General features: G+C 62.1%; 49 protein-coding genes and 1 tRNA gene (2 of these 50 only partly in view). 24 read left to right on the top strand and 26 right to left on the bottom strand.

Features of this window, described 5'->3' with window-relative positions:
• Positions 1–182, bottom strand: partial view of a UTP--glucose-1-phosphate uridylyltransferase GalU gene (gene galU / locus NKI52_RS16010; RefSeq protein ID WP_023675387.1) — the start only. 724 nt of this gene lie to the left of the window's left edge; the window shows 182 of its 906 coding nt (coding positions 1–182); the start codon lies at positions 180–182; its stop codon lies beyond the left edge, outside the window.
• Positions 183–389: 207 nt separating this feature from the next.
• On the opposite strand from galU, the gene NKI52_RS16005 reads away from it, so the two are divergent.
• Together NKI52_RS16005 and NKI52_RS16000 are read left to right on the top strand one after the other, a co-directional pair.
• Positions 390–1,616, top strand: coding sequence for a lytic murein transglycosylase (locus tag NKI52_RS16005; protein ID WP_352568143.1), 1,227 nt, complete (start codon positions 390–392; stop codon positions 1,614–1,616).
• A 26-nt stretch (positions 1,617–1,642) separates the two neighbouring features.
• Entirely contained in the window at positions 1,643–2,890 is a 1,248-nt protein-coding gene (locus NKI52_RS16000; protein ID WP_352568145.1) for an SGNH/GDSL hydrolase family protein, read from the top strand.
• A gap of 22 nt (positions 2,891–2,912) precedes the next feature.
• Here NKI52_RS16000 and NKI52_RS15995 read toward each other — a convergent pair whose 3' ends face one another.
• Both NKI52_RS15995 and gltB read right to left on the bottom strand, forming a co-directional pair.
• Complete coding sequence (locus tag NKI52_RS15995; RefSeq protein WP_352448228.1) at positions 2,913–4,367, bottom strand: glutamate synthase subunit beta; 1,455 nt, start codon at positions 4,365–4,367, stop codon at positions 2,913–2,915.
• 143 nt (positions 4,368–4,510) lie between these two features.
• Entirely contained in the window at positions 4,511–9,241 is a 4,731-nt protein-coding gene (gene gltB / locus NKI52_RS15990) for a glutamate synthase large subunit (protein WP_352568147.1), read from the bottom strand.
• Between the two features lie 475 nt (positions 9,242–9,716).
• Between gltB and NKI52_RS15985 the strand changes: the two genes are divergently transcribed.
• On the top strand, positions 9,717–10,769 hold the full coding sequence (locus tag NKI52_RS15985; protein WP_352682485.1) for a threonine aldolase family protein: 1,053 nt from the start codon (positions 9,717–9,719) through the stop codon (positions 10,767–10,769).
• An 89-nt stretch (positions 10,770–10,858) separates the two neighbouring features.
• Here NKI52_RS15985 and NKI52_RS15980 read toward each other — a convergent pair whose 3' ends face one another.
• Entirely contained in the window at positions 10,859–11,323 is a 465-nt protein-coding gene (locus NKI52_RS15980; protein ID WP_023675381.1) for an Hsp20 family protein, read from the bottom strand.
• Between the two features lie 472 nt (positions 11,324–11,795).
• Here NKI52_RS15980 and NKI52_RS15975 point away from each other — a divergent pair, with 472 nt between their 5' ends.
• Entirely contained in the window at positions 11,796–12,767 is a 972-nt protein-coding gene (locus NKI52_RS15975) for an alpha/beta fold hydrolase (protein WP_352698575.1), read from the top strand.
• 20 nt (positions 12,768–12,787) lie between these two features.
• Here the strand turns inward: NKI52_RS15975 and NKI52_RS15970 are convergent, their stop codons facing one another.
• The 3 genes from NKI52_RS15970 to NKI52_RS15960 all read right to left on the bottom strand — a co-directional run bounded on the left by NKI52_RS15970 (position 12,788) and on the right by NKI52_RS15960 (position 15,442).
• Complete coding sequence (locus NKI52_RS15970; protein WP_352698573.1) at positions 12,788–13,297, bottom strand: DUF1579 domain-containing protein; 510 nt, start codon at positions 13,295–13,297, stop codon at positions 12,788–12,790.
• Between the two features lie 101 nt (positions 13,298–13,398).
• On the bottom strand, positions 13,399–14,172 hold the full coding sequence (gene hisN, locus NKI52_RS15965; RefSeq protein ID WP_352576136.1) for a histidinol-phosphatase: 774 nt from the start codon (positions 14,170–14,172) through the stop codon (positions 13,399–13,401).
• Between the two features lie 328 nt (positions 14,173–14,500).
• Positions 14,501–15,442 carry an N-formylglutamate amidohydrolase gene (locus NKI52_RS15960; RefSeq protein WP_352488728.1) on the bottom strand — a complete coding sequence of 314 codons (942 nt, stop codon included), beginning with the start codon at positions 15,440–15,442 and terminating at the stop codon, positions 14,501–14,503.
• A 153-nt stretch (positions 15,443–15,595) separates the two neighbouring features.
• Between NKI52_RS15960 and cpdR the strand changes: the two genes are divergently transcribed.
• The 3 genes from cpdR (at position 15,596) to NKI52_RS15945 (ending at position 20,545) form a co-directional block, all read left to right on the top strand.
• On the top strand, positions 15,596–15,958 hold the full coding sequence (cpdR, locus tag NKI52_RS15955) for a cell cycle two-component system response regulator CpdR (RefSeq protein WP_006199474.1): 363 nt from the start codon (positions 15,596–15,598) through the stop codon (positions 15,956–15,958).
• Positions 15,959–16,062: 104 nt separating this feature from the next.
• Positions 16,063–16,137 (top strand) — tRNA-Val (locus tag NKI52_RS15950).
• Between the two features lie 502 nt (positions 16,138–16,639).
• Positions 16,640–20,545, top strand: a complete 3,906-nt coding sequence (locus tag NKI52_RS15945) for an NACHT domain-containing protein (RefSeq protein WP_352698571.1) — start codon at positions 16,640–16,642, stop codon at positions 20,543–20,545.
• Between the two features lie 424 nt (positions 20,546–20,969).
• On the opposite strand, the gene fcl is transcribed toward NKI52_RS15945, so the two are convergent.
• The gene (gene fcl, locus NKI52_RS15940) at positions 20,970–21,932 is read right to left on the bottom strand and encodes a GDP-L-fucose synthase (RefSeq protein WP_352698569.1); all 963 of its coding nucleotides are present in this window, start codon (positions 21,930–21,932) and stop codon (positions 20,970–20,972) included.
• Positions 21,933–22,087: 155 nt separating this feature from the next.
• Positions 22,088–23,239, bottom strand: a complete 1,152-nt coding sequence (locus tag NKI52_RS15935) for a dihydrodipicolinate synthase family protein (RefSeq protein ID WP_352698567.1) — start codon at positions 23,237–23,239, stop codon at positions 22,088–22,090.
• 242 nt (positions 23,240–23,481) lie between these two features.
• Here NKI52_RS15935 and NKI52_RS15930 point away from each other — a divergent pair, with 242 nt between their 5' ends.
• From NKI52_RS15930 to NKI52_RS15870, 13 genes are all read left to right on the top strand, one after another.
• Positions 23,482–24,537 carry a LacI family DNA-binding transcriptional regulator gene (locus NKI52_RS15930; protein ID WP_023675374.1) on the top strand — a complete coding sequence of 352 codons (1,056 nt, stop codon included), beginning with the start codon at positions 23,482–23,484 and terminating at the stop codon, positions 24,535–24,537.
• Positions 24,534–25,550, top strand: coding sequence for a Gfo/Idh/MocA family protein (locus NKI52_RS15925; protein ID WP_352698565.1), 1,017 nt, complete (start codon positions 24,534–24,536; stop codon positions 25,548–25,550). The genes NKI52_RS15930 and NKI52_RS15925 overlap by 4 nt, the downstream gene beginning before the upstream one ends.
• A complete protein-coding gene (locus tag NKI52_RS15920; RefSeq protein WP_352620360.1) occupies positions 25,547–27,148 on the top strand; it encodes an acyl CoA:acetate/3-ketoacid CoA transferase in 1,602 nt (533 codons plus the stop codon). Before NKI52_RS15925 ends, NKI52_RS15920 begins: the two co-directional genes overlap by 4 nt.
• Positions 27,141–27,917, top strand: coding sequence for an enoyl-CoA hydratase/isomerase family protein (locus NKI52_RS15915; protein WP_352620358.1), 777 nt, complete (start codon positions 27,141–27,143; stop codon positions 27,915–27,917). The genes NKI52_RS15920 and NKI52_RS15915 overlap by 8 nt, the downstream gene beginning before the upstream one ends.
• Positions 27,918–27,932: 15 nt before the next feature.
• Positions 27,933–29,444 carry an aldehyde dehydrogenase family protein gene (locus tag NKI52_RS15910; protein WP_352698563.1) on the top strand — a complete coding sequence of 504 codons (1,512 nt, stop codon included), beginning with the start codon at positions 27,933–27,935 and terminating at the stop codon, positions 29,442–29,444.
• Positions 29,445–29,503: 59 nt separating this feature from the next.
• Complete coding sequence (locus tag NKI52_RS15905; protein ID WP_031194023.1) at positions 29,504–30,757, top strand: ABC transporter substrate-binding protein; 1,254 nt, start codon at positions 29,504–29,506, stop codon at positions 30,755–30,757.
• Between the two features lie 144 nt (positions 30,758–30,901).
• Positions 30,902–31,861, top strand: coding sequence for a carbohydrate ABC transporter permease (locus NKI52_RS15900; RefSeq protein ID WP_023675368.1), 960 nt, complete (start codon positions 30,902–30,904; stop codon positions 31,859–31,861).
• Positions 31,858–32,802, top strand: coding sequence for a carbohydrate ABC transporter permease (locus NKI52_RS15895; RefSeq protein ID WP_023675367.1), 945 nt, complete (start codon positions 31,858–31,860; stop codon positions 32,800–32,802). The genes NKI52_RS15900 and NKI52_RS15895 overlap by 4 nt, the downstream gene beginning before the upstream one ends.
• A gap of 4 nt (positions 32,803–32,806) precedes the next feature.
• Entirely contained in the window at positions 32,807–33,922 is a 1,116-nt protein-coding gene (locus NKI52_RS15890) for an ABC transporter ATP-binding protein (protein WP_023675366.1), read from the top strand.
• A 5-nt stretch (positions 33,923–33,927) separates the two neighbouring features.
• Complete coding sequence (locus tag NKI52_RS15885) at positions 33,928–35,442, top strand: GMC oxidoreductase (protein ID WP_352698561.1); 1,515 nt, start codon at positions 33,928–33,930, stop codon at positions 35,440–35,442.
• Positions 35,439–36,200, top strand: a complete 762-nt coding sequence (locus tag NKI52_RS15880) for a 3-ketoacyl-ACP reductase (RefSeq protein WP_352698559.1) — start codon at positions 35,439–35,441, stop codon at positions 36,198–36,200. The genes NKI52_RS15885 and NKI52_RS15880 overlap by 4 nt, the downstream gene beginning before the upstream one ends.
• Before the next feature lie 13 nt (positions 36,201–36,213).
• Complete coding sequence (locus NKI52_RS15875; protein ID WP_352698557.1) at positions 36,214–37,842, top strand: GMC family oxidoreductase; 1,629 nt, start codon at positions 36,214–36,216, stop codon at positions 37,840–37,842.
• A gap of 10 nt (positions 37,843–37,852) precedes the next feature.
• The gene (locus tag NKI52_RS15870; RefSeq protein WP_023675362.1) at positions 37,853–38,164 is read left to right on the top strand and encodes a Dabb family protein; all 312 of its coding nucleotides are present in this window, start codon (positions 37,853–37,855) and stop codon (positions 38,162–38,164) included.
• Here NKI52_RS15870 and NKI52_RS15865 read toward each other — a convergent pair whose 3' ends face one another.
• The 15 genes from NKI52_RS15865 to NKI52_RS15795 all read right to left on the bottom strand — a co-directional run bounded on the left by NKI52_RS15865 (position 38,165) and on the right by NKI52_RS15795 (position 53,872).
• Positions 38,165–39,010 (bottom strand): EamA family transporter, encoded by an 846-nt coding sequence (locus NKI52_RS15865; RefSeq protein WP_352568163.1) that lies wholly within the window; start codon positions 39,008–39,010, stop codon positions 38,165–38,167. It abuts the gene before it with no gap.
• Between the two features lie 7 nt (positions 39,011–39,017).
• A complete protein-coding gene (locus NKI52_RS15860) occupies positions 39,018–39,932 on the bottom strand; it encodes an endonuclease/exonuclease/phosphatase family protein (RefSeq protein ID WP_352698555.1) in 915 nt (304 codons plus the stop codon).
• 89 nt (positions 39,933–40,021) lie between these two features.
• Complete coding sequence (locus NKI52_RS15855) at positions 40,022–41,572, bottom strand: cation:proton antiporter (protein WP_352620344.1); 1,551 nt, start codon at positions 41,570–41,572, stop codon at positions 40,022–40,024.
• 162 nt (positions 41,573–41,734) lie between these two features.
• Positions 41,735–42,799 (bottom strand): ABC transporter ATP-binding protein, encoded by a 1,065-nt coding sequence (locus tag NKI52_RS15850; protein WP_023675358.1) that lies wholly within the window; start codon positions 42,797–42,799, stop codon positions 41,735–41,737.
• Positions 42,800–42,815: 16 nt separating this feature from the next.
• On the bottom strand, positions 42,816–43,607 hold the full coding sequence (locus NKI52_RS15845) for an ABC transporter permease (protein WP_352588181.1): 792 nt from the start codon (positions 43,605–43,607) through the stop codon (positions 42,816–42,818).
• Positions 43,604–44,518: an ABC transporter permease gene (locus NKI52_RS15840; RefSeq protein WP_023675356.1), complete on the bottom strand. Its 915-nt coding sequence runs from the start codon at positions 44,516–44,518 to the stop codon at positions 43,604–43,606. Before NKI52_RS15840 ends, NKI52_RS15845 begins: the two co-directional genes overlap by 4 nt.
• Positions 44,519–44,582: 64 nt before the next feature.
• Positions 44,583–45,689 (bottom strand): ABC transporter substrate-binding protein, encoded by a 1,107-nt coding sequence (locus NKI52_RS15835; protein WP_352698553.1) that lies wholly within the window; start codon positions 45,687–45,689, stop codon positions 44,583–44,585.
• Positions 45,690–45,931: 242 nt separating this feature from the next.
• A complete protein-coding gene (locus NKI52_RS15830) occupies positions 45,932–47,104 on the bottom strand; it encodes an iron-containing alcohol dehydrogenase (protein WP_352698551.1) in 1,173 nt (390 codons plus the stop codon).
• A 38-nt stretch (positions 47,105–47,142) separates the two neighbouring features.
• Positions 47,143–47,634 carry a DUF2569 domain-containing protein gene (locus NKI52_RS15825; RefSeq protein ID WP_352698549.1) on the bottom strand — a complete coding sequence of 164 codons (492 nt, stop codon included), beginning with the start codon at positions 47,632–47,634 and terminating at the stop codon, positions 47,143–47,145.
• Positions 47,635–47,676: 42 nt separating this feature from the next.
• Entirely contained in the window at positions 47,677–49,113 is a 1,437-nt protein-coding gene (locus NKI52_RS15820) for an aldehyde dehydrogenase family protein (protein WP_352698547.1), read from the bottom strand.
• Positions 49,076–49,501 (bottom strand): type II toxin-antitoxin system VapC family toxin, encoded by a 426-nt coding sequence (locus NKI52_RS15815; protein ID WP_352506370.1) that lies wholly within the window; start codon positions 49,499–49,501, stop codon positions 49,076–49,078. The genes NKI52_RS15820 and NKI52_RS15815 overlap by 38 nt, the downstream gene beginning before the upstream one ends.
• Positions 49,485–49,880: a helix-turn-helix domain-containing protein gene (locus NKI52_RS15810; protein ID WP_352698545.1), complete on the bottom strand. Its 396-nt coding sequence runs from the start codon at positions 49,878–49,880 to the stop codon at positions 49,485–49,487. Before NKI52_RS15810 ends, NKI52_RS15815 begins: the two co-directional genes overlap by 17 nt.
• Before the next feature lie 111 nt (positions 49,881–49,991).
• Positions 49,992–51,362: a glutamine synthetase family protein gene (locus NKI52_RS15805; protein WP_352690447.1), complete on the bottom strand. Its 1,371-nt coding sequence runs from the start codon at positions 51,360–51,362 to the stop codon at positions 49,992–49,994.
• Between the two features lie 100 nt (positions 51,363–51,462).
• Positions 51,463–53,025 (bottom strand): amino acid permease, encoded by a 1,563-nt coding sequence (locus NKI52_RS15800; protein WP_352682536.1) that lies wholly within the window; start codon positions 53,023–53,025, stop codon positions 51,463–51,465.
• Positions 53,026–53,047: 22 nt separating this feature from the next.
• Positions 53,048–53,872: an N-formylglutamate amidohydrolase gene (locus NKI52_RS15795; RefSeq protein WP_352682538.1), complete on the bottom strand. Its 825-nt coding sequence runs from the start codon at positions 53,870–53,872 to the stop codon at positions 53,048–53,050.
• Positions 53,873–54,018: 146 nt separating this feature from the next.
• Here NKI52_RS15795 and NKI52_RS15790 point away from each other — a divergent pair, with 146 nt between their 5' ends.
• The 3 genes from NKI52_RS15790 (at position 54,019) to NKI52_RS15780 (ending at position 56,708) form a co-directional block, all read left to right on the top strand.
• Positions 54,019–54,846, top strand: coding sequence for a MurR/RpiR family transcriptional regulator (locus NKI52_RS15790; RefSeq protein ID WP_352682540.1), 828 nt, complete (start codon positions 54,019–54,021; stop codon positions 54,844–54,846).
• 512 nt (positions 54,847–55,358) lie between these two features.
• Positions 55,359–56,174, top strand: a complete 816-nt coding sequence (locus tag NKI52_RS15785) for an SDR family oxidoreductase (protein WP_352698542.1) — start codon at positions 55,359–55,361, stop codon at positions 56,172–56,174.
• 39 nt (positions 56,175–56,213) lie between these two features.
• Positions 56,214–56,708, top strand: a complete 495-nt coding sequence (locus NKI52_RS15780; RefSeq protein ID WP_031211357.1) for a MaoC family dehydratase — start codon at positions 56,214–56,216, stop codon at positions 56,706–56,708.
• Positions 56,709–56,749: 41 nt separating this feature from the next.
• Here NKI52_RS15780 and NKI52_RS15775 read toward each other — a convergent pair whose 3' ends face one another.
• Entirely contained in the window at positions 56,750–56,917 is a 168-nt protein-coding gene (locus NKI52_RS15775; RefSeq protein WP_352690440.1) for a hypothetical protein, read from the bottom strand.
• Positions 56,918–56,946: 29 nt separating this feature from the next.
• On the bottom strand, positions 56,947–57,228 hold the full coding sequence (locus tag NKI52_RS15770) for a hypothetical protein (protein WP_352690437.1): 282 nt from the start codon (positions 57,226–57,228) through the stop codon (positions 56,947–56,949).
• An 83-nt stretch (positions 57,229–57,311) separates the two neighbouring features.
• Here NKI52_RS15770 and NKI52_RS15765 point away from each other — a divergent pair, with 83 nt between their 5' ends.
• On the top strand, positions 57,312–57,671 hold the 5' portion of the coding sequence (locus NKI52_RS15765; RefSeq protein WP_023675343.1) for a TetR/AcrR family transcriptional regulator. 282 nt of this gene lie beyond the right edge of the window; 360 of the gene's 642 nt are visible here — the first part of the coding sequence; its start codon is at positions 57,312–57,314; the stop codon falls past the right edge of the window.

Below are 57,671 nucleotides of genomic sequence, written 5' to 3'. Positions count from 1 at the left end.
TTGTTGCGGCCGGTCACAAAGATGAAATGCTCGATCCCGGCTTCGCGCGCCTCATCGACCACATACTGGATGACCGGCCTGTCGACGACCGTCAGCATTTCCTTGGGAATGGCCTTGGTGGCGGGGAGAAAGCGCGTGCCGAGACCGGCAACCGGGAACACTGCCTTGCGAACTCTCTTCATGTGCCAATTATCCATTTGCATGACTGTTCGGCAATCCCGATTCGAGACATTTTCATGCCGAAATCGAGGATTACTGAACGGCGGGTCAGAAATCTCAGCTGGTAAAGCATTGACGCATCTTTTCACCCCGGACGACACCTATGGTAAACCAAATGCTAACCGGGTTCGGCGATGAATAGTCTTCCTGAGATGAAGAAGGAGGAAAAGATGTCCGTTCGCAACGCCGCAAGGCGCTTCACCAGCGTCCTGACGGCCGCCAGCCTCTCGCTTGCCTTGCTCATGCCCAGCGGGTCGGCTTTTGCCGATGCCGGCTTCCGCCAATGGGTCGCCAGCTTCCGTGCTACCGCCGTGGCGAGCGGCGTTTCCGGCTCCGTCTACGACCAGGCATTCAAGGGCATCAACGATGCTGACCCGGTGGTGCTGGAAAAGGCCCGTACTCAACCCGAATTCACCGCACCCGCTTGGGATTATTTCGACAACCGCGTCCATGACCAGTCGGTCGCCGTCGGCCAGCAGATGGCAAGGAAATGGAAGCCTTGGCTGGACAGGATCGAGGCAAGATACGGCGTCGACCGCTACATCCTGCTGGCCATCTGGTCTATGGAATCTAACTACGGCGAAACCCTCAAGCGCGATGATATCATGCGCAATGTGGTGCGCTCGCTGGCGACGCTTGGTTATGCCGACCCGAAGCGAGCGAAATTTGCCCGCACCCAACTGATCGCGGCGCTGAAGATCCTGCAGACCGGCGACATCGACGAAAGCCATCTCAGCGGCTCATGGGCCGGCGCGATGGGCCATACCCAGTTCATCCCCACCAGCTACCAGTCCTATGCGGTCGATATGGACGGCAACGGCAAGCGCGACATCTGGAATTCGATTCCCGACGCACTGGCGACAGCCGCCAATTTGCTGAGGAAGAACGGCTGGCAGGCAGGCAAGACCTGGGGTTATGAGGTCAGCCTTCCGGACGGCAAGAAGCTGCCCGGAGGCTCGAAGTCGCTGTCGCAATGGCAGGCGTTGGGGGTCAGCCGTGCCAACGGCAGGCCGTTCAAGAACGGTGCGGACAAGGCGACGTTGAAGCTGCCCGGCGGCCGCGGCGGGCCGGCTTTCCTGATGATCAAGAATTTCTCGGTCATCAAGCGCTACAACAATGCCGACAAATATGCGCTCGCCGTGGGCCTTCTTGCCGACGAAATTGCCGGCTATGGCGGGCTTGTGCAGGACTGGAAACGACCGTTTACCAAGCTCTCCTTCGAGGAAAGGCAGGAGCTTCAGAAGCGACTTTCCGAGCACGGCTATTACGACGGCAAGTTCGACGGCAAGATCGGTGACGGATCGAAAACCGCCATCATGGCCTTCCAGGCAAAGGCTGGCTTGACCCAGGACGGGTATCCGAGCAAGGAAGTGCTCAAATGGCTCAGGCAGAACTAGAGCCGGTTGCGGGATGGAGAGGGTGATTGGTTTCGGCTGCGCGCATCCGGTTAATCGTTCGTCGCGTGCCGATCCTCGTTCTGGCGATCGCCGTTCTGGCAGTCGGCTCCGCCAGTGCCTTTCATACCGCGGCCATGGCGCAGGAGCCGGAAAGTCGTGGCTGGTCGCTGCGCGACCTGTTGTTTCCGCGCAGAAGCGAGCGGTTTGAGCAGCCGCCGCCCGAATTCCAGAGAGAATTCCAGAGAACAAAGCCCAGGCCCAAGCTGAGAAAGCCCCGGTCAGTTCGCCGGCCGCCGCCGGCCGAGCCGACAACCCCGGTGGCCGAGAAGGCGCCGGATGCACGCGTCGTTCTGGTGGTCGGCGATTTCATGGCGTCTGGGCTGGCTGAGGGGCTCGACGCCGCCTTTGCCGAGAACACCGGCGTCAGGATCGTCGTCCGTGCCAACGGATCGTCCGGCTTCGTGCGTGACGATGTCTACAACTGGCCAGACCAGGTCAAGTCGCTGATCGCCGCCGAAAAACCGGCAGCCGTCGTCGTCATGCTCGGATCCAACGACCGGCAGCAGATGCGCGTCGGCGATGTGCGCGAGCAGCCGCGATCCGAAAACTGGACCAAGGAATACGAGCGCCGGACCGAAGCGTTCGGCAAGGCCATCGCAGCAACCAAGGTGCCGTATCTGTGGGTTGGCATGCCGGCCTTCCGGGTCTCGAAAATGACCTCCGACATGCTGGCCTTCAACGACATCTTCCGCTCGTCCGCCGAAAGCCACGGCGGCGAATTCGTCGACGTCTGGGACGGGTTCGTCGACGAGAACGGCGCCTTCATCACCAGCGGACCGGACATCAACGGCCAATCGGTGCGCCTGCGCTCCGACGACGGCATCAACATGTCGAAGGCCGGCAAGCGCAAGCTCGCCTTCTATACCGAAAAGCCGCTGATGAAGATCCTTGGGCTGGCCGCGCCGGGAAGCGTGGTCCCGGCTTCTGCCCCGGCCGGCGCTCCCGTCGAGGCGCCGTCACCTGCTGCCGCACCGATAGCTGTCGATCGCACCGTGCCGATGCTGCTCAGCGATCCGGCGCTGGACGGCGGCTCGGAACTTCTCGGCGCCGCCCCGCCGGCAAAAGCGGACAAGCATTTGCCGGGCGAAAGGCTGGTAATCGAGGGCAAGGCGCCCGACGCCTCACCGGGCCGTGCCGACGATTTCTCGTGGCCACCCAAGACACAGCCTGCGACGGCGGCCGCATCCGATACGACGACGGCGATCCGCCAGTAAACAGAACCTCTTCGGAACGGGCTCAGCGCGGCAGCACGCTCGATCCCATCAGCGCCTCGTCGATGGCGCGCGCCGCCTGGCGGCCCTCGCGGATCGCCCAGACGACCAGCGACTGGCCGCGCCGCACGTCGCCCGCCGCATAGAGCCTTTCGACGCTGGTCCTGTAGTCCCGGTCATTGGCCTCGACATTCTTCGAACGGCGGCTGTCGGTGACGATCTTCATCTGCCCGTCGAGTTCCGAGACCGGCCCGCGAGCGGCTGGCCCGGCAAAGCCGATGGCGATGAACGCGAGATCGGCGCGGATGACGAATTCGGTGCCGGCGATTGGCTTGCGCTTTTCGTCGACCTCGCAGCATTTGACCCCGGTCAGCTGGCCGTCCTCGCCGATGAATTCAAGCGTCGCCACCTGGAATTCGCGCTCGGCGCCTTCGGCCTGCGACGATGACGTGCGCATCTTGGTCGCCCAGTAGGGCCAGACCGACAGCTTGTCTTCCTTTTCCGGCGGCTGCGGCCGGATGTCGAGCTGGGTGACGCGCACCGCGCCCTGGCGGAAGGCGGTGCCGACGCAGTCTGAGGCAGTGTCGCCGCCGCCGACGACGACGACATGCTGGCCGCCGGCGACGATCGGGCGCGACGGCCATGCGACCGACTGGATCGGCTCGCCGCCGATACGCTTGTTCTGCTGCACCAGATAGGGCATGGCGTCGTGCACGCCGTCGAGATCGTCGCCCGGGATGTTGGCCGGGCGCGGCGTTTCGGAACCGCCGCAATAGAGCACGGCATCATATTCGGCGAGCAGTTCGGCGACCGGCTTGTCGACGCCGACATTGACGCCGCAATGGAAGCTGACACCTTCGCCCTGCATCTGCTCGATGCGCCGGTCGATATAATGCTTCTCGATCTTGAAATCGGGGATGCCGTAGCGCATCAGCCCGCCCGGCCGGCTCTCGCGCTCATAGACGTGAACGTCATGGCCTGCGCGGCCGAGTTGCTGGGCAGCCGCCATGCCTGCCGGCCCCGAGCCGATGATCGCGACGCGCTTGCCGGTCTTCCGTTCCGGCGGATAGGGCCGGATATGGCCGGTTTCATAGGCTTTGTCGGCAATCGCCTGCTCGATCGTCTTGATGGCGACCGGAATATCCTCGAGGTTCAGCGTGCAGGCTTCCTCGCAAGGTGCGGGGCAGATGCGGCCGGTAAATTCCGGAAAATTGTTGGTCGAATGCAGGTTGCGGATCGCGTTTTCCCAGTCGCCATTGTAGACGAGGTCGTTCCAGTCCGGGATCTGGTTGTGGATCGGGCAGCCGGTCGGTCCATGGCAATACGGAATGCCGCAATCCATGCACCGCGCGGCCTGTTTCTCGACCTCCTTGTCCGACATCGGCAGCGTGAACTCGCGGAAATGCCGGATGCGGTCGGAAGCCGGCTGGTACTTGTGCACCTGCCGGTCGATCTCGAGAAACCCTGTTACCTTGCCCATAGTCCAGTCCCTACTGTCCGGAAGGCACGCCTGGCGACGCACCCGTTAACCTCATAAGGCAGCTGTGGCAACCTTCAGTCCGAGGTCAGGATTCTTGATGAAGATGGTTGCCGGGACGCACGGCCTCCCGGCAATTTCCAAATCTATTCCGCCGCCACGTTCATGCGCATCCGCTCCATCTCGATCAGCGCGCGGCGGTATTCGACCGGCATGATCTTCCGGAATTTCGGCCGGAAAGTCGCCCAGTCGTCGAGGATTTCGCGACCTCGTACCGAGCCGGTGTAGTGGACGTGGTTGGAGATCAGCTGATAGAGCCGCTCCTCGTCATGGCTGGTCATATCGCCGGATACGTCGACACGGCCCTTATGGTCGAGATCGCCGCCATGGTGGAGCAGCTTTTCCATCAGGTCGTCCTCTTCCGGAACCGGCTCCAGCTCGACCATCGCCATGTTGCAGCGTTCGGCGAAATCACCCGCCTCGTCGAGCACATAGGCGACGCCGCCCGACATGCCGGCGGCGAAGTTGCGGCCGGTCTGGCCGATGACGACGACGATACCGCCGGTCATGTATTCGCAACCATGGTCGCCGACACCTTCAACGACGGCGGCGACACCCGAATTGCGCACGGCAAAACGCTCGCCGGCAACGCCGCAGAAATAGGCCTCGCCCTCGGTTGCGCCGTAGAGCACGGTATTGCCGACAATAATGGACTCGGCAGCAACGATTTTCGTGTTCTCCGGCGGGCGGATGACAATGCGGCCACCCGACAGGCCCTTGCCGACATAGTCGTTGGCAGCGCCCACCAGTTCGAACGAGACACCGCGCGCCAGGAAGGCGCCAAAGGACTGGCCGGCCGTGCCGGTGAGCTTGACCGAGATCGTGTCCTCGCGCAGTCCCTTGTGCTTGAAGCGCTTTGCCACCTCGCCCGACAGCATGGCGCCGGTCGAACGGTCGACGTTGCGGATCGGCAGTTCGATACTGACCGGCTGCCTGGCTTCGAGCGCCGGCTTTGCGAGTTCGATCAGCTTGCGGTCGAGCACGTCGTCGATCGGATGCTTCTGCCGCTCGGTCCAGTGCACCGCCTCGTGCGGCGCATCGGGCTTGTAGAACATCTTGCTGAAGTCGAGCCCGCGTGCCTTCCAGTGCTGGATCAGCTCGCGCTTTTCCAGAAGGTCGGTGTCGCCGATGATCTGGTCGAGATGGGTGTAGCCCATCTCGGCAAGCAGCGCCCGCACCTCTTCCGCCACATAGAAGAAGAAGTTGATGACGTGCTCGGGCGTGCCCTTGAAGCGCTTGCGCAGCACCGGGTCCTGTGTCGCGACGCCGACGGGGCAGGTGTTGAGATGGCACTTGCGCATCATGATGCAGCCGGCCGCGATCAACGGCGCGGTCGAAAAGCCGAACTCGTCGGCGCCGAGCAGTGCGCCGATAATGACGTCACGCCCGGTGCGCAGGCCGCCATCGACCTGCAGCGCGACGCGCGACCTGAGGCCGTTGAGCACCAGCGTCTGGTGCGTCTCGGCAAGGCCCATCTCCCACGGGCTGCCGGCATGCTTGAGCGAGGTCAGCGGCGAGGCACCGGTGCCGCCGTCATAGCCTGATATGGTGATGTGGTCGGCACGCGCCTTGGCGACGCCGGCCGCAACCGTGCCGACGCCGACTTCCGAGACCAGCTTGACCGATACGTCGGCCGCCGGATTGACGTTCTTCAGGTCGTAGATGAGCTGCGCCAGATCCTCGATCGAATAGATGTCGTGATGCGGCGGCGGCGAGATCAGGCCGACGCCCGGCGTCGAGTGCCTGACCTTTGCTATGGTCGCATCGACCTTGTGGCCCGGCAGCTGGCCGCCCTCGCCGGGCTTCGCCCCTTGCGCGACCTTGATCTGCATCATGTCGGAATTGACCAGATACTCGGCCGTGACGCCAAAGCGTCCCGAAGCGACCTGCTTGATTGCCGAGCGTTCGGGGTTCTTGCCGCCGCCCGGCAGTGGCAGATAGCGGTCGGCCTCTTCGCCGCCCTCGCCGGTGTTCGACTTGCCGCCGATGGCGTTCATGGCGCGCGCCAGTGTCGTGTGCGCTTCCCTTGAGATCGAGCCAAAGGACATCGCCCCGGTCGAGAAGCGCTTGACGATATCGGCCGCCGGCATCACCTCGTCGAGCTTGACCTTCTTACGCCCGGTCTCTTGCGCAAGCTTGATCTTGAACAGGCCGCGAATGGTCTGCGCCTGCGCCGTCTCGCTGTCGATCTGGGCGGAATAGTCCTTGAACGTCTCCCACGAGCCTTGGCGCACGGCGTGCTGCAAGGTCGCCACTGCGTCGGGCGACCAGATATGGGCCTCGCCGCGCATGCGGAACATGTATTCGCCGCCGACCTCGAGGCTGTTGCGCAGCACCGGGTCGTTGCCGAAGCCGTCGGTGTGGCGGCTGACCGTTTCGGCGGCGATCTCGTCCAGCCCGACGCCTTCGATCAGCGTCGCCGTGCCGGTGAAGTACTTCTGCACGAAGTCCGACTTGAGCCCGATGGCGTCGAATATCTGCGCGCCGCAATAGGACTGGTAAGTGGAGATGCCCATCTTGGACATCACCTTCAGGATGCCCTTGCCGATCGACTTGATGTAACGGGAGACGACTTCGTAGGCGTCGACCTCCGCCGGCAATTCGCCACGCTTGTGCATGTCGAGCAGCGTGTCGAAAGCGAGATAGGGATTGATCGCCTCGGCGCCGTAGCCGGCGAGACAGCAGAAATGATGCACCTCGCGCGGCTCGCCGGATTCCACGACGAGCCCAACCGACGTGCGCAATCCCTTGCGGATCAAATGATGGTGCACGGCCGCAGTCGCCAGCAGTGCCGGAATGGCGATGCGGTCCGGGCCGAGCTGACGGTCCGACAGGATGATGATGTTGTAGCCGCCGGCGACCGCCGCCTCGGCGCGCTCGCATAGCCGGTCGATGGCGCCCTGCATGCCGGCCGCGCCTTCATTCGAACCGTAAGTGATGTCGATCGTCTTGGTGTCGAAACGGTCTTCGGTGTGGCCGACGGAGCGCAGCTTCTCCAGATCGCCATTGGTCAGGATCGGTTGGCGCACTTCGAGCCGCTTGCGGCGCGAATTGCCGACAAGATCGAAGATGTTGGGCCGCGGCCCGATGAAGGACACCAGGCTCATCACCAGCTCCTCGCGGATCGGGTCGATCGGCGGATTGGTGACCTGTGCGAAATTCTGCTTGAAATAGGTGTAGAGCAGCTTCGATCTGTCCGACATTGCCGAAATCGGCGTGTCGGTACCCATCGAGCCGACCGCTTCCTGGCCGGTGGTCGCCATCGGCGACATCAACAGCTTGGTGTCCTCCTGGGTGTAGCCAAACGCCTGCTGGCGGTCGAGCAGTGAGACATCCCTGCGCAGGGCGCGCGGCTCGACCGGGTTCAGATCCTCGAGGATGAGCTGTGTGTTGGCGAGCCAGCTCTTGTAGGGGTGCCTGGTCGCGATCTCCGACTTGATCTCCTCGTCGGAAACGATGCGGCCCTTGTCCAGGTCGATCAGCAGCATGCGGCCGGGCTGCAGCCGCCACTTCTTGACGATCCTTTCCTCCGGCACCGGCAGCACGCCGGCTTCCGAGGCCATGATGACGCGGTCGTCATCGGTGACGATGTAGCGCGCCGGCCGCAGCCCGTTGCGGTCGAGTGTGGCACCGATCTGGCGGCCGTCGGTGAAGGCAACCGCCGCTGGCCCGTCCCACGGCTCCATCAGGGCTGCGTGATACTCGTAGAAGGCCTTGCGGTCCTGACCCATCAGCTTGTTGCCGGCCCAGGCTTCCGGGATCAGCATCATCATGGCGTGGGCGAGCGAATAGCCGCCCTGCGTCAGGAATTCGAGCGCATTGTCGAAGCAGGCGGTGTCGGACTGCCCTTCATAGGAGATCGGCCACAGCTTCGAGATGTCGTTGCCGAACAGTTCGGAATCGACCGAGGCCTGCCGCGCCGCCATCCAGTTGACGTTGCCGCGCAGCGTATTGATCTCGCCATTGTGGGCGACCATGCGGTAGGGATGCGCCAGCTTCCACGACGGGAACGTGTTGGTCGAGAAGCGCTGGTGGACCAGGATCAGCGCCGTCTCGAAACGCGGGTCGGTGAGGTCCTTGTAGTAGGCGCCGACCTGATAGGCCAGGAACATGCCCTTGTAGACGATGGTCCGCGACGACATCGAGACGACATAGAAGCCGTTGTCGACGCCTTTGGTCTCTTCGTGGATACGGCCGGAAATGACCTTGCGCAGGATGTAGAGCCGCCGCTCGTAATCGTCGTCGTTCTCGATCTCGGCGCCGCGGCCCAGGAACACCTGCCGGTGCACCGGCTCGGAAGCGGCGATGTCGGGCGCCTTGGACAGCGATGAATTATCGACAGGCACGTCGCGAAAGCCGAGCAGCGGCTGGCCCTCGAGTTGCGCCACCTCGGCGATGATGCCTTCGATATGCGCCTGCAGCTCCGGGTCGCGCGGCATGAACACGTGGCCGACGGCATAGTGGCCGGGCTTCGGCAGTTCGACCCCTTGCTTGGCCATCTCCTCGCGGAAGAAGCGGTCCGGCAGCTGCACCAGCACGCCGGCGCCATCGCCCATCAGCGGATCGGCGCCGACGGCGCCGCGATGCGTCAGGTTTTCGAGCACGGCAAGGCCGTCCTCGACGATCTGGTGCGACTTCACGCCCTTCATGTTGACGATGAAGCCGACGCCGCAGGCATCATGCTCGTTGCGCGGATCATAGAGGCCGTGCGCGGCATAGCCGGTGCTGGTTCGCCCAATATTGGTCAGGGACGGATTTTTGACGACTGCCGCTTTCGTCTGCGCGGCCTTCGTCGCAGATGGCGTCATGTCCGTCATCGTCCTGTCCTCCGTTCCGTCCCCTTCGGGCGCTGGTTTCCGTCGGGAAGCGCGTGGCTCCCCTTTCAATCTTGCGGCACGTCTTGCGAAATTCTTGCCGACCGTGCGGCTTTCCGCATCGTTCGCATATGGTATTCGTACAGGCCGGAGCCAGGCTGTCTAGCTGTCGCTCGCGGCAATGCCGCAGAGGCGCAATCATATGCCAATGCGGCCAGTTTTGTGCGACAAAATAAGACAGCACTACTGTCCTAAATTTTTATGACAGAAATTTTGGATGCACACAAGACCGATTCACAAAATTCTTGAGGCTTTCGCGACAGAAAATTGCGCGGAACGCCGTGTCAGCGTAGCCTTCAGTCGCTGCATCTACGCTCATGCGTTTCGCTGGCTTTAGCGGATTTTCGGCATCTGCCACTTGCGGCCGGCATGCGAAAGCGGCCAAGCTCGCATCGATTTCCCCAGCATAGGCAGACGCATGATTTTCGCTTCCGACAATTGGGCAGGCGCCCATCCCCGTATCGCTGCCGGCCTGTCGGGCCATGCCGACGGCTTCTCCACCGCCTATGGCGACGGTGCCCTCGACAAGGCCGTTTACCAGCGCTTCAATGAAATCTTCGAATGCGAGGTCGCGGTGTTTTTCGTCGCCACCGGCACCGCTGCCAATTCGCTGTCGCTGACTACCTATAACAAGCCAGGCGGCATTTCCTTCTGCCATCGCGAATCGCACGTCATCGAGGACGAATGCGGTGCACCGGAATATTTCACCGGCGGTTCGCGGCTTTATACAGTCGAAGGCGCACTCGGCAGGATCGATGCCGGCAATCTGGAACGGGCGGTGGACCGTTTCGCACCCGAAAACGTCCATTCCGGGCGGCCGGTTGCCGTTTCGATCACCCAGTCGACCGAAGTCGGCACCGTCTACACGCTGAACGAAATCGCCAGGATTTCGGCGATCGCAAAGCAGCACGGATTGCCGCTGCACATGGATGGGGCCCGCTTTGCCAATGCGCTCGTCGCGCTGGAAACGACGCCGGCCGAAATGACCTGGAAGCACGGTGTCGACATCCTCTCCTTTGGCGGCACCAAGAATGGCTGTTGGTGCGCCGAGGCGATCGTGCTGTTCGACCTCGAGCGAGCCAAGGAATTGGCCTTTTTGCGCAAGCGCGCGGCCCAGCTGTTCTCGAAATCGCGCTTCATCGCCGCGCAATTCGATGCTTATTTCAGGGGTGGGCTATGGCTCGACACAGCACGGCACGCCAATGCGATGGCGGCACGGCTTGCCGCGGCGATAGAAGATTCCCCTTCGGCCCGGCTGGCCTGGCTGCCGCAGGCGAACGAGGTCTTCGCAGTCATGAAAAAGGCCGAGGCCGAAAGAATGCAAGCGGCAGGGGCGGCCTTCCACGACTGGCACAGGCCGCTCGGCTACGACGGCTACATTGGCGAAGACGAAGCGCTCTATCGCTTTGTCACCAGCTTCGCGACCACGCCCGACGAGGTCGACCGTTTCGGCTACCTGCTCGCCGGATAGCAAGCCTTGCCCACCAGCAAAAGAGCGGCGCATTGCTGCACCGCCCTTTCTTCCCGGGGAGTTGGCGTCCCGGAGTTTAGCTGCCTGGCTTAGGCGGCAGTCTTGGCCTCGATCTGCTTGGCCTTGGCCGGAGCCGAGGTGATCGCGATCTTGCGCGGCTTCAGCTCTTCGGGGATGTTGCGCTTGAGGTCGACGAAGAGCAGGCCGTTCTTCAGCGCGGCGCCGACAACCTCGACGTGATCGGCAAGCTGGAAGCGGCGCTCGAAGGCTCGACTGGCGATACCGCGATAGAGCAGTTCGGAGCCTTCGCCATTGCCTTCCTCCTTGCGCTCACCCTTGACGGTCAGCACATTGCGGTGAGCTTCGATCGAAATCTCATCTTCCGAGAAGCCGGCCACAGCCATCGAGATGCGATAGGCATCCTCGCCCGTGCGCTCGATGTTGTAAGGCGGATACGTCTGGCCTTCCGGCTGCGCAAGCGAATCGAGCATGGTGAACAACCGGTCAAAACCGACGGTCGAACGGTAGAGCGGGGAAAAATCAACGTGACGCATGGTGTGTTCTCCTGTTGAGCAACAAGGTTGCGTATGGCCGGTGCGAAACCCGTGACGGCGTTCCGGATGGGCCAGCGGCCCCGACATTGGCGACCGCATGACAAATTTGGGAAGCCGGCGACGGCATTTCAAGATTTTCCCGCGTCCAAACGGGACCGGTCCCGGCCCACGTCCCGATGCCGATGAACGGCAGATGAACCGTGGCTTCGGCGAGCGTTCAGCCAGGCGGCACTAAAACTGTTCTCGAGATCACGAACAGGTCGCCGGGAAGGCGACACGACGAGGCCGAACCGGGTGTAACGTCCCTTCCTCCCGGTCGACAGAGGCCGGAAGCACGCCAAGGCTGCTTCCGGCCTTACTTGTTCGCTGCCTGGGTCGACCTCCCCGGCGTCCCGAATTCCTTTGCTTTTGGCGCATGGGCGTTTATGCCTGACTTGCGCCCACGCCGGCACCGACACCAACCAAACACCGTATGACCGATCTTCTCCACCAGCCCCCTCTCTTCCACGAAACTCCGGGCAATCCGCTGCCGGAAAACACGGCCGGCGGCTTCTTCACCACGCGCGACGGCAAGAAGATCCGCTATGGGCTGTTTGCCGCGGTTGCCCGCCCGATGAAGGGCACCGTCGTCGTCCTGACCGGCCGCAACGAGTGCATCGAGAAGTATTTCGAGACCATTCGCAACCTTACCGACCGGGGCTTCGGCGTGGCAACCCTCGACTGGCGCGGCCAGGGCGCTTCCGACCGGCTGATCGGCGACCGACAGCGCGGCTTCGTCCGGAGCTTCTTCGACTACACCAGTGATCTGGAGCAGTTCTTCGAGGAGATCGTGCTGCCCGATTGCCGAGGACCCTACTACATACTGGCCCACTCGGCCGGCGCGGTGATTGCGCTGCTCGCCGCGCCCTCGATGGCGAACCGCGTGCGCCGCATGGTGCTGGTCGCACCGTTCTTCACCGTGCCGGACCTGCCGGTTTCGGTAAAAACCGTCCGCCGCATCTGTTCGCTGTTCTGCCTTCTCGGCCTTGGCCGACTCTATGCCGCATGGGGGCCGCGGCCCAAGGAATCGGTGCCCTTCGCCACAAACAAGCTGACCAGCGACCCGGAACGCTATCGGCGCAATACGCTGATCTACGAAACCTATCCGCAGCTGGCGCTCGGCGGACCGACGATCTGCTGGCTGAAGGCGGCCACGGAGGCATCCTTGATCGTCAGCGACCCGGATTTCATGGCCAAGATCCAGGTGCCCTTGCTGATGATCGCCGCCGGCGCCGACCAGGTCGTCTCGACCAGGGCAGTCGAAGCCTATGCGAGACGTCTGCGCGTCGGCTCGCTAGTGATGATCGACGGCGCCCGCCATGAGATCCTCCAGGAAGCCGACCTCTATCGCGAGCAGTTGCTTGCGGCATTCGATGCCTTCATCCCCGGAACCGGTGACGTCTGAGCCACATACCTTGTCCGGCTTCAGCTCGTGCGGGCGAAATCCATAATCCAGTTGGTCTCCCATGCCTTGCCGCCGTCCGGCGAAAAGGCCTGCTCCCAGCGCGCCGACCCGTCCGTGATCCGCGACCACAGGAAGCGGACCTGGATCGGCTGGCCGTCGAAGACGTCTTCGCACAGGAACGTGCCGACGCCCGCCACGAAAGTGCCGCGCATCGGAACATCGATGGTCGACGGATTGCGGCCGTCGATCCACCAGATCGACCATTGCCTCGCCGCCGGGTCGAAGGTCCGCAAGGTGGCGGCGCGATAGGGCCCGCCGGGCAATTCAATCCAATTGTCGTCGACATTGCCGAGGCCGCCAAGGATCGGCCGCACGTCGCACGTGCCGCCAAACACATCCCAGTTGCCGTCGCCCTGCAGCCGCTTCTGCAATCTTCGATGGCCGACGGTCCAGCGCCCGAAAAAGAAATCGAAATCGCTCCGCCCGTCCGCCGGAGCATCAGAATGGCTGGCTGCTGGCTGCGTCGGCATCTATGGTCCTCCCGGCTGACAGCGTTTCATAGCGCATGCCAACTGACATCATCCTGTCAGGAGGTATGGCAACGATCTTGCCTGGGCAGCAATGGCCAATCTCAGCCGCGCAGCGCCGCCATCGCGGCTGCGTGCAGCTCTGGTGTCGCCGCCGCCAGGATGTCGCCGCCCTTTTCCGCCGGTCCGCCTTCGAAAGTGGTGATGACGCCGCCCGCCTTCTCGATGATCGGGATCAGCGCGACGATGTCGTAGGGCTTCAATCCGGGATCGGCGACGATATCGACGCTGCCCGCCGCCACCATGGCGAAGGCATAGCAGTCGGTGCCGTAGCGGGCGAGTTGGACCTGTTGCTCGAACAGGTCGTAGCGCAGGCGCGCGTCTCCCTTGAACAGCGCCGGCGTGGTGGTGAACAGCGTCGCCTCGGCGAGATTCGTCGTCTTGCGCGTCGCGAGTCTTCGCGGGCCACCGGGACCTTCATAATGCGAGCCGGAGGCATTGGCGTAGAACAGCTCTCCGGTGAAGGGCTGCGACATCATGCCGGCGACGGCATCGCCGTCGACCGTCAGTCCGACCAGCGTGCCCCATACCGGCAGGCCGGAAATGAAGGCGCGCGTGCCGTCGATCGGATCGATCACCCAGACATGCCGGCTGGAGATGTTTTCGCCGCCATGTTCCTCGCCGAGAATGCCGTGATCGGGGTACTGCGCTGATATCAGCGCCCGGATGGCGCGCTCGGCCTCGCGGTCGGCCTCGGTGACCGGGTCGAAGCTGCCGCGCTCCTTGTTGGTGACCGCGCCCTGGTTGCGGAAGCGCGGCAAGGTCTCGGCTGCGGCGGCACGCGCAATGCGCCGCATGAACTCGATGCTGATGTCCAACTGATTCTCCCGCTCCAGCATGTTTGGAGATACCCGTTTGCCTACGGATTTATGCCGAAACAAAGGCGTTCGGAGCTTCTCGCATGGTGCCAACTGTTGCTCGAATGCAACGCCGCCGTCATGGAAATGCAGTTTCCACTTCACAGTGAATTAAAAAAGCCGGAACGCGCCTTGACATTTGTGCAGCGCACAATACGTTTGTTCTCGGACAGGGGTTCCTGTCCATGCCCTCCTTGGGCGTTTCCTCCCTAGACTTCGACCGTGTCGTGCAAACGATGCGGTCTTTTTTTACGCTGCCGCATGAGCGGCGAGTACCGCGATTCCGCGGCTATTCGGCGGCCAGCGGCAGATCCATGAAATTGTGATCGGGCATCGCCATCAGTTCGGCCGAAAACCGCGCCAGATCGTCGGCCAGGGCGTCGAAACCAGCCGATCTCTGGAACGTCCGCTCATTCATGTAGAGCCCGCGATTGACCTCGATCTGCAGCGCATGCAGATGGCGCACGGGGCGGCCATAGTGCTCGGTAATGAAGCCTCCGGCATAGGGCTTGTTGTGGGCGACGCTGTAGCCCATGCCGGTGAGCAGGCCGATCGCCGTCTCGGTCAACGCCGCCGCGGCGGAAATGCCAAAGCGGTCGCCGACGATGAAGTCCGGCCGCAATCCGCTGTCGCCGACCCTTATGCTTGCCGGCATCGAGTGGCAGTCAATCAGCACGGCGTAGCCGAAGCGCGCATGGGTTCTGGTCAAAAGCCGTTTCAGCGTCTCGTGATAGGGCTTGTAGACCGCTTCGATGCGCGCCACGGCTTCCGCCAGCGGCAAGCGGCCGGAATAGATGTCGAGCCCCTCGCCGACCAGCTTGGGCACGGTGCCGAGCCCGCCGGCCACCCGCGCCGAGCGGATGTTGCAGAATGACGGCACCGGTTCGGCGAACATGCGCGGGTCGAGTTCCCACGGCTCCCGGTTGACGTCGAGATAGGCGCGCGGGAAGTTTGCCGCCAGCATCGGCGCCCCGAGCGCGACGGCGCCGCCGAACAATTCCTCGACATAGCAGTCCTCTGAGCGGCGGATGGCGTTGCGGTCCAGCTTGGCCATAGCCATGAACCGGTCCGGATAGTAGCGGCCGCTATGCGGCGAGTTGAAGAGGAAGGGAACGCGCTGTTCGGCGCCCGATCGGATTTCGAAGGGTGGAACGACCGAAAAATCCTCGGCTGCCGTTTTCAATTTGAACGAACCCGGAAATACCAATGCATCATGATAGGAAAGTGCCACCTCGCCGCCCGCATGTCCAGCCGCCGAAGCGCAAGCCAAAACAGGATTGTGCGCCCAACGTTCACTTGATGTTTACCGTCGCCTCCTCATATACAGCATGGTTAACGGGCTTGCCGCACGGCATTGTCGGTTGGGTGATTCGGACGGGACAAGATGGCACGCATTCTGCTGGCGGAAGACGACGACGACATGCGCCGGTTCCTCGTCAAGGCGCTGGAGCGCGCCGGTTATCAGGTCAGCGATTTCGACAATGGCGCCAGTGCCTATGAGCGGCTGCGCGAGGAACCTTTTTCGCTACTTTTGACCGACATCGTCATGCCCGAGATGGATGGCATCGAGCTCGCCCGTCGCGCCACGGAGATCGATCCCGACCTCAAGGTGATGTTCATCACCGGCTTCGCCGCCGTCGCGCTGAACCCTGATTCCAAGGCGCCGAAAGACGCCAAGGTGCTATCGAAGCCGTTCCACCTGCGCGACCTCGTCAACGAAGTCGAAAAGATGCTGCAGGCCGCCTGACGCGTTTTTTCTCGCGTCTTGACCGACCCGGCAAGCCAGCCATTCTTTCGCTTTCCCCGCTATTGACGTGCCGAACCAAAAATGGTGTATGCGCGGCTTCGGATGGGCGTGTAGCTCAGCGGGAGAGCACTGCATTGACATTGCAGGGGTCACAGGTTCAATCCCTGTCACGCCCACCATCCAGATAATCCCTCAATTGGCCGGCCACACGGGGAAACGGCGCAATCTGAGCTGTCAGATACCATCCGAAAATACGGTCATAACTGTCCATTTTGAAGACAACCGTCGAGCAAGGGCAGCTCTTCGACCCGGCGTTTGTAATGATCTTGGGAATGCTCCCGTACGGCTGGCCGCCAAGGGAGGTCACAAGGCGCGGCATTGTATCCATCGGTGGTCCCACACATCGGCCAAGACCAGAAACTTGCCCAGTGCCTGACTGGTCGCCAGCGCTTCGGCTTGCTGGCCGAGACTCCGAGCCCGTATGCCCGTGCCGGCACCATCCGCCTTCAGCAGTTCCAGTCAACGACTATAGCGATCGTTCGCGGCCTTTCTCTCGTGCCCGCTGGCGGGCCAAAAGACGAGTGAACGCAACGGTTCATCAAGACATTCGTAAACTGATAGCACCCCTATCGATAGGAATCTAAAGCGGCTAACGTGCAAGGGGTTCGTTTGGGGGTAGCCGTGGCAATAACTTCGTATGAGCTAACTAGGCTCGACTCTAATACGTTCGAGCACCTTGCAAATATGCTTGCGCTGAAAGTACTCGGGGCTGGGCACACCGGCTTTGGCCCTGGTCCCGACGCCGGCAGAGACGGATACTTCGAGGGAGCGGCCGAATACCCTAGTGTGGCTGAGAACTGGTCAGGAACCTGGTACATTCAGTCGAAATTTCACGCTCCGCACCTAAGTGCTGACCCTCAAAAGTGGCTCTTGGAGCAAATTAATTTGGAGCTAAAGGCATTTACAGCGCCAAACACATCAAGGCAATGGCCAGATAACTGGATTATAGTTACGAACATAGACCAATCTGCCTCCGCCGACACAGGATCATTTGATCGAGCTCTGGCAGCTGTCAAAAAACTGAGGCCTAGTCTGGCAAAACGATTCCATGTATGGGGTGGTCGGAAAGTATTGGACCTACTCGCCTTAAACAAGGATGTGGCAGATTACTATGCAGAGTTTGTTACTCCTGGACTTGTAATTACTGAGATGTACAAAACCCTTTTGGATTCTAATGCCAAGACCGACGAGATCGTTAGATACCTAGTAGTTAGTCAGCTTACCGATCAACAATTCACTAAGCTTGAGCAAGCCGGATCGAGCGCCGACAACCGGCCAGGAATACAGCATCTTTTTACAGACCTCCCGTTTGCTTTTGATAAGCGTTTACACGGTATGGCCGTACGGACTCTTGCGACAACGCTGGCGCAGAAACACATTGTGGACGGGCAAGTCCCGAATCTGAATGAGTGGAAAACATGGCAGCGCGACCCCACACGGGCGAGAGTTTGGTTCGTAAAAGGTGGCCCTGGACAAGGGAAATCGACGCTAACGCAATATGTCTGTCAGATACAGCGCGCTGCATTGTTGCTGTCTTCATTGGATTTTACAGTTAACCCCTCACAGCAAAGTTTGGCACAGGACATTCGCGCCGCTGCGTCGAGAGATGGCTTGTGGCCAATCGCGCCTAGAATACCTGTAAATATCGAACTGAAGACGTTTGCTCGGTGGGTCGGGGAGCAGACCAGTGGTTCTTACCGCATGCTCGCGTACCTGACCCACTATCTTTCCAATGAACTTGCCCAACAGGTCGCCGCAGGGACGTTGAAGCGGGCATTTGCCCAAGGGCGGTGGCTCTTTGTCTTCGATGGATTAGACGAGGTACCAGGTGATGTAAAAGATCGAGTGGCATCGGAAGTCATTCACTTTGTGGATGACGTTCTGGTAGCGTGCAAATCAGATGCTGCAATCGTGTGTACGTCCCGCCCACAGGGATATGCAGGACAGTTTGATGTATTAGAGGCCACCACGATTGAACTAACGAGTCTTTCAAAGGAACAAGCCTTGAAATGCGCTTCACCATTGTTGCGTATCGAGAGAAGCGTGACGGAAGGGGACTTTGCTGTCCGGATGCTAAAGGACGCGTTGGCATCTCAAGCCATAGCCGAAATCATGACGACCCCCCTACAGGCCCATATCATGGCAGTCATCGTACGAGACGGTGGGCGGCCACCGGACCGGAAATGGCAGCTTTTCAATACTTTCTACAGCGTGATCAAGAAACGAGAAGCTAACCGTAACCTGCTCGACCCTCTACTTTCTAAAATATTGCGGGAGGGAGATCGTCTCATCAAGACGCTGCACAACCGACTTGGTTTTGAACTGCACTCAAGAGCGGAGACCAGTGGCGGGGCAACTACATCGCTCGCGAAGAGCGAATTTCAATCAATCGTTGAAGAGGTTGTATCCTCATTACAAGATAAAGATGTTGACGTAACCGTATCGGCATTAATGTTGGCCGCTACAGATCGATTGGTTTTAGTGAGTACGCCGGAGTCTGGCGAGTATGTAAGATTTGACATAAGGCCGCTGCAAGAGTTTTTCGCTGCTGAGCAGATATATGAGGCCGCAGAGCCAACCACGCTAATAGATCGATTTCGAATAATAGCAGGCGACTCTCACTGGCGTGAGGTGATGCATTTCCTTTTAAGTGCGCTTGTAGAAAACCAGCGCAAGGCGGAACTGATATCTGTCACATCCGTCATGATGGACCTTGATGAAGGTGAGGACAATGATATTCGCGCTCTTAGCAGGAAGCTTGCAAGGGGAGGTATACTAACCGCTAGACTTTTAAGCGAAGGAGTGCTCGAGCAGGACAAACGCATCAGGTCGCTATTCGGAAAGTGCCTTTCAGGCCTCCTGAGCAGCCCAGACGCGGGTCCTTTCCTATCAACTGTGCGCTCAGATCATTCTCTTACCTGGTTGGTTGACGTGCTCCTAACTACGATGAAGGAGCAATCAGAGAGCGAAGCACTAGGCGCCGCGATATCATTGGCGCGCTTTCTCCCTAATACTGACAGCAGGTCAGACGAAGCTAAAAGCTTGGTGCGACAGTCGTCAAACGACTTTGTCACACAGCTATTAGAGACGATTTCGTCGGCTGAACCACGGGCGGAAGCCTCTTTTTCAGCGTGGTTGGTATCTCTTACCATCGAACTACTGATGGATAAACAATGGTATAAACGTGGTGAAAGGGCAACTCGAGCTTGCATCGCAGTTCTTGATCTAGTCGGTCCCTCCTTAACGAACATCGCGGCCACGGAAGGTGTCCGTAAGGACTTGGCTGGAAATATGCAGGCTTTCTTGTTTACTTCTGATCGCAGGAACCGAAAGATTTTCAGATCAATAAAGTACAATTCGATTCAGGTTGAGCGTCTCGAAGCTAGAAAAGAGCTGGATTGGACAACATGGACGCCGGCATTTTGGCGATCATTCTCGAATGCGAATGGGATACTAAGATCGATATATTGTGTTTTTAAGTTCCTGAGTACAAAATCAAGTGCAGACGCAAAACAGTTATTCGATTCGGTAGGTGGAGCTGAAAACCTCTCCCTCCTGCCTAGCCCGATTCGCGGCTTAATAGACTGCGGCCTCGCGCAGGAGATAGAGCGCAATGGCTTTGCCAACGTCGAGCGCATGATCCTTAGCCCAGACAAACGTGACGATCAGATCATATATTATTCGCACTCTATCGTGCGCACTAGAAATCCCCGAAGCAAGAAAACGGATGATATTGATTGGGAGCTATTCCTGCTTCAAGAGCCGCAATTTGCATTAGATATAATAATTGACACAGAATCTACATCCCCAAGGCTTAAAGATTTGCTAAAAAGACGCGATATAATAGAATCAGTTACAAACACATTGGACAACAAATGGACGTATAGATACATGTTATCTAATCTTGGAAAGATAACACCGCACTTCACAGAGCTGTCAAGCGCTCTTGCCGACTCGTTTATCAAACGAGCAATAAACCCTGTAGCAGTTAATCTATTCGGGTTGGATACGACCCCATTCCTAATGAGCCTACCATCGCAAGCTGCGTTGCTGCCTCACATTTTGTCCGCTTGTTTAGACAGCGTGGGACCCCACACACTGTCCTATAGAAAAGAACATTTGGCTCCAAAAAGGCAACTATCTGTATGGACGGGGGAATATACCCCGCACGTCGGCGACCTCACAGGTGTACATCGCGATCCCGGTCAGCCGCATCGCGTTCGTACGGCGGCGCGGATATTAGAATGCCTCCATCCTGACTTCATAGGACCAAACCCAGCGACGGACGAGATCGAGTCTATGTATGAGGTAGCAGAGAGCTATTGGTACCTCAGAGGAATTGCGATGGTGCTAACTGACTCGATAAATCAATCGGACGCAGCGGCATGGAGATCGATGTCAAAGTTGTTAGAGATTGCACGCACGGACTACAGAGGGAAGGCCAGTTTGACCCACTTCATTCGCGGTTGGAGAGAACTTGCATTGGCACCGGTGAACCAGTCGAACAACCCGCAACTCTGGACCTGACATGTAGGTTCGTCAAGGAGCAGAGCCAGGGTTTGCCGTCATCGGGTAGACGTCCTTGGCCTTCCTGAGAACGCCAATCTGCAAAGTCGATCTCGCTCTTAGCAACCCGCTCCAGATAGCTTGTTGCAATCCCGCCAGTTCGACACTTTATTTTGAGAAACGGCCCTGAACGGATCTCTGCTGGTTGGGAAATTCATCAAGCTCCCCCTGGCGTTTGCCTAAGTTCCGTTTTAGTGAGGCATTGAAGGGAGGCATCGTGCTTCCCGATCTCGCCAGTATTCTGAGAAGCATTTTGGTCTTGAGACAACGTGGGTAGCCCTGTCACGCCCACCACCCAGATAATCCCTCAATTGGCCGTCGGTATTTGTCGGCTGGCGTTCCGGGCTCATCCAGGCCTGACGCGCCGAGCCCGCCTATACCAGCCTCAGGCCGCGCCGAGGCGGAGATCACCGGTCTCGACGTGCTGGAGAAACCAGGCATAGGTCTGTTCCAATCCGCTGCGCAGCGAGTAGCGCGGGCGCCAGCCGGTGGCGAACAGACGCGACACGTCCATCAGCTTGCGCGGCGTGCCGTCCGGCTTCGTCGCATCGAACGTTATCGCAGCATCGGCGCCAGCGACCGACACGATGGTGCGGGCAAGATCGGCAATGGTGATGTCTTCTCCCGAGCCGACATTGATGTGGCTGTCGCCCGAATAATTCTTCAGCAACCAGACCAGCGCGTCGGCGGCGTCGTCGACATGCAGGAATTCACGCATCGGCGTGCCTGATCCCCACACCTCCAGGCTCTTGCGGCCGGCGCGCCTGGCCTCGTGCGCCTTGCGCATCAGAGCGGGCACGACATGGCTGGAATTGAGGTCGAAATTATCGCCCGGGCCGTAGAGATTGGTCGGCATCGCCGAGATGTAGTCGACGCCGTATTGGCGCCGATAGGCCTGGCACAGTTTCAGCCCGGCGATCTTGGCGATCGCATACCATTCGTTGGTGGGTTCGAGCGGCCCGGTCAGCAAGGCGTCCTCGGAGATCGGCTGCGCCGCGAATTTGGGATAGATGCAGGATGAACCGAGAAACAGCAGCTTCTGCACCTCGTTGCGGAAGGCGCTGTCGATGACATTGTTCTGCATGACGAGATTGTCCTGCAGGAAATCGACGGGAAGCCTGTTGTTGGCCAGGATACCGCCGACCTTGGCCGCCGCCATCACCACTGCATCCGGCTTGCGGTCGGCCATCCAGCGCCGCACGCCGGCCTGGTCGAGAAGATCGAGCTCGGCGCGCGAGGCGGTCAGGACTTCGCAATCCTCGTCGGCCAATCTGCGCAGGATTGCCGAGCCGACCATGCCGCGATGTCCGGCCACGAAAACGCGCTTGCCCTGAAGGTCGAAGGTCATCAGCTTACCCCAATGCAGAACGGCAGCTATGCCAGTTGGCCGGCGGAGCGCCGGATCGGCTTCTCTGTTGCCGGACGCATACCGCATACAGATTTGCCCAGACAAGGCAAATCGCAAGCTACCGAACCTGACTTTGGATCGGACAGCGTTTGCGATCAGATGCCTGCTACCGCGCAGAGGCTTGTCATTCTGGCAATCGCGAGTTCGGGGTCGGCCAGCAACCCTGCCTGGTCGGCAAGGCGAAAGACATCGGCATAGTGACGGATGCCGCGCGCCGATTGCATGCCGCCGACCATCGAAAAATGCTCCTGGTGGCCGTTCAGCCATGCCATGAAGACGATGCCGGCCTTGTAATATTCGGTCGGCACCTCGAAGATTTTGCGCGACAGCGGCACTGTCGGCGCCATCAGCGCGTCATAGCCGGCGCGGTCGCCGTCGGCCAGCCTTGCCAGCGCTGCATTGGCGACCGGCGCGATCGCATCGAAAATGCCGAGCAGCGCGTGCGAATGTCTGTCGCCGTCGCCGGCGATCAGCTCGGGGTAATTGAAATCGTCGCCGGTGAACATCAGCACGCCCTCAGGCAGCCGGTCCCTGAGCGCAATCTCCTTGCCGGCATCGAGCAGCGATATCTTTATGCCTTCGACCTTGCCGGCATGGCGTTCGATGATCGCGACCACCGTCTCCAGCGCAGTTTCGAAATCGCTGCTGCCCCAGTAGCCTTTCAGCGCCGGGTCGAACATGTCGCCCAGCCAGTGCAGGATGACCTTGCCGGAGGCCTGGGACAGGATGCGGTCGTAGACGCCGATATAGTCGTCGGGGCCTTTGGCGACCGCCGCCAGCGCCCGGCTGGCCATCATGATCGCCTTGCCGCCAAGCCCTTCGATGAAGCCGAGCTGTTCTTCATAGGCCGCGATGACATCGTCTAGCCTGCTGGCGCCCCCCGCCAGATGGTCGGTGCCGGCGCCCGACGCAAGATCGGCGCCTTCGACGCTGCGCGCCTCGGCGATCGAGCGGCGGATCAATTCCTTGGCATTCGCCCAGTCGAAACCCATGCCGCGCTGAGAGGTGTCCATCGCTTCGGCGACACGGAAGCCAAGCCGCCAGAGGTGATGGCGAAACGCCATCGTCTTGTCCCAGTCGACCGCGGGCCTCGACCACGGATCGGCCATGGCGAGGGGATCGGCAACGACATGGGCGGCGGCGTAGGCGATGCGCGAGAAGCGAGCGCCGGCCACAGGCTGCACCGGCTGGCCGACAAGCCGGTAGCGGACACGGCCGGCGCCTTCCCCGGGCAAGGTGATGTCCATGGCTCTCTCCCTTACCAACGCCTATTAAATGGAACGTTCCAACAAATCAAGATATTTTGCCCCCTGCCTCGTGCAGCGAAAATTGCTGCATCGCAGCAGCCGAAAGCCCTGCTTGCCGGAGGATTGCGCCGCCGAGCCGCATTTTTCCCGGCTTCGCAAAAACGCGATTGACTCAAATGCGCCGCAGGGATTAGATCGTTCCAATAAAATCGCACAAGAAACCACCGGGAGGACAGATCTGGATGGCCAGCCGGGCCAAGGCAACGATACTCGACATCGCCCGTGAGGCGGGCGTGTCCAAATCGACGGTATCGCTGGTGCTGCAAGGCAGCGGGCTGATCCGGCCCGAAACCGCGCTCAAGGTGCGCAAGGCGATCGAGGACGTCGGCTATGTCTACAACCGCGGCGCCGCCAATCTGCGCAAGGCCCATTCCAACGTCATCGGCATGGTCATCAACGATCTCACCAATCCGTTTTTCGCCGAGCTCGCGGTCGGCATGGAGCGCGTCTTCCAGTCGGCCGGCATCGTGCCTTTCATCGCCAATACGGCTGAAAACCCGGTGCGTCAGGAAGAGGTTCTGAAATCGTTGATGGAGCAGGGTGTCGCCGGGCTCGTCGTGTCGCCGGCGCGCGGCACCACGCCTGGCGCGTTCCGTCGCCTTGAGACCGCAGGCGTTCCGGTCGTCTTCGTCATGCGCCGGCTTCCCGAAAGCCGTATCCCGGTGATCACGCCCGACAATCATCGCGGCGCCTATCTCGCCACCGCCCATCTGATCGGCAAGGGCCATCGCCGGCTGGCCTTCTTCGGCGGCTCGTCCGACCTTGTCGTCTATCACGAGCGCCTGGGCGGCTTTCGCGCGGCCTGTGAAGCGCTCGGCATCGAACCGGCCGACAGGCTGGTCTTCGAGGGCGAAACCAGCCGCAAGGGCGGTATTGCCTGCCTGGAAACCGCACTTGCCATGGCCGCGCCGCCGACCGCGGCCCTTTGCTTCAACGATGCGGTCGCCTTCGGCGTCTTGCTGGCGCTGCGCAAGCGCGGCCTGGAACCCGGCGCGGACTTTGCCGTCGTCGGCTTCGACGATGTCGCCGAGGCCGAGCACTATATGCCGGCGCTGACCAGCGTCGCGGTGAACACCGCCGGCCTCGGCGAGCGCGCCGCCCATGTCGTGCTGAAGATGATCCAATCGCGCACCACGCGCGCCGAGGATCATATCGGCGCCGTCAACCTCGTGGTCAGGGAAAGCTGCGGCCCCGATCGCAAGGAGCATGGCTGTGCAGGAATGGGAGACGCGGCATGACCGTCAGTTGGGGGCTGATCGGCGCCAGCACGATCGCAAGACAGTTCATGATCGGCGCCATCCGCGCGCAGAAGGACGGCGAGATCGCCGCGGTGATGAGCTCCAGCCCGGAGCGCGCCGCCACTTACGCCAGTGAAAACCGCATTCCGGCGGCGATCTCGACGCTCGACGCCCTGCTCAAATCCGATATCGACGCCGTCTACATCTCGACCACTAACGAATTGCATCTCGAACAGGCACTCGCCGCCATCGAGGCGGGAAAGCATGTGCTGTGCGAAAAGCCGCTGGCGCTGACCAGCGCCGACGCGCGCAAGATGGTCGCGGCGGCCAGGGCCGCCGGCGTTGTGCTCGGCACCAATCACCATCTGCGCAATGCCGGCTCGCATCGGGTGATGCGCGAAGCGATCGCTGCCGGCCGCATCGGCAGGCCGATCGCCGCGCGCGTCTTCCACTCTGTCTATCTGCCGGAAAACCTGCAGGGCTGGCGCATCACCAGGCCGGACGCCGGCGGCGGCGTGGTGCTCGACATCACCGTCCACGATGCCGATACGCTGCGCTTCGTGCTCGGCGACGATCCGGTCGAGATCTCGGCATTCACGCAATCGGCCGGCATGGCCGCCGGCGGACTGGAAGACGGCGCCATGTGCCTCTGGCGCTTCGCATCGGGCGTCATCGCCCAATCGCATGAGGGCTTCACGACAAAATTCGCCGGCACCGGCTTCGAGGTGCATGGCAGCGAAGGCTCGCTGATCGCCAAAAATGTGATGACGCAGAAGCCGGTCGGCTCGGTCTTGCTTCGCACGGCACAGGGCGAGGAGGAATTGAGCTTCGACCGCGAAGACCTCTATGCCCGTTCGCTGCGCGAATTCCACGCAGCGATCCGTGGCGACGGCCAGCCGTCCGCCACCGGCGAGGACGGCGTCTGGTCGCTGACATCAGCCGAGGCGGCATTGCAATCGGCCAGGTCCGGAAACGCCGTTGCCATCGACCCGAAGCTCGGGAGCGCCGCGTGAGCAAGCTCGTTTCAGCGGCTGAAGCTGCCGGCCTGATCAGGGATGGCATGGTCGTTTCCGTGTCATCGTCGAGCGGCCTCGGCTGTCCGGATGCGGTGCTGGCCGCCGTCGGCGAGCGCTTCGACGCGGAAGGCCATCCCAGGGACATCACGACGCTGCATCCGATCGCCGCCGGTGACATGTACGGCATCAAGGGCATCGACCATCTAGCCAAGCCCGGCCTGTTGAAGCGCACTTTGTGCGGCTCCTATCCGTCCGGGCCGTCATCGTCGGAACCGCCGCAGATATGGAAGATGATCGGCGACAATTCGGTCGCCGCCTATAACGTGCCGTCCGGCATCCTGTTCGACATGCATCGCGAGGCCGCGGCCAAGCGCCCCGGCGTGCTGACCAAGGTCGGGCTCGATACCTTTGCCGACCCGCGCCATCAGGGTTGCGCCATGAATGCTGCCGCCAGCGAGCCGATCGTTTCGGTGCAGCAGTTCGACGGCGAGGAATGGCTCTATTTCCGCTCGATCGTACCGCAGGTCGCGATCATCCGCGCCACCACGGCGGACGAGCGCGGCAACCTTACCTATGAGCATGAGGGTGCCTATCTCGGCGGCCTCGAACAGGCGCTGGCCGCCCGCAACAATGGCGGCATCGTCATCGCGCAGGTCAAGCGCGTCGTCGAGAACGGCACGCTGAAGCCGCACAATGTGCGCGTGCCCGGCGTGCTGGTCGACCATATCGTGGTGGCGCCCGACCAGTTGCAGACGACGCTGACGCCTTACGATCCGGCCATCTCCGGCGAGATCTTCCGGCCACTGTCGAGCTTTCGCAACGCCGAGATGAACGTCCAGAAGGTCATTGCGCGCCGCGTCGCCATGGAGCTTGCCGACGGCATGGCGGTCAATATCGGCTTCGGCATCTCGGCCAATGTGCCGCGCATCCTGCTCGAGGAAGGCCAGCACGGCAAGGTCACCTGGGTCATCGAACAGGGCGCGGTCGGCGGCGTGCCGCTGCTCGATTTCAAGTTCGGCTGCTCGTCGAATGCCGACGCCTTCATGCCTTCGCCGCACCAGTTCATCTATTTCCAGGCCGGCGGCTTCGACGCCTCGCTGCTGTCCTTCCTGCAGATCGACCGCCACGGCTCTGTCAATGTCTCGAAGCTTTCGGCGCGGCCGCATGTCACCGCCGGCGCCGGCGGCTTCGTCGACATCACCGCGCGGGCGAAGAAGATCGTCTTTTCCGGTTTCTTCAATGCCGGCGCCAAGTTGTCGCTTGCCGGTGGCGGCATCCGCATCGACCAGGAGGGCAAGGTCAAGAAAGTCGTCGGCGAGGTCGAGCATATCTCCTTCTCGGGCAAGCGTGCCGTCGCGCAGGGACAGGATATCACCTATGTCACCGAGCGCTGCGTGATGAAGCTGACGCCTGCGGGGCTGATGGTGACCGAGTTGGCGCCGGGCATCGACCTCGAGCGCGATGTGCTGGCGCAGGCCGAGATCCCGCTCGCCGTCGCCAACGACCTGAAAGTGACGCCGGATGCGCTCTACCGGGACCGGCCGATCGGCCTATCGCTCAATGGCGGCGCGTCGCTTGGAGGCGCACATGGCTGAGCGTCTGGTAACCTTTGAAACCGACGGCGCCATCGGCATTGTCACGCTGCGCCGGCCGGAGAAATTCAACGCGCTCGATATTCCGATGCTGCGGGCGCTGGAAGCGGCACTCGACGAGGCCGAGACAGCAACCGGCGTCCGCGTCGTGCTGGTCTGCGGCGAAGGCAAGGGCTTTTGCGCCGGCGGCGACGTCGAGGCTTGGGCGGAAATGAGCGCCGCCGATTTCCAGGTGCAATGGGTGCGCTACGGCCATCGCGTCTTCGACCGGCTGGCGCGGCTGCGGCAGCCGACGATCGCCGTGCTTGCCGGCCATGCGCTGGGCGGCGGGCTCGAACTGGCGGCCGCTTGCGACTTCCGCGTGGCGGAAACACAGGTGAAGCTGGGGTTCCCCGAAACCTCGATCGGCGTCGTTCCCGGCTGGTCCGGCACCCAGCGCGCCGTGCGCCGCTTCGGCGCGCAGGCAGTGCGGCGGATGGCGCTCGGCGGCGAGGTGTTTCTGGCTACCGAGGTTCTTGCTCTGGGGATTGTCGACCGGGTGGTCGAGACCGGCAAGGCGTTCGCCGAAGCCAAGGCCTGGGCCGGCAAGATCGCCGAGCGCGGCCCGCTCGCGACCGAAGCCGCCAAGCTGATGATTGCCATCGCCGAGGGCGAAGAGAGTGCTGCCGCGACCGAAGCGCTGGCCAGCGGCTTCATCGCGCTGACAAGCGATCTCAGAGCCGGCGTCGAGGCTTTCAAGGCCAAGCAGAAGCCGGCGTTCTCGAGATCTTAGGGACCTGGAAATCACATGAACGCACCCCTCAACATCGCCATGCCCGCCGAGGCAGCCGCAGCGCCGAAAAGCTACCGGCTGCTGATCGGCGGCAGGTTCGTCGACGCCCAGGACGGCCGCACACTGGAGCGTAGCAGCCCCGGCCACGGCTTCACCGTCTCGCGCTATGCACACGCCGGCGCGGCGGACGTAGAGGCTGCGGTTCAGGCCGCGCACAAGGCCTTCGAGACCGGCCCGTGGCCGCGCATGAAGGCCGCCGAACGCGCCACGATCTTGCTCAAGGCTGCTGACCTGATCGAGGCGCGGCTGGACGAGATTGCCCGGCTCGACGCGCTGGAATCCGGCAAGCCGATTGCGCAGGCGCGCGACGAGATCGGCGGCGCCGTCGACATCTGGCGCTATGCCGCGGCACTTGCGCGGACGCTTCACGGCGAAAGCTACGCCAATCTCGGCGATGCCATGCTCGGCGTCGTGTTGCGCGAACCGATCGGCGTCGTCTCCATCATCACGCCGTGGAATTTCCCGTTCCTTATCGTCAGCCAGAAACTACCCTTCGCGCTCGCCGCCGGCTGCACGGCGATGGTCAAGCCGAGCGAGATGACCTCGGCCTCGACCTTTGTGCTCGGCGAGATCCTGATGCAGGCCGGCTTGCCGGACGGCGTCGTCAACATCCTTGCCGGGTTGGGCGCCGATGTCGGCGCACCGATGGTCAGCCATCCGCTGGTCGAGATGGTGTCGTTCACCGGCTCCACCCGCGTCGGCAAGATGACCATGGCGTCTGCCGCCAACTCGCTGAAGAAAGTCGCGATGGAGCTCGGCGGCAAGAACGGCCAGATCGTCTTTCCCGATGCCGACCTCGAGGCCGCCGCCGACGCGGCAGTGTTCGGCGGCTTCTTCAATGCCGGCGAATGCTGCAATGCCGGCAGCCGGCTGATCGTCCATGAGGCGATCGCCGACGAGTTCCTCGGCGCCGTCAAAGCCCTCACCGCCAAGGTGGTTGTCGGCGACCCGCTCGACGACCGCACCAAGGTCGGCGCGATGATCTCCGCCGACCATGTGGCCAAGGTCACCGGCTACGTGACGGCAGCGGAAAACGGCGGCGGCCGGATCTGTAGCGGCGGCAATCAGCTTGCTTCGAGCGCCGGCCAGTATCTTGATCCGACCATCGTTCGCGACGTCACCGAAGACATGGCCATTGCACGCGAGGAAGTGTTCGGTCCGGTGCTCTCGGTGCTGACTTTTGAATCGATTGAAAGGGCGTTGCACATCGCCAACAACACGCCCTATGGTCTGTCGGCGGGCGTGTGGAGCGCCAGCATCGATACCTGCATGTCGGTGGCGCGGAATGTGCGTTCGGGAACCGTTTGGGTGAACACGTTCATGGAGGGTTACCCCGAGCTGCCTTTCGGCGGCTACAAGCAGTCCGGTCTCGGACGCGAACTCGGCAAGCGCGCCGTCGAGGATTATACCGAGGAAAAGACAATCCAGTTTCATCGCGGCCAGCGCACCGGATGGTGGGTCGGCTGAGTTGGGAAGAACCCGGTGGGCATCCGCCGGTCGTGTAAGTTCAACAAGGGAGGAAGTACATGTTGCGCAAACTGCTTATCGGGACGGCTCTCGCATCGGGCGTTGCGTTCGCGGCCCATGCCGAGGACGTCAAGGAAGTCCAGATGCTGCATTGGTGGACGTCGGGCGGCGAAGCTGCCGCTCTGAACGTGCTCAAGCAGGATCTGGCCAAGGAAGGCTTTGCCTGGAAGGACGTGCCGGTGGCCGGCGGCGGCGGCGACGCCGCCATGACCGCGCTGAAGGCGATGGTGGCAGCGGGCAACTACCCGACCGCCTCGCAGATGCTTGGCTATACCGTGCTCGATTACGCCGCAGCCGGCGTTATGGGCGACCTGACCGAGACGGCGATAAAGGAAGGCTGGGACAAGTCCGTTCCCGCGGCCCTGCAGAAATTCTCCGTCTATGACGGCAAGTGGGTCGCGGCTCCGGTCAACGTCCACTCGGTCAACTGGCTATGGATCAACAAGGCGGTGATGGACAAGATCGGCGGCACCGAGCCCAAGACCTTCGACGACTTCATTGCGTTGCTGGACAAAGCCAAGGCGGCGGGCGTCATCCCGCTCGCGCTGGGCGGCCAGAACTGGCAGGAAGCGACAATGTTCGACTCAGTCGTGCTGTCGACCGGCGGGCCTGAGTTCTACAAGAAGGCCTTCAACGACCTCGACGAGGAGTCGCTGAAGTCCGACACGATGAAGAAGTCGTTCGACAATCTCGCCAAGCTCGTCACCTATGTCGACCCGAACTTCTCGGGCCGGGACTGGAACCTCGCCACCGCCATGGTCATCAAGGGCGATGCGCTGGTGCAGGTGATGGGTGACTGGGCCAAGGGCGAATTCAACGCCGCCAAGAAGGTCCCGGGCACCGACTTCCTGTGCTACCGCTTCCCGGGCACCGACGGCAGCGTCGTCTACAACTCCGACATGTTCGGCATGTTCAACGTTCCGGAGGACCGCAAGGCCGCCCAGATCGCCCTGGCCACCGCCACGCTGTCGAAGAGCTTCCAGTCGGCCTTCAACGTCGTCAAGGGCTCTGTTCCGGCCCGCACCGACGTGCCGGACACCGATTTCGACGCTTGCGGCAAGAAGGGCATGGCCGACCTGAAGGCCGCCAATGAAGGCGGCACGCTGTTCGGTTCGCTGGCGCAGGGCTATGGCGCGCCTCCCGCGGTTGCCAACGCCTATAAGGATGTCGTCTCGAAATTCGTGCACGGCCAGATCAAGACCTCGGACGAGGCCGTGACCCAACTGGTCAGCGCGATCGAAGACGCCAAGTAAGGCACCCGCCCATGTGAATGATCTCCCCGGCGCAAGCCGGGGAGATCCCCTGCGGCGAGGTTTTGCGGTTGCGCCGACCGGCACGCTTTCGTGCCGCAGAGCCCGAGACAGCAGAATTCCGGACCCGCCATACGGAATGGACAGATGAGCACAGTTGCTGAAACCAGTATCACGCTGACGCCGGAGCACGATGCCCGTCCGGGCGCCACGGTGCGCTCGCGCCTTCAGGACGCGCTGCCGAAGCTCGTGCTGGCGCCGAGCTTCGCCGCCACTATCGTCTTCGTCTACGGCTTCATCCTGTGGACGATCTATCTGTCCTTCACCAATTCCAAGACCTTTCCCTCCTATGCGATCACCGGGCCACGCGCCTATCAGCGGCTATGGCGCTGGACTTTCGAAAGCGATCCGCCGTCCTCCTGGTACACGTCGATCACCAATATGGGGATTTTCGGCTTCCTCTATATTTCCATCTGCCTGGCGCTCGGCCTGTTCCTGGCGATCCTGCTCGACCAGAAGATCCGCGGCGAAGGTGTGCTGCGGCCGATCTACCTCTACCCGATGGCACTGTCGTTCATCGTCACCGGCGTTGCCTGGAAATGGTTTCTGGACCCCGGCCTCGGCCTCGAGCAGACGCTGCACCAATGGGGCTGGACGAGCTTCCATTTCGACTGGATCAAGAACAAGGATTTCGTCATCTACACAGTGGTCATCGCCGGCGTCTGGCAGGCGTCGGGCTTCATCATGGCGATGTTCCTGGCCGGCCTGCGCGGCATCGACGGCGAGATCCTGAAGGCGGCGCAGATCGACGGCGCCACCACCTTCCAGCTCTACCGTCGCATCGTCATCCCGCTGCTGCGGCCGATCTTCCTGTCCGCCTTGATCGTCCTCGCGCATCTCGCCATCAAATCCTACGATCTGGTGGTCGCGCTGACCAGCGGCGGGCCGGGCGGTTCGGCCTGGCTGCCGTCCAACTTCATGTATGAGTACACCTTCAAGCGCAACGAGATGGCCGTCGGCTCGGCCAGCGCCGTGATCATGCTGATGACCATCACCGCGATCATCGTTCCCTATCTCTATTCCGAGCTTCGGGAGAAGCCGCGATGAGCGCCGTGGCCACTCCTGCTCGCCAGAGCACTGGCGGTATCAGCGCCAGGACGGTCAACCGTATTGTCATCTACGGGCTGCTGGCGCTGTTCGCGCTGTTCTACCTGATGCCGTTGTTCGTCATGCTGGTGACCTCGTTCAAGACCATGGACGAAATCCAGAACGGCAACATGCTGGCGCTGCCGCAGGAGCCGACCTTCGCACCTTGGATAAGGGCGTGGAGCGAGGTTTGCTCGGGTCTCACCTGCGTCGGCATGAAGGGTTATTTCTGGAACTCGATCAAGATGGTGGTTCCGGCCGTCATCATCTCGACCCTGCTCGGCGCGCTCAACGGCTATGTGCTGACGAAATGGCGCTTTCGCGGGGCGACGCTGGTGTTCGGGCTGATGCTGTTTGCCTGCTTCATTCCGTTCCAGTCCGTCCTCTTGCCGATGGCAACGATCCTCGGCAGCCTCGGCCGGTTCGGCGTCAAGCTGCAGAACGCGACCGGCCTCACCTTCGGCTTCGGCAATCCGACCGTGAACCTGGTGTTCGTTCACGTCGTCTACGGCATCGGCTTCACCACCCTGTTCTTCCGCAATTATTACGAAGCGTTTCCGAACGAGCTGGTGAAGGCGGCGCAGATCGACGGCGCCAGCTTCTTCCAGATCTTCCGGCGCATCATGCTGCCCAACTCGCTCCCGATCATCGTGGTGACGGTGATCTACCAGTTCACCAACATCTGGAACGACTTCCTCTTCGCTTCCGCCTATGCCGGCTCAGGCGACGTGATGCCGATGACGGTGGCGCTGAACAATGTCGTCAACACCTCGACCGGCGTCGTCGAATACAACGTCAACATGGCGGCGGCGATGATCGCCGCGCTGCCGACGCTCCTCGTCTACGTGCTCGCCGGCCGCTATTTCGTGCGCGGCCTGATGGCCGGCGCCGTCAAAGGATAATCGCATGGCTTTTCTGGAAATTGACGGGCTGAAGAAGCGTTTCGGAGCGGTCGAGATCCTGAAAGGCATCGACCTCGACCTGGAAAAGGGCGGCTTCCTCGTGCTGGTCGGGCCTTCCGGTTGCGGCAAGTCCACGCTGCTCAACACTATTGCCGGCCTGGAAACCATCACCGAAGGGGAAATCCGCGTCGACGGACGCACGATCAACGATCTCCACCCCTCCAAGCGCGACATCGCCATGGTCTTCCAGAGCTACGCGCTCTATCCGAACATGACGGTTGCCGGCAATATCGCCTTCGGCATGGAGATGCGCGGCGTGCCGGCCGGCGAGCGCCAGAAGGCGATCGACAAGGTGGCGAAGGTCCTGCAGATCGGCCATTTGCTGAAGCGCAAGCCAAGCCAGCTCTCCGGCGGCCAGCGCCAGCGCGTCGCCATGGGCCGGGCGCTGGTGCGCGATCCAAAGCTGTTCCTGTTCGACGAGCCTTTGTCCAATCTCGATGCCAAGCTGCGTGTCGACATGCGCATCGAGATCAAGCGCCTGCACGCCACCACCGGCACCACCATCGTCTACGTCACCCACGACCAGATCGAGGCGATGACGCTGGCCACCAAGATCGCGGTGATGCGCGACGGCGAGGTGCAGCAGTTCGGCACGCCAGCCGAAATCTATAACAATCCGGTCAACCTGTTTGTTGCCGACTTCATGGGCTCGCCGGCGATGAACCTGATCCCGGCGACGATCGGCAGCAACGGCAGCGGCTTCTCCGTCGTCATGGAGCGCGAGGCGCGCCAGCCGATCTCGCTGCCGCTGGGCAATGCGCCGGCCGGCCTGTCGGCATTCCAGGGAAAACCGATCATCTTCGGCGTCCGCCCGGAAGCACTGACCGATCCCGAGGGTGCCGAACGCAACGCCTCGAACATCGCCCGCGCCGACTGTCACATCGAGGTCATCGAGCCGGCCGGCTCGGATACGTTCGCGGTCACCAATCTCGGCGGCAAGGCGGTGGTGGCGCGGCTGCGCGCCGATGCCAAAATCCAGCCCGGCACGGTCACGCCGCTCGCCTTCAACCTGACCAAGGCGGTGTTCTTCGATCCAGCGACCGAGAAACGCATCGTCTAACGGCCATGACAAATCCCGACATCGTCATCATCGGCTCCGGCATAGGCGGCGCCACGATCGCCTCCGGCCTTGCCGGCAGTGGCGCCTCGATTCTGATGCTGGAGCGCGGCGAAGCCCTGCCGGCAACGCCGCACACACGCGACACCCGCGCGATCTTCGTCGATGGCCACTATAGGCCGAAGGAGATGTGGCTCGAGGCCGGCGGAGCGCCGTTCAACCCGGGCAATTACTACTATGTCGGCGGCAATTCGAAATTCTACGGCGCGGTGCTGATCCGCTACCGCAGGGAAGACTTTTCGGAGATGGAGCATTATGGCGGCGTCTCGCCGGCCTGGCCGTTTTCCTACGAGGAATTCGAGCCCTGGTATTCCAGGGCCGAGCAGCTTTTCCGCGTGCGCGGTGCACTCGGTGAAGACCCGACCGAGCCGTTCCACTCGATGCCCTACCCTTTCGGGCCGGTACCCGACGAGCCGCCGATCGCGCGTGCGCGCGCCGAGCTTAGGAGCCTGGGCCTGCACCCGGCATCGCTGCCGCTCGGCATCGACATCGAAGCCTGGCTGAAAGACGGCAGCACGCCGTGGGACGCTTTTCCCAACACCGGCGTCGGCAAGGTCGACGCCCAAACGGGGCCGCTGACCGCCGCCCTTGCCGACCAGAACATCAAGCTCGAGACCGGCGCCCACGTCGAACATCTCGAGGCATCGCCGGATGCGGGGACAATCGCTGCCGTCCATTATCGACAGAACGGTACGCTGAAGAAAGTCGCGCCGAAGCTGGTCATCCTATCGGCCGGCGCGGTCAATTCCGCCGCCATCCTGCTGCGCTCGCCCAGCCCTCAGGGCAGAGGCGGTGGCAAAGGCCTGGCCAACCGCTCCGACCAGGTCGGCCGCAACTTCATGAACCACAATTCGAGCGCCATGCTGGCGATCGATCCACGCCGCCGGAACAAATCCGTCTACCAGAAGACGCTGATGCTGAACGATTATTATCTGTCCGACGGCAAGGGCGGCAAGCCGCTCGGCAATGTCCAGCTCCTCGGCAAGATCGACGGCAACATCCTCAAGGCCAATGTCAGGCGCGCGCCCAAATTCGCGCTCGATTTCATGGCCGGCCGCGCCGTCGACTGGTATCTGATGTGCGAGGACCTGCCCGATCCCGAGAGCCGCATCATGGTCGACGGCAAGGACATCGTCATGCAGTGGCGGCGCTCCAACATGCAGTCGCTCGACGGACTGACCAAGGTGATGCGCGAGAATTTCCGCGCCTGCGGCTATCCGATCGTCCTATCGCGTCCGTTTGACAAGCGCACGCCCTCACATCAGTGCGGCACGGTGAAGATGGGCAACGATCCAGCGACCTCGCCGCTTGATCCGTTCTGCCGCTCCTTCGACCACAGCAATTTGTTCGTCGTCGATGCCGGCTTCCTGCCGAATTCGGCCGCCGTCAATCCGGCGCTGTCGATCGCCGCTCAGGCGCTGCGCGTCGCCGATCATATCCGCAAGACGGAGCTTGCAACATGAGCCGCCCGGCAGCGATCGTCACCGGCGGCGCGCGCGGGATCGGCCTTGCTTGCGCCGAGGCGCTGGCCGACGCAGGCTTCGACATCCTCCTCTCAGACCTTGCCGACGAAGCCGCCGACGGGCTCGCCGCCGACATCACAGGGCGCGGCGCGAAGTTCGCCTATGCCAGCAGCGACATCGCCGACCTCGACGGCCACGCAGCGCTGATTGATGCCGCGACAAGCGCCTTCGGCCGCATCGACTGCCTGGTCAACAATGCCGGCATCGGCGCCGTCCTGCGCGGCGATCTGCTCGAGCTCAAGCCCGAAAATTTCGACCGGGTGCTCGGCATCAATCTGCGCGGCACCGTATTCCTCAGCCAGGCCGTCGCCAAAGCGATGCTCGGCCTGCCAAGCGATGGTGCGAGATCGATCATCACCATCACCTCGGTCAGCGCCGCCATGGCCTCGCCGGAACGTTCCGATTACTGCATCTCCAAGGCTGGGCTTTCGATGTGGGTGAAGAACCTGGCGCTGCGGCTTGCCACCGAAAACATCGCCGTGTTCGAGGTGCGCCCGGGCATCATCCGCACCGACATGACCGCGGGTGTCACCGCCAAATATGACGGATTGATCGACGGCGGGCTGGTGCCGGCAATGCGCTGGGGCGCAGCGGATGATGTCGGCGCCGCCGTGGCGGCGTTGGCCGGCGGCACGCTCGGCTTTTCGACCGGCTCGGTCATCAATGTCGACGGCGCGCTGTCGGTGCCGAGGCTATGAACAGGGTGACGCCATGACCGACTACATCATCGTCGGCGCCGGCCCGGCCGGCTGCGTACTCGCCAACCGGCTGAGCGAAGATCCGTCGCATCAGGTGCTGCTGCTCGAAGCCGGCGGCAAGGACTGGCATCCGCTGATCCACATGCCGGCCGGTTTCGCCAAGATGACCAAGGGCATCGCCGCCTGGGGCTGGTCGACGGTGCCGCAAAAGCACATGCAGGACCGTGTCTTCCGATACACGCAGGCCAAGGTGATCGGTGGCGGCTCTTCGATCAACGCCCAGATCTACACGCGCGGCAACGCCCGCGACTACGACGCCTGGGAGAAGGAAGAAGGCCTTGCCGGCTGGGGCTATCGCGACGTGCTGCCCTATTTCAAGCGCGCGGAGAACAACCAGCGTTATGCCAACGATTTCCACGGCGACCAAGGCCCGCTCGGCGTGTCGAACCCGATCGCGCCGCTGCCGATCTGCGAGGCCTATTTCCGTGCCGGACAGGAGATGGGCATCCCCTTCAATCCCGACTTCAACGGGGTAGCCCAGGAGGGCGTCGGTTACTATCAGCTGACGCAGAAGGACGCGAAGCGCTCCTCCGCCTCTGTCGCCTATCTCCGGCCGATCCGCGAGCGAAAGAATCTCACCGTCAGGACCGGCGTTCTGGTGACGCGCATCGTCGTCGACAAGGGCCGCGCCGTCGGCGTCGAGATCGTCGACAGGCCGGGCGGCCAGCCAACGATCCTGCGCGCCGAGCGCGAGGTGATCGTCTCGTCCGGCGCCATCGGCTCGCCGAAGCTTTTGCTGCAGTCGGGCATCGGCCCGGCCGACCATCTGAAGGCGGTCGGCGTAACACCGGTGCACGATCTGCCCGGCGTCGGCTCCAACCTGCAGGATCATCTCGACCTGTTCGTCATCGCCGAATGCACCGGCGATCACACCTACGACAACTACGCCAAGCTGCACTGGACGGCGTGGGCCGGGCTGCAGTATCTGCTCCTGAAGAAAGGCCCGGTAGCCTCCAGCCTGTTCGAGACCGGCGGCTTCTGGTACGCCGATCCGACCGCCGCCTCTCCCGACATCCAGCTGCATCTCGGCCTCGGCTCCGGCATCGAGGCCGGCGTCGAGAAGCTGAACAATCCGGGCGTGACATTGAACTCGGCCTTCCTGCGCCCGCGCTCGCGCGGCACCGTGCGGCTGAACAGTGCCGACCCGGCCGACCGCCCGCTGATTGATCCGAACTATTGGTCCGATCCCTATGACCGCGACATGTCGATCAAGGGGCTGAGGCTGGCGCGCGAGATCATGCGGCAGAAGGCGCTGCAGCCCTATGTACTGCGCGAGGTACTGCCGGGACCCGACCTGCAGAGCGGCGACGAGTTGTTCGACTACGCCTGCCGCAGTTCCAAGACCGACCACCACCCGGTCAGCACCTGCCGCATGGGCCACGATGCGATGAGCGTGGTGACGCCCGATCTCAAGCTGCGCGGTATCGAGGGCCTGCGCGTCTGCGACGCCTCGGTGATGCCGCGCATCCCCTCCTCCAACACCAATGCCCCGACGATCATGGTTGGCGAAAAAGGCGCCGATCTGATCCTTGGCCGCGAGCCGCTGCCGCCGGCGGTGTTTTCCACCAACCGAGCGGCATGAGGGACAAAGAATGATCAGGCACTGTGTCTTCGTCAGATTTCGCAACGATGTCGCCGACGCCGAGCGCGCGGCAATCCATGCCGATCTCGAAGCGTTGCGGGCGGTGATCGACGGCATGGGCAGGGTCGAATTCAGCGCCAATACCAGCCCGGAACCCTTCGCCCGCGGCTTCACGCACGGCTTCACCATCGACTTTCGCGACGCTGCGGCACGCGATGCCTATCTGGAGCATGAAGCGCATCAGCGAGCCGGCGCAAAACTGGTCGCGGCGCTCGAAGGCGGCACCGACGGGCTGATGGTGTTTGATCTGGAGATCGCGTGACTATCCCATTCTCAGCGCAACGACGCCGGCAACGATGCTAAGCACCGCGGCACCTCGCCATGCCGTCATCTTCTCGCCGAGCGCGAACACCGAGATCATCATGGCGAACAGGATCGATGTTTCGCGCAGCGACGCCACCGAGGCGATCGGCGCCTTGGTCATCGCCCACATCACGATCCAGTAGGCGCCGCCGCTGAGCACGCCGGTATAGATTCCGGCCTTCCAGTCGCGCGCCAGCACCGGCAGCGCCTGTGGGCCGCGAAAGACGACGCATAGCACCAGCGCCCACAGCGCATCGCAGACGAACAGCCAGGCGGCATAACTCGACGCGGTGGCGGCCAGCCGCGCGCCGCTGCCGTCCGACAGCGTGTAGCTGGCGATGAAGATCGATGTGCCCAGCGCGAAGCCGACGGCGCGCAGGTTCAATTTCTCCAGATGCGCGCCGCCGCGAAACGACAGCACCAGCGTGCCCGCCGACAACAAGAGGATGCCGAGAACGGCGAGCGGCGCCGGCATCTCGGCAACCACCACAACGCCCCCCAAAGCGGCCAGCAATGGCGCGGTGCCGCGCGCCAGCGGATAGGTCTGGGCGAAATCGCCGGCCTTGTAGGCGCCGATCAGGAACGTCCTGTAGCCCATGTGGAAGACAACCGAGGCGAGGATGTATGGCCACACTTCCGGCTTCGGCACCTCGACGAAAGGCAACGTCACCAGCGCAGCGGCACCCATGCCGAGCGTCATCAGTGTGATCGACAGGAAACGGTCGAGATGGACCTTGACCAGCGCGTTCCAGATCGCATGCATGGAAGCGGCGGCGAGCACCGCGAAAAAGACAAACAGGCTCATCGGCGGTTCATCCGCCGCCCGTCCCGATGACGATCGGCGTCTCCAGGTCGATATCGACCCAGAGCGGAAAATGGTCGGAAGCGATTTGGCCGATATCGGCGCTGACCGAGCGCACGCGCCCGGCAAACATGCCGCCGACGAAGCAATGGTCGAGCCGGCGCTTTGCCAGCCTGCCATCGATAGTCTTCACATGGGTGTGGAAATCCGCTGTCGGTTCCATTGCGACGGCGGCGGCATCGACAAAACCGTCGAGATAGGCGGCACCGCGATGATAGGGCGCGCTGCCGACAATGCGCCGGTACTCGGCGCTATCCGGCTCCATGTTGAAGTCGCCCAACCAGATCGCCGCTACGGGGTTTTTTGGCTCCTGTTCGCCATTGCTCCAGTTGCGCGCCGGCTCGTCGTCGGCGCCGCTCCATGGGCCGCCCTCGGACGGCACGCGGCGATGCTCGGCGAGCAAATAGTCGATCTGCTCCAGCCGCTCCTCGGCCGCGATATGCGCCAGATGCAACGACAGCACCCGCACCGGACCGGCAGGGGTGCGGATCATGCATTCGAGTGCGGCATTGCGGGTGTTGAGCGGCCGCAGCGTGCGCCTGAGCGGCAGGGTATGCAGCCGCGACCAGACGATCGGCAGCTTCGACAGAACCATGGTGCCGAATTGCCGCCGCCGGTTGACGATGCGGCCTTCACGCCGGTGGCTGGCATCCATGTCGAAGGCCGGCCCGTAGACCCAATGATAGTCGGGCAGCAATTGCGAAAGAAGTTCCGGCTGGTCGTCCTCGTTGCTGCGCAACCAGTGCCGTTCCACCTCCTGCAAGGCGACGATGTCGGCGCCGGCCACGACCTTGGCACAACGCGCCAGGTCGTAGCGGCCATCGCTGCCGAAGCCGTACTGGATGTTATAGCTGACCAGCTTCATTGCTTATCCGGCTCAGTTTCCTGCTGGCAGTAGCCGTTCGCTGACAGCCTTGCAATGTGCAGCCGAGCGGAGGGAGCTTGGGCCAGATGCTAAGTGGTCAGCGGCTGGAACCGACCGGGCGGGGATGCTGCCAGTTCCGACCAGTCGATTTCTTCCTCAAGGCGGTGGTAGGCTTCGTCGCCGATCGTTCCGTCGATGCGCAAACGCTCCAGCGCATCGCGCTGGCTCTTGATGGCGTAAAGACGCAATCTGTCATACTCGGTCGCAGCCTGGGCATCCTCCGGGTTTTCGGCGATGGCGCGCTGGGCGGCATATTGCTCTCGCACCGCCCCGGCCGCGCTGGATGTCTTGCCGCTGAGCACGTCCAGCGCCGCCTGCATGATGGCGACGCGCGCCTGCGCCACCTCCCGGTCGACCGTCCGGTCGAGGTCGAGATTGAGCAGAAGCAGCAACGGTTTCAGGCTGACGCCTTGCAGCACCAATGTGCCGAGCACGACCGTGAAAGCGGCGAGCACGATCGGATCACGGCCCGGAAAGTCGGCCGGCAAGGCAAAGGCTGCCGCAAGCGTCACCAGGCCACGCATGCCGCACCAGCCGATAAGCACGCCGCCGCGAAATGTCGGCGCGTCCTTCCGCCTGTCCTCGTCGCCCAGACGTGCCAGCGCTCTGAGGATCGCGCCGCAGCCCAGAACCCAGACGAGCCGCGATACGATGACGACGGCCAGCACAGCCAGGGCAAAGACGAACGCCTCGCTTTGTCCTTGCTCGGCAAGTCGGCCGACGATGGACCGCGCTTGCAGGCCCATCAGAACGAAGGCCAGCACGTTGAGCACGAACACCGCCGTCTCCCAGACCGAGTAGGAGCTGACACGATTCCTTGCCGGCATGCGGCGCGGCGATGTACGTGCGATCGTCATGGCATAGACGACGATCGTGATGATGGCGGAAAGCCCTATCCTGTCGGCCAGGATCCAGACGCCGAAGGTTGAGGCGAATTGCACCACGGTGCCGCTCGCCGGGTCGTCGATGCGGCCGAGTATGGCGAGAGACAACCGGCCGAGCACATAGCCTGCGGCAAGGCTGCCGACCGTCGACAGCAGGATCATTGGAACGGCACTGCTCAACAGGATGGAGCCGGCGGCTGCGGAAACCGACATCCTGTAGATCAGCAGCGCCGTAGCGTCGTTGAGAAGGCTCTCGCCTTCCAGGATGGCGGTGATGCGGTGCGGCACCTTGAACTGTCCGAGCACGGCCGCCGCCGCCACAGCATCGGGCGGCGCTACGATCGCGCCGAGCGCTATGGCCGCGGCAATGGGCAGGCCTGCCATCGTCCAGCCGACCAGCGCGACCGTCACGGTGGTGAAGATGACGGCGCCAAGCGCCAGCAGGATGAGCGAAACCTTGTAGCGGTTGAGATCGCGCAGCGACGTGTCATAGGCCGCGTCGAGCAGAACCGGCGCGATGAACAGAGCGAGCGCCAGCTCCGGGTCGATCTCGATGGTCGGGGCAAACGGCAGGAAGGCGATGCCGGCGCCGGCCAGCGCCAGCAATGACGGATAGGGAATCTGCAGACGCCGCGACAGCGCGGTCAGGGCGACCGCGATGAGAAGCAGGACAAGGGTGAGTTCAAAAAGCGCCATGCCTTATCGTAGCGGTGAAGCCGGGCGATTGGCACTGCAAAAACGGCGACGGCTTTGGCTGCTCGTGAATGGTGAATGGTGAATGGTTGCTTGCAGAGGAATTTCGGCGCGTAAAGCGCATTCTTACTATTCACTATTCACTATTCACCATTCACTCTTCTCCTAATGCAGCACCAGCATGTCGCCCGACGAGAACGAAATCTCGGCCTTTTCGCCGACGGCCGGCGGCGGTGTGGCCGGACTGTTGAACGTGTCGAGCGAGACCGTGCTGCCGCCGATGCCGACGCGAACCCGGATGACCGAGCCGAGGAAATGCACCTCGGCGATTTCGCCCGAAAGGCTGGAATCGCGGCCGGGGTGTCGGCCGAGCGAGATCGCCTCGGGCCGCAGCGCCAGCGACAGCGTGTCGCCGGATTTCGAGCCGTTGAGCTTGCCCTTGAGCGAGACCTCTTGCGAGTTGACGCGCACCTTGCCCGAAGCGGCGTCGGTGACCGTGCCTTCGAGCACGTTCAGCGTGCCGACGAAATTGGCGACGAATTTGGTTGCCGGCCGGTTGTAGATCTCGAACGGCGTGCCGACCTGCTCGGCCTTGCCGCCATACATGACGGCGATGCGGTCGGAGATCGACAGCGCCTCTTCCTGGTCGTGGGTGACGAAGATGGTGGTGATGCCGAGCTTCTTCTGGATCGAGCGGATTTCCTCGCGCAGTGACACGCGCACCTTGGCGTCGAGCGCCGACAGCGGCTCGTCGAGCAGCAGCAGTTTCGGCTTGGGCGCAATCGCCCGCGCCAGCGCGATGCGCTGCTGCTGACCGCCGGAGAGCTGATAGGGATAGCGGTCGCCCATCTGTGGCAGCTTGATGATGTCGAGCATCTCGGCAACGCGCCTGTCGGCATCGGCCTTCGGCATACCGGCGACCTTCAGCCCGAAGCCGATATTCTGCGCCACGGTGAGGTTCGGAAACAGCGCATAGGCCTGGAACACCATGCCGACATTGCGCTGGTTGGGCTTGAGCCGGGTGATGTCCTTGCCGGCCACGACGATCTTGCCGGCGGATGGCTCTTCGAAACCGGCGACCATGCGCAGCACCGTCGTCTTGCCGCAGCCCGACGGGCCAAGGAAGGAGACGAATTCGCCCGGCTCGACGTCGAGGTTGAAATCCTGCACCACGGTGATGGGGCCGAAGGATTTTCGCACATGCTGGATTGAGAGGAATGGCTCGGTCATGGCTTTTTCTTTCGGGTCAGTTCGGACGGTTCGCCGATCGCGGCGCGAAGCGCGACAGGATCTGGATCAGCGACATGCAGCCCCAGGTGATGGCGAAGGCGATGATGGCAAGCGCCGCCGGCTCGTAGGCGCGATTGGCGCCGACGTTCTGCAGATAGGGTCCGAAAGCAGGCCGGTTGAGCAGGCTGGCCATGGTAAATTCACCGATGACGATGGCGAAGGTCAGGAAGGCGCCCGACAGCACCGCGATCAGCACGTTCGGCAGGATGACCCGAGCGATGATCGTGCCCCAGCCGGCGCCGAGGATCTGCGCCGCCTCAGTCAGTGTCCGCACGTCGATGGTGCGAAGCCCGGTGTCGACGGCGCGATACATATAGGGCAGCGCCAGTGTCGCATAACCGATGACCAGCAAGGCATTGGCTCCTGTGTCGCTGGCCAGGAACGGCAGCGGTGAGTTCGACCCGTACATTCTGATGTAGCCGAAGACGATAACGATGGCCGGGATGACCAGCGGCAACAGCGTGATGAACTCGACGACGGGCCTTAGCTGCGGCAGCCGCAGACGAATCCAGTACGCCGCCGGCACCACCACCAGCACGCCAAGGATGATGGTGAAGATGGCGGCGACCACCGAATAGATGAAGGTCGCCTGGAAGCGGGGATCGCCGAGCACGACCTGATAGGCATCGAAGGAATACGCGCCGCGCCGCATGCGCATGGAGAATTCCACGGTCGCGATCAGCGGAATGAAGAAATAGGCCGCGCCCAGCGCGAAGACGATCCAGGCCCAGAATCTGCCGGACTTCATTTGAGCCACCTCTCAGAGCGCGTCCTGAACCAGATGTAGAAGACATTGGCCAGCCCAGTGATGACGATCATGCCGAAGGCGATGGCGTAGCCGAGATGGGCATTGTGCAGCACGTCACCGCGGATCTGCGCGTAGAGCAGGATAGGGACGATGTTAAGCGAGGAGCCGGTCAGAGCGTAAGCGGTGGCGATGGCACCGAAGGCGTTGGCGAACAAGAGGATGACGGTGCCGAGGAAACTTGGCCAGATCACCGGAATGACGACCATGCGCCAGAACTGCGCCTGGGTCGCGCCAAGCGTTGCCGCCGCTTCGCCCCATTCCTTCTTCAGCCCATCGATCGCCGGCACGATGATCACCACCATCAGCGGGATCTGGAAATAGACATAGGTCAGCGTCAGGCCCCAGAACGACAGGATGTTGAAACCATGGGCATAAATGTTGAAGCCGACCAAGACGTTGAGCAGCACCGTGGCGAGCCCGAGCCGGCCGAGCGTCGCGAGAAAGGCGAAGGCCAGCGGCACGCCGGCAAAATTGGAGGCCACGCCGGAAAAGGTCAGTGTCGCCGAGCGTATCCACTCCGGCAGCCCGCCGCGCACGATGGCGATGGCAATGGCAAGCCCCGCGAAAGCACCGATCAGCGACGAGGCGAGGCTGACCTTGATTGAGATCCAGTAGGCGGCAACGATCGACGGCTGCGCCAAGGCCGCTATGTTTTCGAAAGTGAATTCGCCGGCATCGTTCCGGAATGCGCCAAGCATCAGATAGAGCGTGGGCAGGATCAGGAACATGATGGCGAAGATGAAGAAAGGCGCAACGCCAAGCCACTGCGTCGGCAGCCTCATGCTGCGGGCGTCGGCAGGAGGCGCGGTCTTCCCGGCAACAGCGTGATCGGACAACGAGATATCGGTCATGCGCCGGCTACCGTCCTGGAGGTATGCCGGGCGGCGATCTAAGCCGCCCGGCTGATCTCAAGTCTTACTTGACGTTGGCGCCGACGACGGCATCCCAGTTCTTGGTGATGGCTTCCTTGGCCTTGCCCTGCTCGTCGAGCGTCGGGAACACCGCGGCTGCATAGGACTCGGCCGGCGGCAGCTTGGCCATCACATCAGCCGGGAGCTTGCCATTCTTGGCGAGGTCGTTGAAGCGGATCGGGTGACAATAGCCCTTCAGCCAGCCGATCTGGCCTTCGTCGGAATAGAGATATTCCAGCCATAGCTTGGCAGCATTCGGGTGCGGCGCGTAAGCACTAATCGCCTGAACATAGACGCCGGCGACGACACCGGTCTTCGGCACGACGACGTCGACCGGCGGATTGCCCTTCAGCGTATCACGGCCGGCAAGCGCGTTATAATCCCAGGTCACCAGGATTGGCGTCTGGCCTTGGGCAAGCGTCGCGGGCTTGCCGATGACCGGCACGAAATTGCCGGCGGCGTTGAGCTTCTTGAAGAAGTCGAGACCAGCCGTGCCGGCGGCTTCGCCGGCAGCCGCACCGCCGGAAAGGCCGGCGGCATAGACTGCCTGGATGGCCTGGTTCGAAGCACGCGGGTCACCGGCGAGCGCCACGGCATTGGCGAATTCCGGCTTCAGCAAGTCGGCCCAGTCGGCCGGCGCTTCCTTGACCAGGTCCTTGTTCACCAGAAACGAAAGCACGCCGTAATAGTCGCCGGTCCAAAAGCCTTCGGCATCCTTGGCGCTGTCCGGGATCGAGTCCCAGGTTGACACTTTATAAGCCTGGATCAGGCCATCCTTCTTTGCGGTCGGGCCGAAGCTCAGGCCGACGTCGATGACGTCGGGCGCTTGCGGGCCCTTGTTGTCCTTGTTGGCCTTGATCGCCTCGACCTCGTCGCCGGAGCCGGCATCGGGGTTGAGCTCGTTGATTGTGAGTTCCGGATATTTTGCCTTGAAGCCGTCGATGACCGCGCCGTAGCCGCACCAGTCATGGGGCAGCGCGATGGTGGTGAGCTGGCCTTCAGCCTTGGCTGCGGCGACCAGTTCATCCATGGACTGGGCCGACGAGATGGCAGAGGTCGCCATCAGGGCGACGGCCGAAAGGGAAAGCAGTTTTCCCGTGAATTTGAACATGTGTTCTCTCCGTTGAACTGACGCCGTTGGACGCCTGCGATGCGGTATCGTTTTCGTGTGACAGCCAGATGAAAGCTTTGTGAAAGCGATGCCCCGCAGTATGAAAAAGTAAACTCTTTTTAACCGGCTGTAGCAATCGCTTCGCGATTCTTTTTCCGGCTAACTAGTTTCGATCTTGCCTTTCATCTTTCCCCCTTTCCTTTGCCTCTTTTCCCAAGTCGATTTCCGATGCGAAAATTGTCTCAGACGGTGCCGGCGATGGCGTTTTCGAGCAGCGTCAGCGCCGCCTTTTTGGTCAGCTTGACCGGGTTGCCGCCCGCGGTCGGATCGACCACCGCCATGTCGGCAATCAGGCCCTTGCGTTTCTTGTCCATGTCGAGCCCCTTGATCAGGCCGGGCAGCGCATGCGGCACCTTGAGCTCCTTGCGCAGCTTGATGATCGCCTTGGCAAAACCGTCGAATCCGCCCTTGATGCCGCAATAGGCGGCAAGCCGGGCTATGCGCGGCTCGATCGCCTCTCGGTTGAAGGCCAGCACGTAGGGCATGAACACGGCGTTGGTCATGCCATGGTGGGTGTCGTAGAGCGCGCCGATCGGATGCGACAGCGAATGAATCGCTCCAAGCCCTTTCTGGAAGGAGGCCGCTCCCATGGCAGCGGCGCTCATCATGTTGGCGCGGGCGACCAGATCCTTGCCGTTGGCGTAGGCTTTCGGCAGGTTTTCGAAGACCAGCCTTATGCCTTCCACGGCGATGCCGTCGGCCATCGGGTGATAGCCCGGCGCGCAATAGGCTTCGAGGCAATGGGCAAGCGCATCCATGCCGGTGCCGGCGGTGATGAAGCCCGGCATGCCGACCGACAGCTCCGGATCGGCAATGACGATCGCCGGCAAAAGCTTTGGATGGAAGATGACCTTCTTGGTGTGGCTCGCCTCATTGGTGATGACGCCGGCGCGGCCGACCTCCGAGCCGGTGCCGGCCGTGGTCGGCACGGCGATGATCGGCGCGATCGCATCGGCATCGGCGCGTGTCCACCAGTCGCCGACATCCTCGAAATCCCAGACCGGCCGTGTCTGCCCGGCCTGGAAGGCGATCAGCTTGCCCAGGTCGAGCGCCGAGCCGCCGCCAAAGGCAATGACGCCGTCATGCTTGCCCTTCTTGAACACGGCAATGCCGGCGGTCAGGTTGGAATCCACCGGGTTCGGCTTGACCTCGGAAAATACGCCATACGGCACCTTGGCGTCGTCGAGGATCTTCAGCGTCGAGGCCACCACCGGCAGCCTGGCCAGTCCCGGATCGGTGACGAACAGCGGCCGCTTGATGCCGGTCGCCGCCAGCACCTCCGGCAGCTCCTTGATGCGTCCGGCGCCGAAGCGGACGGTCGTCGGGTAATTCCATTTGGAAACGAGTTTTGTCATTTCGACCTTCTTGACTGCTTTCGTGCTCTTGGACGTCATTAGTTCACAAAGGTGTTGGCCACACGTTCCGACCGCATCATGTACGGAACCCAGATGACTGCGGCCCATATCGAGCGCGAAATTCCGCCTACGGTGTCTGCGTCGTACGCATCGGCCAATTCTGGAACGACGGTGGGAAAAGCCAGATGCACAGCCCATGGATCGAGAACGGCATATACCGGCATCGCGAATGCCCAAATCATGTACCAGCCGGGGAATATCTGCCAGCGCTTGAACATGAAGAACAATAATAGGGCCGGGGCCGTAAGGTTTAGTATGCCGGATATCACCAATTCGGCAAGAATCAGCACACCTTGGGACAAACTGTAGGCCTGCCAGTTCTGTAACATGCCGAGATAGTCGGAATTGTGCAGTTGTACCAACCCCAGTATCGGCGTGAGAATCAACCCGAGCATCGGCAGGACAAGCCATCCGCCGATACTCTCGGGACCCTCACGATCTGGCAGCGCCGATTGTTGTGTATCCGCCATTACTCCCCCTCAACAGCGATCGCATGCTTGTCGATCGCCACCTTAGATCACCTCGCGCAGATGGTATGATTTCGGCCTGGTCAGATTGTCGTAGCCGATGGCCGACAGTGCCGCGCCCTTGCCGGTGTCCTTGGCGCCGGTCCAGACCAGCGCCGGGTCGAGATAGTCGCAGCGGTTCATGAACACGGTGCCGGTCTCGACGCGATCGCCGATCGCCGCCGCATGGCCGGTGTCGCGCGTCCAGATCGAGGCCGTCAGCCCATAGGGGCTGTCGTTCATCAGCGCGATCGCTTCCTCGTCGTTGCGCACCTTCATGATGCCGACGATCGGGCCAAAGCTTTCCTCGCGCATGACGCTCATCTGGTGGTCGACCTGGGTCAGCACTTCCGGCGCCAGATAGGGGGAACCTTGCCTGTCGTTGGCCACCTTCATATTGATGTGTGCCCTGGCGCCCTTGCGCAACGCCTCGGCCTTCTGCTCGCGGATCAGGTCGGCGAAGCGCGCCTGCGCCATCGGCCCCATGGTGGTCGCCTGGTCGAGCGGATTGCCGACGACGTAGTTCCTGGTCTCGGCAATGAAGCCCTCGACGAATTCATCGTAGACCTTCTCGTGGACATAGACGCGCTCGATGCCGCAGCAGCACTGGCCGGAATTGTAGAAGGCGCCGTCGACCAGATTGCCAACGGCATGGTCCATCTTTGCGTCCGGCAGCACATAGGCCGGATCCTTGCCGCCGAGTTCGAGGCCGAGCGTCATGAAGGTGCCCGCCGCCGCCTTTTCGATGGCGCGGCCGCCGGCGACCGAGCCGGTGAAGTTGACATGGTCGATCTTGCCGGAGCCGAGCAGCCTTTCAGTCTGCGCGTGGTTCAGGACGAGGTTCTGGAACAGGCCCTTGGGCAGGCCGGCCTTATCAAACGCCTGCTGAAACCGTTCGCCGACCAACAATGTCTGTGCCGCATGCTTGAGGATGACGGCGCTGCCCGCCATCAGCGCCGGGACGATGGTGTTGACGGCGGTGAGATAGGGATAGTTCCACGGCGCGATCACCATGACCACGCCGAGTGGCACCTTCTTCACATAGCGGCGAAAGCCATCCTTCGGATTGGAGGCCATGACCGGCTTCAGGGCCGCCTCGGCGATCTCGACCATGTAGCTGACGCGTTCCCTGACGCCGCCGAACTCGCCGCCATAGCGCACCGGCCGGCCCATCTGCCAGGCGATCTCCGGCACGATCTCGTCGGTCATGGCGACCAGCGCTTCCAGCATGGCAAGCATGTATTTGCCGCGCTCGACGACCGGCGTCTCAGCCCACTTCTCCTGCGCCGCCTTGGCACGTTCGACCGCGGCACCGATCGCCTGGTCGGTGGCAAGAGGCCGTTCGGCATAGATCGAACCGTCGACGGGGGATTTTATCTTCACGGTTTCCAAAGAGGTCTCCAAATCAACAAGGCACTGTTTTGACGAAGCCGGCCGCGCCATAGGCAAGGATTGCGCGATCGCGGGTGATGATCTCGAGGTTTTTCGAGCGCGCCGTGGCTATGATGATCCGATCCGTTGGATCGTTGTGAACGACGCCGGGCAGGAACGAAGACTCGACCAAAAGCTCACTGTCGATCCCCTCGACGCTCGCTGCCCCGGTCTGCACGAACCGTTCGAACCATGCGAGCGGTGACTTGATGAATGGCAACCGGCCCTTGGCTACAAGCATGCCGATTTCCCAGGCGGACATCACGGAAACGGCGATCACGCTGCCATTTTTGCGTGCGCTGGTCACCTTCTCGACCGCAGCCCTCGTGACCGGCTGCTCCGTTGACAGCCACAGCATGAAGCATGTGTCGAGCAGAACCCCCTCACTCGTCATAGACATTGCCCCAATCCGGATCGGCGGGCGCGGTATAGTCGACGTCCGGAAGCAGGGTGAGCGTCCCGGCCATGCATCCAAACAACGGATCGGCACCCCGAGGCGGCACGATGTACTCTTCCTTGTTGCCGTTCATGTCATCCACGAAATCCACTTGCCCCTCCTCGAAACCAGACCGGCGATCAGGCTCCGGTGGCCTCGCCGCATCATTGGAACTTCCGAGGTGCACCAATATCTCGCTTTCCTGCCGGTCGAGAATTTCAGCGATCTTGCGTATCTCGTCGACCTGCATACGCCGTTCACCGTTCAGTGTCCGCGACAAGGCGCTGTAGTGTATGTTCATGCGGCCGGCCATGCTGCGTACCGTGAGCTTGCGCTCGTTCATTCGACTCATGAACCACGCTTTGTCGACATGGGCTCTACCTTTGGGCAAACGCTGCCTCCTGCGTGTTGCTGGTGCGATAACCGCAACAATATTGCGTAAAGCGCAACGCCGTCAATACCGCTCGAACCCCCTGTGCAGTTCCCAGTCCGTAATCCGGCGGTCGTACTCGAACTGTTCCCAGTGTGCCGTGTGGACGTAATGTTCCAGCACATCGTCGCCGAGCGCTTGCCTCAGCATTTTCGATTCCGCCAGCGTCGCGGTGGCGTCGCGCAATGTCTTTGGAATTTCAGGCAGCTGCGAGGCCTGGTAGGCATCACCGACGAAGGGCTTCTGCAGTTCAAGCTTTTCATCGATACCGGCAAGCCCGGCCGCGATCAGCGCGGCGAAAGCCAGATAGGGGTTCAAATCGGCGCCGCCGATGCGGCATTCCATGCGGATGCCCTTGGTGCCCTCGCCGCAAAGACGGAACCCGGCGGTGCGGTTGTCCTCGCTCCACATGATCTTGGTCGGCGCAAAGGTGCCGGCCTGGAAGCGCTTGTAGGAATTGATGTAGGGCGCCAGGAACCAGGTGAATTCCTTGGCATATTTGAGCTGGCCGGCCGCCCATTGCTGGCCGAGTGTCGACAGCGTCCACTCGGCATTTTTGTCGTAGAACAACGGCGTCTTGCCGTCGGCGCTCCACAGCGAATTATGGATGTGGCTGGAATTGCCGGCGAGCCCGTAATTGTACTTGGCCATGAACGAGATCGCCTTGCCTTCGGACTCGGCGATTTCCTTGGCGCCGTTCTTCAGGATGACGTGGCGGTCGGCCATGTCGAGCGCCTCGGCGTAGCGGACATTGATCTCTTCCTGGCCTGGCCCCCACTCGCCCTTCGAATTCTCGATCGGGATGCCGGCCGCCTCCATCTCGTTGCGCAGCCGGCGCATGACGCCTTCTTCCTTGGTGGTGATGCCGATCTGGTAGTCGCCGATGTAGGGCGATGCCGTCTCGAGGCCCTGCCAGTGCTTCTTGCGGGCGGAATCGTAGGTTTCGCTGAACAGATAGAATTCGAGCTCGGAAGCGAAATAGCCGATATAGCCGCGATCCTGCAGCCGCTTGACCTGCTTCTTCAGCATGGCGCGCGGCGAATGCGCCAGGTCGTCATGGGTATGGTGGTCGAGCACGTCGCAGATCACCAGCGCCGTCTTCTCCAGCCACGGAACGCGCCGCAGCGTCGCAAGGTCCGGCTTCATGACGAAATCGCCATAACCCTTCGACCAGCTCGCCGCCTTGTAGCCGGGCACCGGTTCCATATCGATGTCTGCGGCCAAGAGATAGTTGCAGCCATGCGTCTCGTCATGCGCGGAATCGACGAAATACCGGGCCAGGAACCGCTTTCCCGCGAGCCGCCCCTGCATATCGACGATGCAGGCCAGCACCGTGTCGACCTCGCCGCTGGAGACCGCTTGCTTCAACTGATCGAAGGAGAAATTTCCGGCCATTCCTTTGGCACTCCAGCGCTTGTCGTTTCGGGCTTGTCACTTTGAAAAGGAAACGGAAATCCATGGCCGGCACGATGCCGGCCATGGTCATCAGAGAGCGTCAGGCGCCGGCTTCGCCTATGGCTAGCTCGGCTGCCTTGATCGCCGCCTGACGCTTTGCGATCTGGTCGCCGATGGGCGGCCCCTGGAAGCGGCGGTTCTCGAAACCGAACCAAAGCACCGCGGTCAGCACAATGAAGCCCAGGGTGATATAGAGCACTTTGTCGTTCGGCGGCTGGATGGCGATGTAGAAGATGATCGCCATGCCGATGACCGACAGGATGCAAAACAGCTTGAACAGGCCGGCGCCGAGGTTCCATGGGCCGGGGTTCGGCCATTTTTCCGTTCCGAAAGCCATCATGCCGAGCACGATCGGAATGATGAAGGACAGAAACAGGAACACCAATGTCGAATTGACGACGATGGTATAGATGTTCGTGCCGCCGACCGAGATGAACTGGGCAAGAAAGACATAGATGACCTCGAGCACAGCAGCCGTCCAAATCGCATTGACCGGCGTGCGCCAGGTCGGGCTGACCTTGGCTAGCGAGGCCGAGCCGACCGGCATGCCGCCATCACGCGAGAAGGCGAAAAGCATGCGCGAGGCAGAGGTGACCGTTGCCAGACCGCAGAGGAACTGCGCGATCAGGATGCCCAGATAGAGCAGTGTCTTCAGCCACGCCGGCAAGATCGCGTCCATCGTGGCGAAGAACACGCCCCAGCCCTGCTTGGCGCCGGCCGCCAGGTCCGGAATCGCCAGTACGATCGCGCACAGCATCACCCAGCCGATCAGCGACGACCAGACTACGGACGAAACGATTGCCCGCGGAACCGAGTGCGCCGCCCTCAACGTTTCTTCCGAAGTATGCGCCGACGCGTCATAGCCAGTGATGGTGTAAACCGGCAGTAGCAGGCAGAGCAGGAAGAGATACGTCATGGAATCGGACTGCGGGAAAACACCGCCGCCCGCGTCGCCCGAATAGTTCGTGAACGTCCACAGCCGCGTAATGTCGATCGCTGGAGCAAACATCAGGCAGGCGACGATCAGCACGGCTGTTGTTGCCAGGATCAGGAAGCCGGAGGCGTCCGTCAACATAGCCGTCAATTTGATGCCGAAATGATTGAGCAGCGCCTGCAACACGGTGATGAACGCGACAAACCCGACGATCTCACCAGGCGTGCCAGTCATGCCGAAGGCTCCGCCGAAAGTGCCGACGAAGAAGAAAGCAGTACCGATGTTGATGGCGCCGAGCACGGTGATCAGGCCGAGCAGATTGAGCCATGCGGTGAGCCAGCCAGTGAAACGGTTCCCTAGGATGGATGCCCAGTGATAGAGGCCGCCGGCGGTCGGAAATGCAGAGGCGATCTGGGCCATGGCGAGCGCGAAAAATCCCGAAACCATGCACCCGACGATCCAGCCGATGCCAGCGCCGGCGCCACCGATGGACGACGTCGCTTGCGCGAAGGAATTGATGCCGCCTGAGAGGATGCAGATGATCGAGAACGAGATCGCGAAATTCGAGAAGCGGCTCATGCTTCGCGACAGTTCCTGAGCATAGCCCATTCCGTGGAGAACTTTCAGGTCCTCCTTCTTGTCAACTTCGCTGTAACCCGGTGCTACCATTTTAAAGTCCCCTTTTGGTTTCTTAGCTGGCCGATTGAACTGACTTTCCGACTGCGCTTGGTCTGGAGGCCTTGGCCGCTTCGGGCTCCAGATTGAGAAAAATACCGGTGAGCAGATCCGCCCATTTCCGCTGCCCGGCCGCGCCGGCGATCTCGTCGTTGCGGATTTCAATCATTGCGCAGGGCAGCCCGCGCGAGCGCGCATGGCGTTCCAGCGTGAAATAGACCCGGTCGGCCGGCGAATAGGGTTCGTTGACGCCGACGCTGACGCCGGCAAGCCGCTTCAGTGTCGCGATCAGCGGCGCCGCCAGCCGGCGGTCCTCGTCATGGATGATGCCGATGTGCCAGGGCCGGCTTTTGCCTTTGTAGAGCGGCGTGAAGGAATGGATCGAGACCAGCCTGGTCTCCCGCCCGGCCGCCAGGCGCTCGTCGATGACCGTTGCGATCCGCTCGTGAAACGGTCGCCACGCCAGCGCGATGCGCGCCTCCCGCTGGTCGGCCGAAAGTCCCTGGTTGGCCGGGACCACGGTTTTTTCGCTGGCGCTGACCGTCACTATCAGGTCCGGCGCGTCGAGCGGGCGGTTGCAGTCGATGATGAGCCGCGAGAGGCAGGTCTCGACCAGCGTCGCATCGAGCGCCTCGGCCATGCGGCGCGCCACCGACAAGGCGCCCGGATCCCAGGCGATGTGGCGGGAAAGATCCTCGGCGGCAAGGCCGAGCGTTCCGAATTCCGGTGGCAGGAAATTGGAGGCGTGGTCGCAGGTCAGCACGAAGGGGCTCGATCCGCCGGGGTTCGTCACCCTTACGGTTTCAGGCGATGCAAGGCTGGCGGGCCGTGCTGTCTCCATTGTCTGCTGTCCCCGGGGAGCGCTGTATCGTATGTTACGTATTTTGCCTCATTGCGTCCCTGCGGATGATTTCATACAGTTTGGCCGGCTTTGTCAAACGCGATTTCGATAATGCGCTAACGGCACGGCCAGGGTGGGGAAAAAGCATGGTTTCGAGCATTGCCGAACTGATCTCCGACCGCATCGGCACCATGCCGGCCGGCGAGCGGCGCGCAGCGCAAGCGCTGATCGCCAGCTATCCACTGATCGGGCTGAAGACGGTCGCCGAATTCTCGGCTACGGCCGGCGTATCATCGCCGACGATCCTGCGTTTCGTCGCCCGGCTCGGCTTTCAGAACTATCCGGAATTCCAGTCGGCGCTGCAAGACGAACTGGCGGCGCAATTGCAGTCGCCGGCGTCACGGACACTCAATTCCCCGTCGCCGGGCAGCAGCGCCGTGTCGCCGATGCTGGAGGCGACGCTCGACAATATGCGCGAGACATTCCGGCATCTCTCTGACAAGCAGCTTGCCGACATCGTCGCCAAGCTGGCCGACCGGCGCGGCAAGACATTCCTGATCGGTGGCCGCTTCACCGACCCGCTGGCGCGCTACATGGCGGCCCACCTTGCTATCATCAAACCCAACGTCTTCCATCTCGCCGGCCAGGAAAGCGTCTGGCGCGACCGGCTGATCGACATGGGCAAGCGCGACGTGCTGGTGATCTTCGACATCAGGCGCTACCAGGATAGCCTGGTCCGTTTCGCCGAGACCGCCAACCAGCGCGGCGTGCAGATCGTGCTGTTTACCGACCAGTGGCTGTCGCCGATCGCCCGCTTCGCCCGCCACGTCATTGCCGGGCGCACCGCCGTGCCTTCGGCCTGGGACTCATCCGCCGCACTTTTCGTCGTTGCCGAAACGCTGATCGGCGCCGTCACAAGGCAGCTCGAGGCCGACGGCGCCAAACGCATCCGCGAACTGGAAAGCCTGCGGTAGTGCCCCTCCGGAAAGGGACGCGTTTCGCTTCGGTCTAGTCCACTAAAAAACTGATCATCTGCAGGATCAGGATCAGCAAAAAGACGCCAAAGGCAGTCGCAAAAATCGCTGCCAGCAGGACGGTGCGTTGTTTCTTACCCATGGCTTTCCCCCCGAAAGCATAGTCCCCGTCCACGAATACGAATGTCAGTCCCGCCCCACTGCTCGGCCACCTCCCAACTCCTCAAGACCCGCCTGCGGCTTGGGCGGAGGAGTAATGACGACTTGCTTCACGTGCGAAATTAACCGCTTACAAGGTGCTCGCTAACGGAAATGGCCGCATCATTCATCCGACCCATGTCACGGCCGAACGGACACCTTGCCGCTGGGGCTTAACCATTTCAGCCGCAAAGCGCACCATCGCCTCGGTCCGGATACTTTAGCCGTGGCAAGGACAATCGTAGTTCGGCTAGCCTTGTCGACGTGAAGCCGCTTCCTTGAACCAAAGCGCGGTGAATTGCGCGGAGGGTACGATGAGCTATCTGGACGAGCTGTTCTCAGTCGCCGGCAAGACGGCGCTGGTCACCGGCGCCGCGACCGGCATCGGCCGCATGGCGGCGACCGCTCTGGTCAGGGCTGGCGCCAGCGTGATGATCGCCTCGCGCAAGAGCGAGGATTGCGTCAGGGTAGCGGGCGAGTTGAACGGCCTTGGCGCATCCGGCCGGGCGGAAGGTTTTGCCGGCGACGTCTCCAGCGAGGCCGGCATTGCGGCGCTTGTGGCCGAGGTCAGGGCGCGGACCGAGCGGCTGCATATCCTGGTCAACAATGCCGGCATCTCCTGGGGCGCGCCGCTGGAAAGCTTTCCCTACCATGCCTGGGCCAAGGTGTTCGGCGTCAACGTCACCGCGGTCTTCCACCTGACGCGCGAATTGCTGCCTCTGCTCGAGGCCGCCGCCAGCGATGCCGACCCGGCCCGGGTGATCAACCTCGGATCGGTGATGGGCACGCAGCCTTTGGCCGAAGATGCCTACTCCTACTCGGCCTCGAAGGCCGCGGTTCACCACCTGACGCGCATCCTGGCAATCGAGTTCGCCGCCCGCCGCATCACCGTCAACGCCTTTGCGCCTGGCCCTTTCCAGAGCCGGATGACGGCCTTCGCCACCGGCACCGAGGACCAGGCAAGACATATCGGCAACCACGTTCCGATCGGCCGCATCGGCGCACCGGATGACATTGCCGGCGCAACGCTCTATTTGTGCAGCCGGGCCGGCAGCTACGTCACCGGCGCCATCCTGCCGATCGATGGCGGGCAGTCGGTGCAACACGGGCTGACATTGTTCAAGGAATGAGACGCACACCATCCGGCGAGTGAAATGCCGGGGGTGAAGATGGAGGACATCAGCGTGGAACCGATCAGTCTCGATGTGCTTCTGGCCAACGTCGGCAAGGAAGTCGGCGTGTCGCCATGGCGGGTCGTCACCCAGCGCATGATCGACCAGTTCGCCGATGCCACCGACGACCATCAGTTCATCCATTGCGATCCGGAACGCGCCAGCCGCGAAACGCCGTTCGGCGGCACCATCGCGCATGGCTTCCTGTCGCTTTCGCTGTTGTCGGCGATGACCTTCGAAACCATGCCGCCGCTGGAAAACAGCAAGATGGGCGTCAATCACGGCTTCGATTCGCTGCGCTTCCTGGCGCCGGTGAAGACCGGCTCGCGCATCCGCACCCGTTTCGTGCTGGCCGACGTCAAGGTCAGGCCGTCGGGGTGGGTGCAGACGGCGCACGACGTGACGATCGAGATCGAGGGCTCGAAAAAACCGGCGCTGACCGCGCGCTGGCTGACGCTGACGCTGATCGAACGCCAGCCGGAAGCGGTCTGACTCTCGTCAGGCGGAGAAGCCCAAATCTATCTGTGCCAAATCTATTTGGCTTCGGCCGCGACGTACTTCATGTGACGGCTGACCTGCAGCGCAATGTAGACGACCAGTGAACAACCGATTGGGAACACGATCTCGTTGAGGCCGGTTGCGATCGCCTGTGGCATTGCGAGAGCAGCATCATTTGCCGCGGCCGTTTCGATGGTCAGCACCGTGATGCCGCCGCCGAATACCGCGCCTATCAGGGCGCCTGCCAGCGCGAAATGGAGCGGACGCGGTTCTTCCTTCGATGCCAGCGACGCAAGTGTCCAGCCGAGCAGCCCGTATTCGATCGGGCTCGCACCTTGGTGAGCGCCGTGCCGAGGCTGACGCCGGCGCAGACGAAGAACGACCAGGTCACGCCTTGCGCCAGTTCGATCAGAACCTGCGTCGTCGCGGGGTAGGCACCTGCCGCAAATCTGACGGTCAGAATGAGAGCTTCCATGGCGAAGCCGAGCGCGATCGCCAGCCATGCGACAGTCAAGCTTCTGCTTCGTGCCACCCTTGCCCGACGCCGTACAGCGTATATATGCTGCATCCAGCCATCAGTCATAAGGCAGTAGAAAGTTGCAGCTAAGCGTCCAGGAGCGCCGCGAAAAACAAAAGGCCGAACTGCGTTCCGAACTTGTCGACGCCGCACACAAGCTTGTCCAGGAAGAAGGCTATGACGGCCTCACCATCCGCAAGCTCGCCAAGCGCGTTGGCTATGCGCCGATGTCGGTCTATTCCTATTTCGCCGACAAGCAGGACATCCTGTTCGCGCTGGCCGAGGATGCCTTCGAGACCTTGGCCAGGCGCATCGCAAATCATACGGCCGACGACCCGATCGAGGCGCTCAAGGCGGTGCTTGTCGAATACGCCGCCTTTGGGCTGGAAAATCCCAACGAATACCGCACCGTCTTCATGACCGAAAAAGTCAGGCCGCCA

Origin of the sequence: Mesorhizobium sp. M0590, from assembly GCF_040320905.1 — a bacterium.
Classification (GTDB): Bacteria; Pseudomonadota; Alphaproteobacteria; order Rhizobiales; family Rhizobiaceae; genus Mesorhizobium.
The sequence above is the reverse complement of the archived record's forward strand: the minus strand, read 5'-3'. Positions and strand labels throughout refer to the sequence as shown.

What these genes read in the sequence shown, in the direction of transcription:
- NKI52_RS15910 (WP_352698563.1), top strand. Translation starts at nt 27,933, where the DNA reads ATGAACGCACCCCTCAACATCGCCATGCCCGCCGAGGCAGCCGCAGCG.
- NKI52_RS15840 (WP_023675356.1), bottom strand. Translation starts at nt 44,518, where the DNA reads ATGACCGATATCTCGTTGTCCGATCACGCTGTTGCCGGGAAGACCGCG.
- NKI52_RS15825 (WP_352698549.1), bottom strand. Translation starts at nt 47,634, where the DNA reads ATGGCGGATACACAACAATCGGCGCTGCCAGATCGTGAGGGTCCCGAG.
- NKI52_RS15865 (WP_352568163.1), bottom strand. Translation starts at nt 39,010, where the DNA reads ATGAGCCTGTTTGTCTTTTTCGCGGTGCTCGCCGCCGCTTCCATGCAT.
- NKI52_RS15995 (WP_352448228.1), bottom strand. Translation starts at nt 4,367, where the DNA reads ATGGGCAAGGTAACAGGGTTTCTCGAGATCGACCGGCAGGTGCACAAG.
- gltB (WP_352568147.1), bottom strand. Translation starts at nt 9,241, where the DNA reads ATGACGGACATGACGCCATCTGCGACGAAGGCCGCGCAGACGAAAGCG.
- NKI52_RS15985 (WP_352682485.1), top strand. Translation starts at nt 9,717, where the DNA reads ATGATTTTCGCTTCCGACAATTGGGCAGGCGCCCATCCCCGTATCGCT.
- NKI52_RS15900 (WP_023675368.1), top strand. Translation starts at nt 30,902, where the DNA reads ATGAGCACAGTTGCTGAAACCAGTATCACGCTGACGCCGGAGCACGAT.
- cpdR (WP_006199474.1), top strand. Translation starts at nt 15,596, where the DNA reads ATGGCACGCATTCTGCTGGCGGAAGACGACGACGACATGCGCCGGTTC.
- NKI52_RS15895 (WP_023675367.1), top strand. Translation starts at nt 31,858, where the DNA reads ATGAGCGCCGTGGCCACTCCTGCTCGCCAGAGCACTGGCGGTATCAGC.
- NKI52_RS15800 (WP_352682536.1), bottom strand. Translation starts at nt 53,025, where the DNA reads ATGGTAGCACCGGGTTACAGCGAAGTTGACAAGAAGGAGGACCTGAAA.
- NKI52_RS15795 (WP_352682538.1), bottom strand. Translation starts at nt 53,872, where the DNA reads ATGGAGACAGCACGGCCCGCCAGCCTTGCATCGCCTGAAACCGTAAGG.
- NKI52_RS15845 (WP_352588181.1), bottom strand. Translation starts at nt 43,607, where the DNA reads ATGAAGTCCGGCAGATTCTGGGCCTGGATCGTCTTCGCGCTGGGCGCG.
- NKI52_RS15860 (WP_352698555.1), bottom strand. Translation starts at nt 39,932, where the DNA reads ATGAAGCTGGTCAGCTATAACATCCAGTACGGCTTCGGCAGCGATGGC.
- NKI52_RS15875 (WP_352698557.1), top strand. Translation starts at nt 36,214, where the DNA reads ATGACCGACTACATCATCGTCGGCGCCGGCCCGGCCGGCTGCGTACTC.
- NKI52_RS15815 (WP_352506370.1), bottom strand. Translation starts at nt 49,501, where the DNA reads ATGTCTATGACGAGTGAGGGGGTTCTGCTCGACACATGCTTCATGCTG.
- fcl (WP_352698569.1), bottom strand. Translation starts at nt 21,932, where the DNA reads ATGACCTTCGACCTTCAGGGCAAGCGCGTTTTCGTGGCCGGACATCGC.
- NKI52_RS15810 (WP_352698545.1), bottom strand. Translation starts at nt 49,880, where the DNA reads ATGAACGAGCGCAAGCTCACGGTACGCAGCATGGCCGGCCGCATGAAC.
- NKI52_RS15850 (WP_023675358.1), bottom strand. Translation starts at nt 42,799, where the DNA reads ATGACCGAGCCATTCCTCTCAATCCAGCATGTGCGAAAATCCTTCGGC.
- NKI52_RS15885 (WP_352698561.1), top strand. Translation starts at nt 33,928, where the DNA reads ATGACAAATCCCGACATCGTCATCATCGGCTCCGGCATAGGCGGCGCC.
- NKI52_RS15855 (WP_352620344.1), bottom strand. Translation starts at nt 41,572, where the DNA reads ATGGCGCTTTTTGAACTCACCCTTGTCCTGCTTCTCATCGCGGTCGCC.
- NKI52_RS15785 (WP_352698542.1), top strand. Translation starts at nt 55,359, where the DNA reads ATGAGCTATCTGGACGAGCTGTTCTCAGTCGCCGGCAAGACGGCGCTG.
- NKI52_RS15905 (WP_031194023.1), top strand. Translation starts at nt 29,504, where the DNA reads ATGTTGCGCAAACTGCTTATCGGGACGGCTCTCGCATCGGGCGTTGCG.
- NKI52_RS15780 (WP_031211357.1), top strand. Translation starts at nt 56,214, where the DNA reads ATGGAGGACATCAGCGTGGAACCGATCAGTCTCGATGTGCTTCTGGCC.
- NKI52_RS15915 (WP_352620358.1), top strand. Translation starts at nt 27,141, where the DNA reads ATGGCTGAGCGTCTGGTAACCTTTGAAACCGACGGCGCCATCGGCATT.
- NKI52_RS15980 (WP_023675381.1), bottom strand. Translation starts at nt 11,323, where the DNA reads ATGCGTCACGTTGATTTTTCCCCGCTCTACCGTTCGACCGTCGGTTTT.
- NKI52_RS15880 (WP_352698559.1), top strand. Translation starts at nt 35,439, where the DNA reads ATGAGCCGCCCGGCAGCGATCGTCACCGGCGGCGCGCGCGGGATCGGC.
- NKI52_RS16005 (WP_352568143.1), top strand. Translation starts at nt 390, where the DNA reads ATGTCCGTTCGCAACGCCGCAAGGCGCTTCACCAGCGTCCTGACGGCC.
- NKI52_RS15830 (WP_352698551.1), bottom strand. Translation starts at nt 47,104, where the DNA reads ATGACAAAACTCGTTTCCAAATGGAATTACCCGACGACCGTCCGCTTC.
- NKI52_RS15970 (WP_352698573.1), bottom strand. Translation starts at nt 13,297, where the DNA reads ATGCCGACGCAGCCAGCAGCCAGCCATTCTGATGCTCCGGCGGACGGG.
- NKI52_RS15820 (WP_352698547.1), bottom strand. Translation starts at nt 49,113, where the DNA reads ATGGCGCGGCCGGCTTCGTCAAAACAGTGCCTTGTTGATTTGGAGACC.
- NKI52_RS15975 (WP_352698575.1), top strand. Translation starts at nt 11,796, where the DNA reads ATGACCGATCTTCTCCACCAGCCCCCTCTCTTCCACGAAACTCCGGGC.
- NKI52_RS15790 (WP_352682540.1), top strand. Translation starts at nt 54,019, where the DNA reads ATGGTTTCGAGCATTGCCGAACTGATCTCCGACCGCATCGGCACCATG.
- NKI52_RS15930 (WP_023675374.1), top strand. Translation starts at nt 23,482, where the DNA reads ATGGCCAGCCGGGCCAAGGCAACGATACTCGACATCGCCCGTGAGGCG.
- NKI52_RS15890 (WP_023675366.1), top strand. Translation starts at nt 32,807, where the DNA reads ATGGCTTTTCTGGAAATTGACGGGCTGAAGAAGCGTTTCGGAGCGGTC.
- NKI52_RS15935 (WP_352698567.1), bottom strand. Translation starts at nt 23,239, where the DNA reads ATGGACATCACCTTGCCCGGGGAAGGCGCCGGCCGTGTCCGCTACCGG.
- NKI52_RS15835 (WP_352698553.1), bottom strand. Translation starts at nt 45,689, where the DNA reads ATGTTCAAATTCACGGGAAAACTGCTTTCCCTTTCGGCCGTCGCCCTG.
- NKI52_RS15925 (WP_352698565.1), top strand. Translation starts at nt 24,534, where the DNA reads ATGACCGTCAGTTGGGGGCTGATCGGCGCCAGCACGATCGCAAGACAG.
- NKI52_RS15805 (WP_352690447.1), bottom strand. Translation starts at nt 51,362, where the DNA reads ATGGCCGGAAATTTCTCCTTCGATCAGTTGAAGCAAGCGGTCTCCAGC.
- NKI52_RS15870 (WP_023675362.1), top strand. Translation starts at nt 37,853, where the DNA reads ATGATCAGGCACTGTGTCTTCGTCAGATTTCGCAACGATGTCGCCGAC.